54 protein-coding genes (2 of these 54 cut by a window edge) are annotated in these 57502 nt (G+C 63.5%); 26 read left to right on the forward strand and 28 right to left on the reverse strand.

Translation table 11 applies throughout. The features are described 5' to 3' along the window. From C5N93_RS04815 to C5N93_RS04830, 4 genes are all read left to right on the forward strand, one after another. Positions 1–759, forward strand: partial view of an MFS transporter gene (locus C5N93_RS04815; protein ID WP_242558460.1) — the 3' portion only. The gene continues 450 nt to the left of window position 1, outside the view; only the last 759 of its 1209 coding nucleotides appear in the window; the start codon falls outside the window, past its left edge; its stop codon occupies positions 757–759. 41 nt (positions 760–800) lie between these two features. After that, on the forward strand, positions 801–1610 hold the full coding sequence (gene dkgB, locus C5N93_RS04820) for a 2,5-didehydrogluconate reductase DkgB (RefSeq protein WP_242558461.1): 810 nt from the start codon (positions 801–803) through the stop codon (positions 1608–1610). Positions 1611–1727: 117 nt separating this feature from the next. Continuing rightward, positions 1728–2843: an alkene reductase gene (locus C5N93_RS04825; RefSeq protein WP_242558462.1), complete on the forward strand. Its 1116-nt coding sequence runs from the start codon at positions 1728–1730 to the stop codon at positions 2841–2843. A 27-nt stretch (positions 2844–2870) separates the two neighbouring features. Then, the gene (locus tag C5N93_RS04830; RefSeq protein WP_242558463.1) at positions 2871–3866 is read left to right on the forward strand and encodes an aldo/keto reductase; all 996 of its coding nucleotides are present in this window, start codon (positions 2871–2873) and stop codon (positions 3864–3866) included. 93 nt (positions 3867–3959) lie between these two features. Here C5N93_RS04830 and C5N93_RS04835 read toward each other — a convergent pair whose 3' ends face one another. Together C5N93_RS04835 and C5N93_RS28425 are read right to left on the reverse strand one after the other, a co-directional pair. Then, positions 3960–5090, reverse strand: coding sequence for an alkyl sulfatase dimerization domain-containing protein (locus tag C5N93_RS04835; protein WP_347403292.1), 1131 nt, complete (start codon positions 5088–5090; stop codon positions 3960–3962). Beyond that, the gene (locus C5N93_RS28425; RefSeq protein WP_242558516.1) at positions 4993–5364 is read right to left on the reverse strand and encodes an MBL fold metallo-hydrolase; all 372 of its coding nucleotides are present in this window, start codon (positions 5362–5364) and stop codon (positions 4993–4995) included. Before C5N93_RS28425 ends, C5N93_RS04835 begins: the two co-directional genes overlap by 98 nt. On the opposite strand from C5N93_RS28425, the gene C5N93_RS28430 reads away from it, so the two are divergent. The 4 genes from C5N93_RS28430 to C5N93_RS04860 all read left to right on the forward strand — a co-directional run bounded on the left by C5N93_RS28430 (position 5263) and on the right by C5N93_RS04860 (position 8278). After that, on the forward strand, positions 5263–5997 hold the full coding sequence (locus C5N93_RS28430; RefSeq protein ID WP_242558520.1) for a hypothetical protein: 735 nt from the start codon (positions 5263–5265) through the stop codon (positions 5995–5997). The two genes, C5N93_RS28425 and C5N93_RS28430, sit on opposite strands and share 102 nt — an antisense overlap. 291 nt (positions 5998–6288) lie before the next feature. Next, positions 6289–6918, forward strand: a complete 630-nt coding sequence (locus C5N93_RS04850) for a response regulator (protein WP_242558464.1) — start codon at positions 6289–6291, stop codon at positions 6916–6918. Between the two features lie 9 nt (positions 6919–6927). Further along, on the forward strand, positions 6928–7812 hold the full coding sequence (locus C5N93_RS04855; protein WP_242558465.1) for an ATP-binding protein: 885 nt from the start codon (positions 6928–6930) through the stop codon (positions 7810–7812). A 76-nt stretch (positions 7813–7888) separates the two neighbouring features. Then, positions 7889–8278, forward strand: coding sequence for a response regulator (locus tag C5N93_RS04860; RefSeq protein ID WP_242558466.1), 390 nt, complete (start codon positions 7889–7891; stop codon positions 8276–8278). 58 nt (positions 8279–8336) lie between these two features. Here the strand turns inward: C5N93_RS04860 and C5N93_RS04865 are convergent, their stop codons facing one another. From C5N93_RS04865 to C5N93_RS04885, 5 genes are all read right to left on the reverse strand, one after another. Next, the gene (locus tag C5N93_RS04865) at positions 8337–9749 is read right to left on the reverse strand and encodes a DUF2252 domain-containing protein (RefSeq protein ID WP_242558467.1); all 1413 of its coding nucleotides are present in this window, start codon (positions 9747–9749) and stop codon (positions 8337–8339) included. After that, positions 9734–11026 carry a diguanylate cyclase gene (locus C5N93_RS04870; RefSeq protein WP_242558468.1) on the reverse strand — a complete coding sequence of 431 codons (1293 nt, stop codon included), beginning with the start codon at positions 11024–11026 and terminating at the stop codon, positions 9734–9736. The genes C5N93_RS04865 and C5N93_RS04870 overlap by 16 nt, the downstream gene beginning before the upstream one ends. Positions 11027–11039: 13 nt before the next feature. Beyond that, positions 11040–12236 (reverse strand): hypothetical protein, encoded by a 1197-nt coding sequence (locus tag C5N93_RS04875; RefSeq protein ID WP_242558469.1) that lies wholly within the window; start codon positions 12234–12236, stop codon positions 11040–11042. A 129-nt stretch (positions 12237–12365) separates the two neighbouring features. Beyond that, positions 12366–13286, reverse strand: coding sequence for an aromatic amino acid DMT transporter YddG (gene yddG, locus C5N93_RS04880; protein ID WP_242558470.1), 921 nt, complete (start codon positions 13284–13286; stop codon positions 12366–12368). Positions 13287–13393: 107 nt separating this feature from the next. Then, positions 13394–14305: a LysR substrate-binding domain-containing protein gene (locus tag C5N93_RS04885; RefSeq protein WP_242558471.1), complete on the reverse strand. Its 912-nt coding sequence runs from the start codon at positions 14303–14305 to the stop codon at positions 13394–13396. 181 nt (positions 14306–14486) lie between these two features. On the opposite strand from C5N93_RS04885, the gene C5N93_RS04890 reads away from it, so the two are divergent. The 5 genes from C5N93_RS04890 to C5N93_RS04910 all read left to right on the forward strand — a co-directional run bounded on the left by C5N93_RS04890 (position 14487) and on the right by C5N93_RS04910 (position 19093). Then, positions 14487–15383, forward strand: coding sequence for an amino acid ABC transporter permease (locus C5N93_RS04890; protein WP_242558472.1), 897 nt, complete (start codon positions 14487–14489; stop codon positions 15381–15383). Then, positions 15383–16183 (forward strand): amino acid ABC transporter ATP-binding protein, encoded by an 801-nt coding sequence (locus tag C5N93_RS04895; RefSeq protein ID WP_069340110.1) that lies wholly within the window; start codon positions 15383–15385, stop codon positions 16181–16183. Before C5N93_RS04890 ends, C5N93_RS04895 begins: the two co-directional genes overlap by 1 nt. A gap of 55 nt (positions 16184–16238) precedes the next feature. Next, positions 16239–17555: an LLM class flavin-dependent oxidoreductase gene (locus C5N93_RS04900; protein WP_242558473.1), complete on the forward strand. Its 1317-nt coding sequence runs from the start codon at positions 16239–16241 to the stop codon at positions 17553–17555. A 61-nt stretch (positions 17556–17616) separates the two neighbouring features. Next, positions 17617–18117, forward strand: coding sequence for a flavin reductase family protein (locus C5N93_RS04905; RefSeq protein WP_242558474.1), 501 nt, complete (start codon positions 17617–17619; stop codon positions 18115–18117). A 61-nt stretch (positions 18118–18178) separates the two neighbouring features. After that, positions 18179–19093: an ABC transporter substrate-binding protein gene (locus C5N93_RS04910; RefSeq protein ID WP_242558475.1), complete on the forward strand. Its 915-nt coding sequence runs from the start codon at positions 18179–18181 to the stop codon at positions 19091–19093. Positions 19094–19137: 44 nt separating this feature from the next. On the opposite strand, the gene C5N93_RS04915 is transcribed toward C5N93_RS04910, so the two are convergent. The 10 genes from C5N93_RS04915 to C5N93_RS04960 form a co-directional block, all read right to left on the reverse strand. Then, positions 19138–20562 (reverse strand): heavy metal sensor histidine kinase, encoded by a 1425-nt coding sequence (locus tag C5N93_RS04915; protein WP_242558476.1) that lies wholly within the window; start codon positions 20560–20562, stop codon positions 19138–19140. Next, positions 20559–21233, reverse strand: coding sequence for a heavy metal response regulator transcription factor (locus tag C5N93_RS04920; protein ID WP_242558477.1), 675 nt, complete (start codon positions 21231–21233; stop codon positions 20559–20561). Before C5N93_RS04920 ends, C5N93_RS04915 begins: the two co-directional genes overlap by 4 nt. 108 nt (positions 21234–21341) lie before the next feature. Continuing rightward, positions 21342–22148: an alpha/beta hydrolase gene (locus C5N93_RS04925; RefSeq protein ID WP_242558478.1), complete on the reverse strand. Its 807-nt coding sequence runs from the start codon at positions 22146–22148 to the stop codon at positions 21342–21344. A gap of 198 nt (positions 22149–22346) precedes the next feature. Continuing rightward, complete coding sequence (locus C5N93_RS04930) at positions 22347–23291, reverse strand: nitronate monooxygenase (protein WP_242558479.1); 945 nt, start codon at positions 23289–23291, stop codon at positions 22347–22349. Positions 23292–23396: 105 nt separating this feature from the next. Next, positions 23397–23912, reverse strand: coding sequence for a MarR family winged helix-turn-helix transcriptional regulator (locus C5N93_RS04935; RefSeq protein ID WP_069340115.1), 516 nt, complete (start codon positions 23910–23912; stop codon positions 23397–23399). A gap of 132 nt (positions 23913–24044) precedes the next feature. Next, positions 24045–25427: an MFS transporter gene (locus C5N93_RS04940; protein ID WP_242558480.1), complete on the reverse strand. Its 1383-nt coding sequence runs from the start codon at positions 25425–25427 to the stop codon at positions 24045–24047. 59 nt (positions 25428–25486) lie between these two features. Continuing rightward, positions 25487–27145, reverse strand: a complete 1659-nt coding sequence (locus C5N93_RS04945; RefSeq protein WP_242558481.1) for an AMP-binding protein — start codon at positions 27143–27145, stop codon at positions 25487–25489. Beyond that, positions 27138–27989, reverse strand: coding sequence for an enoyl-CoA hydratase/isomerase family protein (locus C5N93_RS04950; RefSeq protein ID WP_150721976.1), 852 nt, complete (start codon positions 27987–27989; stop codon positions 27138–27140). Before C5N93_RS04950 ends, C5N93_RS04945 begins: the two co-directional genes overlap by 8 nt. 27 nt (positions 27990–28016) lie before the next feature. Next, positions 28017–29198, reverse strand: a complete 1182-nt coding sequence (locus tag C5N93_RS04955; protein ID WP_242558482.1) for a CaiB/BaiF CoA-transferase family protein — start codon at positions 29196–29198, stop codon at positions 28017–28019. An 8-nt stretch (positions 29199–29206) separates the two neighbouring features. Then, positions 29207–29980: an enoyl-CoA hydratase/isomerase family protein gene (locus tag C5N93_RS04960; protein WP_242558483.1), complete on the reverse strand. Its 774-nt coding sequence runs from the start codon at positions 29978–29980 to the stop codon at positions 29207–29209. A gap of 236 nt (positions 29981–30216) precedes the next feature. Between C5N93_RS04960 and C5N93_RS04965 the strand changes: the two genes are divergently transcribed. The 3 genes from C5N93_RS04965 to C5N93_RS04975 all read left to right on the forward strand — a co-directional run bounded on the left by C5N93_RS04965 (position 30217) and on the right by C5N93_RS04975 (position 32738). Then, positions 30217–31176 (forward strand): hydroxymethylglutaryl-CoA lyase, encoded by a 960-nt coding sequence (locus C5N93_RS04965; protein ID WP_242558484.1) that lies wholly within the window; start codon positions 30217–30219, stop codon positions 31174–31176. Continuing rightward, positions 31173–31598 (forward strand): PaaI family thioesterase, encoded by a 426-nt coding sequence (locus C5N93_RS04970; RefSeq protein WP_242558485.1) that lies wholly within the window; start codon positions 31173–31175, stop codon positions 31596–31598. The genes C5N93_RS04965 and C5N93_RS04970 overlap by 4 nt, the downstream gene beginning before the upstream one ends. A 78-nt stretch (positions 31599–31676) precedes the next feature. Further along, complete coding sequence (locus tag C5N93_RS04975) at positions 31677–32738, forward strand: porin (RefSeq protein WP_242558486.1); 1062 nt, start codon at positions 31677–31679, stop codon at positions 32736–32738. A gap of 65 nt (positions 32739–32803) precedes the next feature. Here the strand turns inward: C5N93_RS04975 and C5N93_RS04980 are convergent, their stop codons facing one another. After that, a complete protein-coding gene (locus C5N93_RS04980; protein WP_150721970.1) occupies positions 32804–33226 on the reverse strand; it encodes a lysozyme inhibitor LprI family protein in 423 nt (140 codons plus the stop codon). A gap of 266 nt (positions 33227–33492) precedes the next feature. Between C5N93_RS04980 and C5N93_RS04985 the strand changes: the two genes are divergently transcribed. After that, complete coding sequence (locus C5N93_RS04985) at positions 33493–33957, forward strand: hypothetical protein (protein WP_242558487.1); 465 nt, start codon at positions 33493–33495, stop codon at positions 33955–33957. 47 nt (positions 33958–34004) lie between these two features. Here the strand turns inward: C5N93_RS04985 and C5N93_RS04990 are convergent, their stop codons facing one another. Next, positions 34005–35579, reverse strand: coding sequence for a PLP-dependent aminotransferase family protein (locus C5N93_RS04990; protein WP_242558488.1), 1575 nt, complete (start codon positions 35577–35579; stop codon positions 34005–34007). A gap of 296 nt (positions 35580–35875) precedes the next feature. On the opposite strand from C5N93_RS04990, the gene tauA reads away from it, so the two are divergent. From tauA to C5N93_RS05010, 4 genes are all read left to right on the forward strand, one after another. Then, positions 35876–36934, forward strand: coding sequence for a taurine ABC transporter substrate-binding protein (gene tauA / locus C5N93_RS04995; RefSeq protein ID WP_242558489.1), 1059 nt, complete (start codon positions 35876–35878; stop codon positions 36932–36934). A 79-nt stretch (positions 36935–37013) separates the two neighbouring features. Next, a complete protein-coding gene (locus C5N93_RS05000; protein ID WP_069340126.1) occupies positions 37014–37832 on the forward strand; it encodes a taurine ABC transporter ATP-binding protein in 819 nt (272 codons plus the stop codon). A 133-nt stretch (positions 37833–37965) separates the two neighbouring features. Beyond that, positions 37966–38781: an ABC transporter permease subunit gene (locus C5N93_RS05005; RefSeq protein ID WP_139133026.1), complete on the forward strand. Its 816-nt coding sequence runs from the start codon at positions 37966–37968 to the stop codon at positions 38779–38781. A 222-nt stretch (positions 38782–39003) separates the two neighbouring features. After that, positions 39004–40407 (forward strand): amino acid permease, encoded by a 1404-nt coding sequence (locus C5N93_RS05010; RefSeq protein WP_242558490.1) that lies wholly within the window; start codon positions 39004–39006, stop codon positions 40405–40407. A 47-nt stretch (positions 40408–40454) separates the two neighbouring features. On the opposite strand, the gene C5N93_RS05015 is transcribed toward C5N93_RS05010, so the two are convergent. The 7 genes from C5N93_RS05015 to C5N93_RS05045 all read right to left on the reverse strand — a co-directional run bounded on the left by C5N93_RS05015 (position 40455) and on the right by C5N93_RS05045 (position 48934). After that, entirely contained in the window at positions 40455–41750 is a 1296-nt protein-coding gene (locus tag C5N93_RS05015) for a hypothetical protein (RefSeq protein WP_242558491.1), read from the reverse strand. A 117-nt stretch (positions 41751–41867) separates the two neighbouring features. Further along, on the reverse strand, positions 41868–42785 hold the full coding sequence (locus tag C5N93_RS05020; RefSeq protein ID WP_242558492.1) for a hypothetical protein: 918 nt from the start codon (positions 42783–42785) through the stop codon (positions 41868–41870). A gap of 445 nt (positions 42786–43230) precedes the next feature. Further along, a complete protein-coding gene (locus tag C5N93_RS05025) occupies positions 43231–44481 on the reverse strand; it encodes a hypothetical protein (protein ID WP_242558493.1) in 1251 nt (416 codons plus the stop codon). Positions 44482–44524: 43 nt separating this feature from the next. Then, positions 44525–45523 (reverse strand): GTP-binding protein, encoded by a 999-nt coding sequence (locus C5N93_RS05030; protein WP_242558494.1) that lies wholly within the window; start codon positions 45521–45523, stop codon positions 44525–44527. Beyond that, positions 45520–47187: an amidohydrolase gene (locus tag C5N93_RS05035; protein ID WP_242558495.1), complete on the reverse strand. Its 1668-nt coding sequence runs from the start codon at positions 47185–47187 to the stop codon at positions 45520–45522. The genes C5N93_RS05030 and C5N93_RS05035 overlap by 4 nt, the downstream gene beginning before the upstream one ends. Further along, complete coding sequence (locus tag C5N93_RS05040; RefSeq protein ID WP_242558496.1) at positions 47184–48608, reverse strand: sodium:solute symporter family protein; 1425 nt, start codon at positions 48606–48608, stop codon at positions 47184–47186. The genes C5N93_RS05035 and C5N93_RS05040 overlap by 4 nt, the downstream gene beginning before the upstream one ends. 125 nt (positions 48609–48733) lie before the next feature. Next, positions 48734–48934 (reverse strand): DUF3311 domain-containing protein, encoded by a 201-nt coding sequence (locus C5N93_RS05045; RefSeq protein ID WP_242558497.1) that lies wholly within the window; start codon positions 48932–48934, stop codon positions 48734–48736. A 337-nt stretch (positions 48935–49271) separates the two neighbouring features. Here C5N93_RS05045 and C5N93_RS05050 point away from each other — a divergent pair, with 337 nt between their 5' ends. The 5 genes from C5N93_RS05050 to C5N93_RS05070 all read left to right on the forward strand — a co-directional run bounded on the left by C5N93_RS05050 (position 49272) and on the right by C5N93_RS05070 (position 55085). Next, positions 49272–50702 carry an FAD-binding oxidoreductase gene (locus C5N93_RS05050; RefSeq protein ID WP_174981175.1) on the forward strand — a complete coding sequence of 477 codons (1431 nt, stop codon included), beginning with the start codon at positions 49272–49274 and terminating at the stop codon, positions 50700–50702. A gap of 43 nt (positions 50703–50745) precedes the next feature. After that, positions 50746–51135 carry a nuclear transport factor 2 family protein gene (locus tag C5N93_RS05055; RefSeq protein ID WP_150721959.1) on the forward strand — a complete coding sequence of 130 codons (390 nt, stop codon included), beginning with the start codon at positions 50746–50748 and terminating at the stop codon, positions 51133–51135. Positions 51136–51406: 271 nt separating this feature from the next. After that, positions 51407–53203: a sulfoacetaldehyde acetyltransferase gene (xsc, locus tag C5N93_RS05060; RefSeq protein ID WP_242558517.1), complete on the forward strand. Its 1797-nt coding sequence runs from the start codon at positions 51407–51409 to the stop codon at positions 53201–53203. Between the two features lie 77 nt (positions 53204–53280). Then, positions 53281–54321: a phosphate acetyltransferase gene (gene pta / locus C5N93_RS05065; RefSeq protein ID WP_242558498.1), complete on the forward strand. Its 1041-nt coding sequence runs from the start codon at positions 53281–53283 to the stop codon at positions 54319–54321. Beyond that, a complete protein-coding gene (locus tag C5N93_RS05070; RefSeq protein ID WP_069340137.1) occupies positions 54318–55085 on the forward strand; it encodes a sulfite exporter TauE/SafE family protein in 768 nt (255 codons plus the stop codon). The genes pta and C5N93_RS05070 overlap by 4 nt, the downstream gene beginning before the upstream one ends. Before the next feature lie 31 nt (positions 55086–55116). Here C5N93_RS05070 and C5N93_RS05075 read toward each other — a convergent pair whose 3' ends face one another. Together C5N93_RS05075 and C5N93_RS05080 are read right to left on the reverse strand one after the other, a co-directional pair. Further along, positions 55117–56859: a cobalt chelatase gene (locus tag C5N93_RS05075; protein WP_242558499.1), complete on the reverse strand. Its 1743-nt coding sequence runs from the start codon at positions 56857–56859 to the stop codon at positions 55117–55119. Continuing rightward, positions 56856–57502, reverse strand: partial view of an AAA family ATPase gene (locus C5N93_RS05080; protein ID WP_242558500.1) — the 3' portion only. The gene runs 355 nt beyond the window's last position; only the last 647 of its 1002 coding nucleotides appear in the window; its start codon lies beyond the right edge, outside the window — the gene reads right to left on this strand; its stop codon occupies positions 56856–56858. The genes C5N93_RS05075 and C5N93_RS05080 overlap by 4 nt, the downstream gene beginning before the upstream one ends.

The raw sequence follows: 57502 nt of genomic DNA on the forward strand, positions 1-57502 counted from the left end.
CTGACGATCGCCAACATCGGCGGTGTACCTGCGGCCACCTGGCTCGGACAAACCATCGGCTGGCGCATGTCGTTTGCGGCCACAGCCGGCCTCGGTGTCATCACCATGCTGACGCTGCGCTTTGCGCTGCCCAAGGGGGAAGCCGGACGCATGCCCGACATCCGTCGCGAACTTTCGGTGCTCACGCGTCCTGTCGTGCTGATGGCGATGGCCACCACCGTGCTCGGCGCAGGCGCCATGTTCACCCTGTACACGTACATCGCACCGACGCTCGAAGCCATTACCGGCGCGTCGCCGAGCTTCGTGACGGCCATGCTCGTGCTCGTGGGGGTCGGCTTCTCGGTCGGCAACATTGCCGGCGGCAAGCTCGCCGACCGCTCGATCAACGTGAGCCTGATCGTCTTCCTGGTCCTGCTCGTCGCGATCATGCTGGCCTTCCCGCTGCTGGCCCGTACGCATCTGGGCACTGCGCTGGCCGTGCTCGTCTGGGGTATCGCGACGTTCGCGCTGGTGCCGCCGCTGCAAATGCGCGTGATGCGCGCTGCCGCCGAAGCCCCGGGCCTCGCCTCGTCGGTCAATGTCGGCGCCTTCAACCTCGGCAATGCCGTTGGGGCCGCCGCCGGTGGCGCCGCGATTTCGGCGGGTTACAGCTACACGGCCGTTCCCATCGTGGGCGCGCTGATCGCCGGATCGGGCCTGCTGCTGGTGCTGATCCAGCTCGCAACACAACGCACGCCGATGCAACCGGCGAGCAACTGATACACCTTTTCGTCCACCCAATTCACATTCAGGAGCTCACGATGAGCAATATTCCCGCATTCGGTCTCGGTACGTTCCGCCTGCAAGGTCAGGTCGTCATCGATTCGGTACGCACCGGCCTCGAACTCGGCTACCGCGCCATCGACACGGCGCAGATTTACGGCAACGAAGCCGACGTCGGTCAGGCGATTGCCGAGTCCGGCGTCGCCCGCCAAGACCTGTTCCTCACGACGAAGATCTGGGTCGAGAACTACAGCAAGGACAAGCTGGCCGCCAGCCTCGAAGATAGTCTTTCGAAGCTGCGCACGGACTACGTGGACCTCACCCTGATTCACTGGCCCGCACCCGGCAACGGCGTCTCGCTCGACGAGTTCATGACCGCACTGGCCGACGCGAAGGCCAAGGGTCTGACGCGTCAGATCGGCATCTCGAACTTCAACATCGACCTGACGAAGCAGGCCATCGCCGCCGTTGGTCGCGACGCCATCGCCACCAACCAGATCGAGCTGAGCCCGTATCTGCAAAACCCGAAGCTCGTCGGCTTCCTGCAAGAACAGGGCATTCACGTGACGTCGTACATGACGCTCGCGTACGGCAAGGTGCTGGGCGACGCGACGCTGCGTGCGATTGCCGAGCGTCATCAGGCCACGCCGGCGCAGGTGGCGCTGGCCTGGACGCTTCAACGCGGCTTCTCGGTGATTCCATCGTCGACCAAGCGCGAGAACCTCGCGAGCAACCTGCTGGCGCAGACGCTGCGCCTCACGGACGACGACATGGCCCAGATCGCCGCACTCGATCGCAACGGCCGCGAAGTCAGCCCCGACGGTCTGGCTGCACGCTGGGACGACTAATTACGTGTGTGACAGGACGAACGGTTGTCCGCTCGTCCTGCCCTCGCCGCGCTCCGGCATGGACGTCTCGCAACACACGCAAAGACATCCCCACGGAACGCTTCTACGGAAATCATCATGACGCAGGATCCTCTGTTTCAACCGATGCAACTCGGCGCGCTCACGCTGCCGAACCGCATCGTCATGCCGCCGATGACGCGCTCGCGTGCGAGCCAGCCCGGCGACGTACCGAACGCCCTCATGGCCGAGTACTACGCGCAACGCGCCGGTGCCGGCCTCATCGTCAGCGAAGGCACTTACATCGCCCCGCTGGGCAAGGGCTACGCATGGACGCCCGGCATTCACTCGCCCGCGCAGGTCGAGGGATGGCGCACGGTCACCCACGCCGTACACGCGGCAGGCGGCCATCTCTTCGCGCAGCTCTGGCATGTGGGCCGTCTGAGCCACACGAGCCTGCTCGGCGGACGTCAGCCGGTCTCGTCCTCGCCCATTCAGGCCGACGGCGTGAACGTCTTCATCGCTGGTGAAGATGGCACCACGCCCGGCTTCGTGCAGGCTTCCCTGCCGCGCGCGCTGAGCGTGAAGGAAATCGGCGAGATCGTCGATCAGTACCGCGCCGCCGCGCGCAATGCCATCGACGCCGGTTTCGACGGCGTGGAACTGCATGGCGCGAACGGCTATCTGGTGAACCAGTTCATCGACTCGAACGCCAATACCCGCACCGATGCCTATGGCGGTTCGCTGGAAAACCGTCTGCGCTTCCTGCGCGAAGTCACCGAAGCGCTGATCGAGGGCACGGGCGATGCCTCGCGTGTCGGCGTTCGTCTCGCACCGCTCACGACGCTCAACGGCTGTGTCGACGCCGATCCGGAAACCACGTATCTCGCTGCGGCGAAGCTGCTGGGCGAGCTGGGCGTGGGTTACCTCCACATCGCGGAAGCCGACTGGGACGACGCACCGCTCATGCCGGTGGCGTTCAAGCAGAAGTTGCGCGCGGTGTATCCCGGCGTGCTGATTTACGCCGGTGGCTACACCGCCGAGCGCGCGCGTGCTGCACTTTCCGAGGGATGGGCGGATCTGATCGGTTTCGGCCGCCCGTTCGTCGCCAACCCCGATCTGCCGGAGCGGCTACGTGTGGGCGCACCGCTCGCGCTCCACCATCGGGATACCCTGTTCGGCGGCGATGCCCGCGGCCTGACAGACTACCCGACGATGGTCAGGGCAGCCGCCTGATCGCCGTCGCAAAGTAAGGAATCGACCATGAGAGTCAAGCTCCCCTCCCGCCTCGGCTTCGGTACCGCGCCGCTGGGCAACATGTATCGCGACATCCCGAACGACGAAGCGATCGCAACCGTCGACGCCGCATGGGAAAGCGGCATCCGCTACTTCGACGCGGCGCCGCTCTATGGCGCCGGTCTTGCGGAACTGCGTCTGGGCGAAGCGCTCGCCGGACGTCCCCGGGACGAATACTCGATCGGCACGAAAGTCGGCCGATTGATTCTGGACGAACACGAAGACGCCTCGCAACGCGACCTCGGCGAGAAAGGCGGCCTGTTCGAGCATGGACTGCCGAACAAGATCGTCTACGACTACACGGCGGATGGCACGTTGCGCTCCATCGAAGACAGTCTGAAGCGCTTGCGCACCGACCGGCTCGATTACGTATGGATTCACGACCCGGCGGTGGATTTTCACGGCGATCGCTGGCATGAAGTGTTCGACGTCGCGATGGAAGGCGCCGCCAAGGCGCTCACGCGACTGCGCGACGAGAAGGTCATCAAGGGCTGGGGACTCGGCGTCAACCGCATCGAACCGTGCGAGCTGGCCATCGAGCGCGCCGACCCGGACGGCTTCCTGCTGGCCGGACGCTACACGCTGCTCGACCATGCGGGTGCGCTCGCCCGTCTCATGCCCATGAGCGCAGAACGCGATCTCGGCATCATCGTCGGCGGTCCGTACAACTCGGGCGTCCTCGCCGGTGGCACGCATTTCGAATACCAGCCCGCAACGCCGGAGTTGCTCGCGCGTGTCGCCCGCATTCGAGACGTCTGCCAACAGTTCGGCGTGGACATTCGCGCCGTGGCGCTCCAGTTCTCGCTGGCGCATCCGGCGGTGGCCGGTGCGATTCCCGGTGCTAGCCGTCCCGAGCGTATCGAAGAGAATCAGACGCTCGCGAGCGCACCGATTCCCGCCGAATTGTGGACTGCGCTCAAATCGCAGGGATTGATCGCCGAGAACGCGCCGACGCCCAACTAAGCGCGCCACACGCTTTCACCGATCCGAGAATTGGAAATGCCCGCACGTCGTCGAACGGGCGGGCATTTCATTACAGCGGGACGTCCGTACGAATCACGGTTCCGCGATCGTGAACCAGAAATCGAACTTGTCGTACAGACCGAGCATTTCCTTGAACTTCGCGCGGTCGCCGTCGAACTTCACCTGTCCGCTGTCGGCCAGATTGCCAAGCTGCAACTTGCCGAGCGCAATGTCGTCCAGCGTCGTTCGATTCAGGCTGATGTTGGCATCTGCCGTCTGCAAGACGGTGTCCTTGCTGTAGTTCATCACCCCATTCTTCACCGTCAGCGCGTACTTCTCCTTTGTGTCGGGGAAGTCGACGTTGAACGCATACGCCTTGCCCGCCGCCTTCGGCCCGTTCAGGTGAATGGCCAGGAAGTCGAGGAACATCTCGGTGGTCATGCCGCGGATGATGTCCGGTGACGACGTGTTGGGTGTCGCCACTTTGTGGACACCGCCCCGCAACTCCTGCGCACCGCTCAGATAGAAGTTACGTGCTGGGCCCGACTCCGCCTGATAGCCCAACTGTTCGAGCGATGCCGCTTCGAGATTGCGCGCGGCCTGATTGGTCGGTTGCGCGAACACGACCTTGTTGGTGAGTTCCGCCGCCCAGCGATAATCGCCCTTGTCGAAAGCCGCTTTCGCTCCCTGAAGCATCTTGTCCGCGCCGATGAGGGCCACGTAGCGCTTCGCCTCGTCGGTCGGCGGATACGGATCGAAGTTCGCCGGATTGCCATCCCACCAGCCGAGATACAACTGGTATGTCGCGCGCACGTTGTGCTTCAGATTGCCGTAATAGCCCCGGCTGTAGAACTCCTTGGCCAGCGAATCGGGCAACTGGAACTGGTCCGCGATCTCATGCATCGTCATGCCCTGATTGGCCATGCGAAGCGTCTGGTCATTGATGTAGCGATACAGGTCGCGCTGCTTCTCAAGATGCTCCACGACGCGCTCGTTACCCCATTGCGGCCAATGGTGACTGCTGAAGGAGACGACGGCATCCTTGCCCCAGAGGCGCAACGTTTCGTCGAGATAGTGCGCCCACTTCTGCGCGCTACGGACCTTGGCGCCGCGCAACGTCAGAATGTTATGCAACGTGTGCGTGGCATCCTCGGCCAGATCGATCGCCTTGAACTGCGGGAAGTAGAACAGCATTTCCGCCGGCGCTTCGGTGCCCGGCGCCATCTGGAAGACGATGTCCACACCGTCGATGTTGAGCGTCTCGCCCGTCTTCTTGATGAGCTTGCTCGACTCGAACAATGTGATCGTCCCGGCTGCCGACCAGTGGCACTTTGCCTGAGCGCACGTCCTTCTCGTCGACAACACCACGAACGCCGGCGAAGTGATCGACGTGGCTATGCGTGAAGATCACGCCGGTCACCGGCAGCTTCTCCACTTTGCTGTTCACGAGATCGAGCGATGCCTTCGCCGTCTCGACCGACGTCAGCGGATCGATCACGATCCACCCCGTCTTGCCGCGCACGAAAGTGATGTTCGCGAGATCGACGTTACGCACCTGATAGATGCCGTCGACCACTTTGAAAAGGCCATGCGCCGAGAGAAGTTGCGACTGCCGCCACAGACTCGGATTCACCGTGGGCGGCGCCTCCCCCCCCATGTTCTGCTTCAGAAAGTCGTACTGCGTCAGGTCGATGACCGTATTGCCCGCAGCACCCTTGATCACCGGATCCGACAAATCGGCGATGAAACCGCGCTGGATATCTTCGAAATCCTGCTTGTTCGCGAAGGGAAGGAAATTGCGAAGCTTCGCATTCGCATCGAGCGTGGCGCGCGTCGCATCCGCGGGCGCGACAGGAGACGACTGCGCGTGCACCACCTGCCCGGAAAGGGTCGCAGCGATCAGCGCAATCACGGCAACAACCGACTGACGTTTCATGAATTCCTCCGCACAGACATGGAGAATCGTTACGACATCGTGATCGTGAATCAACGGAAGTCATTCTCTGCGGAGGTTTTCGACATTGACATAGGTGTTTGGGGAAAAAGCATCCGCCCCCTGGGGCAACGGGAACACGATCCGAGACCCGAATTCTCACAGCGCAGCAGCGCATTCTCATATGAGCTGCCATGACGATCATCGGAGGCGAAGCCGGCACATATGCCGTTAAAACGGCCGTATGCCGAGAGATCACTCACGTCGCATCAAAAAAACGGTCTTTACGAATTTATTCAGAGGTGCTATCAATTCAAAAACGCTCGATATTCGAGATATCCATTAAAAATCTCCTTAACAATTTCCACAGGAATTATTCGAATACTTGTTTTGGTAATTTAAATAACCTTCACCGGAAAAATTCTTACGCCGGATGAAGGCATATCCGAACCGGGGAATCTGACAGAGGCGCGTATGACGCGGGATGCCATGAACGAGTGTCGTGATTCGGTAGTGCATGTCGTCGACGACGACGCTTCCATGCGCGCGGCGCTCTCGCGCCTGCTCTGCGCGTCGGGCTATCACACGAAGGAGTACGCCTCGGCGGGGGAATTTCTCGTCAGCGAGCCCGACGCTCGTCCCGGCTGCGTGCTGCTCGATCTCGAGCTTGGCGGCCCGAGCGGGCTCGACCTTCAACGCGCGCTGCGTCGTCAGGATTCCTCGTTACCGGTCGTGTTCATGAGCGGCTACAGCGACGTGGCGCGTTCGGTCGAAGCGATGAAAGGCGGCGCCGTGGATTTTCTGATCAAGCCGTTTGGACGCGATGCCCTGGTTGGCGCTGTCGAGACCGCTATCAGTCTGGCACATGCGAAATCCCCGCCGGGCGAGACGCTGAGCGGCGACACCGACTCGACGCTCAGCGGCCGTGAACGCGTGGTATTGCAGGGCATCTCGAAAGGGCTTCGGAACAAGCAGATTGCCGCCGAACTCGGTCTGTGCGAGCGGACCATCAAGAGTTGCCGGGCCGATCTCATGCGCAAGCTCGGGGCGTCGTCGCTCGCCGAATTGCTGCGCAACGCCGAGCGGCGAGCTCCCGAAGCGAATTTGCAGGCCTCGTGAGCGCCGCCGGTGGAGGCGCTCCTTGTCCTGCTCGTCATCGCCGCGCAGTCGATCACTATTCTCGCCCTGCTCAAGCAACGCCGCGAACGCAAGCTCGCCGAACACGAGGCCGCCACACGGCGGGCCGACCTCACGCGAGCCGCACGCATCGCCACGGTGGGCGAACTGAGCGCATCGATTGCCCATGAGGTCGGTCAGCCGCTCGGGGCCATTCTCAGCAACGTCGACGCCGCCGGTCTCCTGATGCGCGACGCCCCCGACAACGCTCACGCCATGCGCGAGATTGGCGAAATCCTGAACGACGTCAGGCGTGACGCCCTGCGCGCCAACGATGTCATCGTGCGTCTGCGGGCCCTGCTTCAGAAGCAATCGATTACCTTCACGCCCGTCGATTTCGATGCCGTCCTCGAGCGCGCCGCCTCGCTTGTCCGTCCGGAAGCGCGACGTCGTGGCATCGTGGTCGATGTTTCGCTCGACACGCACGGCACGCAAGTCCTCGCCGATCAGGTGCAGTTACAGCAGGTACTGCTCAATCTCGCGATCAATGCCATGGACGCGATGGAAAATGCCGAGCATCCGGATCGCGTGTTGTCCATCGCAACGAAAACATGGGAGGACGGCGTTGAGCTGATTGTCGGTGACAACGGCGTCGGCATACCGGACGAGAGCGTGGAACAACTCTTCGAATCGTTCTACACGACAAAGTCACGCGGCACCGGTCTGGGGTTGTCCATCGTGCGCTCCATCGTCGAGGCGCACAGAGGCACGGTCACCGCACGGCGAAAAGCGGTTCGCGGCACCGAGTTCGTTCTCTGGTTGCCGCTTGCACCCACCGCGCTCGCGGGCGAATCGACACGGAGCGGCGATTCGTTCGAGCAAGTCACGCCGCATTGAATTGCCCCAGGGGGAATCGGTTTTGCCCCAAGTCCCGATAGAAGGCCGTGCAGGTTCCGCAGAAGAATGACGTCATATGGAACATGCTCGCCGCCCGCCACCGTCGGAAACATTCGTCGCGATTCTCGAAGATGACGAAGGCTTGCGTCGTGCCATCGAGCGACTGCTGAGCATCGCCGGCTACCCCACCCGTGCGTTTTCCAATCCAACGGACGCCGGCATCGTCGAGGCCATGACACGTGCCCGATGCCTCGTCGCGGACATCCAGCTGCCGGGCGCCACCGGACCGGCGTTCTACGCCTCGCTGCCCTTGCCGCGCCCGCCGGTGGTCTTCGTCACCGCCCACGACACGTCGCCCCTACGCGAAGCCGTGCATGCCATCGGCGCGCACGAGCTTCTGAAAAAGCCGTTTCTCGGCAGCGACCTGCTGGCCGCAGTGGAGCGGGCGACGCGCAACGTCGCATGACTTCGCAAGCGTGCGCGTAGCCCGCAGACCGGCGTGTCTGTCGTATATCGCACCATCCTCACACGCGGAAATCAGACGCCATGTCCTCGTCGCTGCGCGCCACCAGCTTGCCCGAGCGGCAGGCACGAATGAAGGCGTCATAGTCCTTCTGATTCTGTATCGCGTAAGCCAGCGCGTACTCGGTCATGGCATCGGCCAGACGCTTCCCGTCGCCCGCGTAGGACGATATCTCCACGGCCATCCCGCCCGACTTGGCGTGCGCCCGTGCAAGCGCCCAGCCGCAGATGCGCGCGTAGCCCGACAGAATCGTGTCGCTCATGCGCTCGACGTCTGCCGAAACTTTCATGTCGCGCAACTGGCGGAAGTAGAAGTTGCGACCGTTCGGGCCGGTCGTCCAGCCGAGGAAAGCGTCGCTCGCCGCTTGCAGCAGTCGTTGTCCCGCCACCACGCGCAACCCTTGATGGGTGACCTTGCCCGTCGGGAAATAGTGAGAGATGACCGATTCACGCGCTTCCTTGACTTGCAGGAACAGCGGCTTGCCATGCGCGTCGACGAACAACATCACGAGACAGAACGTGCCGACACTGCCCACACCCACGACCTTGAAGGCGATGTCCTGAAGCTGGAACTGCCCGATGAGTGCGCGCCTGTCGACCGGCAGTGTGCCGAGGTACTCGTCGAACGCCTGCGCGAGCTTGCCCTTCCATGCCTTCGTATCCGACCAGGCCTGCGCGTTACCCAGCAGCGAATTCGGTCCGGACGGATGGAACAGCGCCGGTGGCGCATCTTGAATGATCCACTTGCCGTCCTGAAGCTTGGCCATCTTGTCGAGCATGGCTTCGTGTGAACGACCTGCGGCCTTCTGCGCCGTCTTGCGGATCAGGCGCCGCCCTTCGCTCGTCACCGCCGTCCCGGCCATGCGCTCGAAGGTGACGATTTCATGCCAGAGATCGAGGGCGCTGTACCCCGCGTACTCCGTCATGCGCTCACAGTACTCGCGCACCGCCATCGCCACAATGTCACGAATCGTCCCGCGATCCACGCTCATGTGTTCGCCCGCGATGGCAAAGCTCGCAGCGAGCCGCTTGAGATCCCACTCCCACGGCCCTGGCGCCACTTCGTCGAAGTCGTTGAGATCGAACACGAGTTGACGTTCCGGCGTCGCAAACCCGCCGAAGTTCATCAGATGGGCATCGCCGCAGATCGGGAAGTGGAAGCCTGTCGACGGTGTTTTCGCCAGATCGTGCGCCTGCAATACCGCGCTGCCGCGATAGAACGTGAACGGTGAGACCGACATGCGGCCGTATCGCAGTGGCACAAGCGCATCCACCCGCCCGGCGCTGTTCTGCCGCAGCAACGCGACGGGATCACGGTCCACGTTCCCGACTTCCGCCTGCTGGGCGCGCGCCGCCCGTTCGCGTGCCATCTTGCCAGCCGCCTTGCGCTGCTCCAGAGTCAGATCGCCGGACATGGGACACCTCCATAGGTTGCGTGAATCGTGACGCGGTCGCGACCGCCGCTTTTCGCTGAATAAAGGGCTTCGTCCGCCGCTTGCAGCAGCAGGTCGGGTGTGCCCAACGGGATCGGCCCCGTTCCCGCCACACCGATGCTCACCGTCACGTGCCCGTGCTGACTTCCGTCGTGCTCGATAGCGGCGGCGCGCACGGCAACGCGTATGCGTTCGGCGACATCACGCGCCCCGCAGGGGTCGGTTCTCGGCAGAATCACCATGAATTCCTCGCCGCCATATCGGCCGGCAACGTCGCCGGGACGGCGGATGGAGCGCGATATCGCATGACTGACGGCAACGAGCGCCTCGTCGCCGGCGGGATGCCCGTACCGATCATTGAACGTCTTGAAATGGTCGACGTCGATGAACAGCAGCGACAGCGGCGCGTGTTCGCGTTGTGCACGGCGCCATTCTCGGTCGTACGCTTCGTCCAGCGTCCGGCGATTGGCCAGCCCCGTGAGCGGGTCGGTACTCGCCATGCGTTGCAGCGCGGCTTCGGCCAGCTTTCGGCGACGTCGCTGTCGGCCCAGCAGCGTTGCAAGCACGGCACAACCGGCACCCAGCGCCGCCGTCAGGCCCGCGACCCAGAAGGCGCGATCTCGCCAGTCCGCGAAAATCTCCCGCTTGGCGGACCGGATCTCGATATGCAGCGGCAAGTCCGTGAGCGGCTGCCAGACGTAGAGAAAGTCACCGTCGACGTCATCCGCAGGCGTAGCGCCGGCAGCGGCAGCGGGCCGCGCCGGATGCGTGCCCCGCCGTTGCGGGTCGGTACTGGCGAGCACGCTGCTATCGGGGCCGAGCAACGAAACGGTGTCGTGCGAGCCGGCAACGACGCCCGCGAACAGGCGCGGGAAGTACCCCGCATCGATGGCGGAACGCTCCCCCTTGCCGTCGGGGCGCTGCTCGAACTGCGCCAGACACCGCGACATGGCATCGGCCTTGCCCACACCGTCCGGTGCGCGCATGCACGCCGCGATGTCGCGCTCGACGACGTGTGCCGTCAGCAGCGCCGCACGGTGGTTCGCCTCGCGCGCATGATCGAGCACGGCACGACGCCCCTCGTACAGCAACGTCGCCCGTACGCCGATCACGATCACGACCGCGAGCACCACGGCAAGCAGCGTAAGACCCAGTGTGCCGAACCATCCGCCGGTATTTTGTGGCGGCTCCGCAAGGAGGGATGACGCAGACGAATTCGATGAAGACGGCGAGGCAGGAGGCGTCGAAGGCGTTGTCATGGCGGCGTCCCCGTCAGACCAGCGCTTTGACGACTTTGCCCAGCACGGCGGACAGCGGCAATTGCAGCGCCGCCACGTAGAGCATGGGCACGGTGGCGGGGATCACGATCGCAACCACGGACAACTTGCTCAACGGCATCGACCGCATGCGCGCCACCGCCTCGTAGATTGCATGGATATCGGCGACGGGGCCCAGCTCGGGGGCATCCAGAATCTCGGGTTTGCCCACGTCGCGATGCAGAATCCATCGCTGATGCACCAACCGGTCGTGATGCCCGACGAGGCTCCCGTACTCGAAGATGGCGCGACGTTTGAGCGCTCCCAGCGGCATCGCCAACGGCAACAGCGGAATGAGGAACACGATGGAGATGAGCGCCGCACTTGCGATCAGCAAGGTCTTCATCTGCAAAGCGCTTGCCCCGTGATAGACGACCTCGTGCGCGAAGGACGCAGCCACGACAGCCGAAATCGCGAATACCACCGGGCTGAACACGAACGCCATGCGCTCGACGAAACTGAGGCCGGCAACCCGGTCGGGATGCGAAGGCACCAGCGCAAGCGGCATCTTGCCGAGCTTCCACAACAGAATGAACAGCAGGCACGCCCGCCACAGCCAGGCGAGCAGCAAGACAGTGAATAGCGGACGAATGACGAGAATGAACCACCATCCGCCGAAGGTGATGCTGGCGATATCGTCGCCCGGGCTCATCCATGTCATGTCTTCGGCACGCTCGACCACGGCGCCGACCGTCGACCACGCCAGTGTCGCTGCAAAGATGATCACCCAGGGCACCGTACGATCGCGCAGCAACGCAATGCGCGTGAGTCTTTCCCTGAACTCGGGGAGTGTCTGCGGCGTGACGATGCCGCTGTCGACGAAGTAGCGGAAAAGCGGCGGCATCAGCTTCTGCGCAATCCCCTCGGCAACAATCATCAACGGGATGGCGATCAGACAGCGCGCGTGAATGCCGAAGTGGGCGACCAGCGTGTCGTCCGGGTTGTCATGGTGCGTGGCGCGGCCCGTCAGGACCGCCCAGACGGCAAGCGGCAGCCAACTGACGGCGGCGAAGATGAGCGCCCGTCGCACCGTCCCCATGCCGATGTCGGGGATGAGCCGCAGGCGTCGCTGGAGATGGAAGCCGAGATCGCCCTGTACCAGCGACAGATCGATGGCCGAGACATCGTCCGACGTGGGGTCTGCCTTGGCCATGAAAGTCTCCTTGCCGGGCGGGTGGGCGTGCGACGCAGGCTCACCAGTCTTGCGCAGGACCGGCCAGAGGACTATCGGGATTTCGGGCAACGCATTGCCCTTTGGTGCATGAAGTGCCGTATCGGCTTGTCAGACGCCGTCGCCCGTGCGCACCTGCGCCTCACGGCGCCCGGCACGCGTAGCGAGCCAGCAGAGAATCGAGCCGCCGCAGACCATGCAGGCGCCCCACCAGAACGGCGCGGACAGCGGCGTGTGCAGCACAAGTGCCGCGAGCGCGGCGGACAGCACCGGGATGAAATACGACGCGCCGACGAGAATCGTCACGTTGCCCCGCAGAATGCCGACGTTCCACGCGGCGTATCCGAAGCCCATCGCCGCCGCAGCCAGCACGAGGTAGACGCCGGCATGCAGATCGAGCGTCATGGCGCCGCCCCCACCCGCGAAGTACTTGAGCCACAACGCCACGGCAACGAGCATGAAGAACGGCGTGACACCGTTCTTGCCGTCGGCAATTCTGGCCGTCACCGTGCAGTACGCGGCCCAGATGATGGCGCCGACGAACGCCAGACCGTAGCTCAGCGGATTGTCGGCCACGTTGAGCGCCATGCCCGGCAGATCGAGCCCCTGATCGCCACCGAGCACCCAGCAGATGCCAAGCATCGACAGCACGAACCCGGGCACGACCAGCCAGTTGGCCCGCTGCTTGTTGAACACGATCGCGCTCACGAGCGTAAACGTCGGCCACAGGTAATTGACCATGCCGACCTCGATCGCCTGACGCGCCGTATTTGCGTAGCCGATGGACAGCGACAGACACAGCTCGTACGAGACGAACAGCACACTGCCCCACAGCAGATAACGGCGCGGGAAAGTGCCGAGTTTCGGAAATCCCACAGACGTCACGAGGAACAACGACGCCACCGTGTAGATCGCTGCGGCCCCGCCCGTCGCCCCGAGACTCTCACTCACCCCGCGAATCAGCGCCACGATGGACGCCCAGAGCACTACTGCGCTCAGACCAATGAGTGTCGCCTTGTTCCTGCTGTTCATACGGGTGTCTGCAAATGCCTGCGAGCTCTGCGAGTTGCCGCGAGATACCCGCATTAGGGGAAGGAATATTGCCAGCGCGGAATTATACGAAACGCCGCCCCGCCGAATCATGTGCCGGTAACGATGGCGTCGCCCAGCTTCTCCTTCGCGAACGCGCGCACGTGTTCCACGAACGAGTTCAGCAGCAACGGTGTGGGCCGCTGCGACGGCGTCAACACGGACGTATCGGTAAAGATCGCCGGTTCGAACGGCTTGAATACCACCCCCGTCCCCCGATAGCTCCAGGCACTGAAGGCGTCGATCAGCGCGACGCCGGCCCCCGCCTCGACGAACGAGCAGATCGCGTAGGAAATCTGGCTCTCCATTTGCAGCTTGACCTCGACGCCATGCGCCGCGAGCAACGCATCGATTTGCAGTCGCGCCTCCACGCTGCGCGGGTGCGCCACGAAACGTTCGCCCGCCAGGTCTTTGGGACCGATGGCCGCCCGGTCGCATAGCGGGTGCCCGGCAGGGAGCGCACAGACCATCTTCGCCGCCACCAGTCGCTCGCCGTGGGCCGTCGAATGGCTCAGGGACAGACGGGCGAAGCCGACATCGCAACGCTGCCCCACGACCATGTCGACGATCGAACGCGTGGAATGCATGACCATCGAGACATGCGCCTCGGGCCGGGTCTTCAGATAGTCCGAAATGGCATGCGGCAGGAACGAAAGCGCCAGCGCCGGCGCGGCGGCCACGTGCAACGTGCCGCGCTGCATGTTCCGAATCTCGTCCGCCGCCCGGGCGATGCGATCCACGCCCGCCAGAGAGCGCTGCACTTCCTCGTAGAGCGCACGCGCCTCCACCGTCGGATACAGCCGTCCCTTCACGCGCTCAAACAGCCGGAATTTCAGCGATCGCTCCAGATCCGCGATCAGACGCGTCGTCGCGGGCTGCGAGATATGCAGCATCTCGCTCGCGAGCGTGACCGTCTGGTGAAGCATCACGGCACGGAAGGCCTCAAGTTGGCGGAGTTTCATCTGCGCACCCAATAACAAAACATTATCGATTTGCAAAAAGAAAGCATTTCACAAGCGGATTTTGACTTTCTAACCTTCTTACATCTCCCCATTCTATGGGGTCAGGCGACGAAAAAACCGGCAATAACGAGATGTATTGAAAAAGGGGTTTACCCCAATATTCGAGAGGATGACTCACCCCATGAGTAACGAAACCACGTACACGCTCCCGCCACCGGCGGCGCGCGACGACGCCGTACCGGCACCGCCTGCGGACCAGCGCATCCATCCCCGTCCGAAGACATCGGACTGGCTCTGGTACGGCCTGTTCGGCGTAGCGCTGATCCTTTTCTACCAATGGTTCATCGACAACCCGCGCTGGCAGTGGGACGTTGTCGGGCATTACCTCTTCAATGCCCGCGTGCTTGCCGGCCTGCGCAACACGCTGATCCTCACGGCACTGGCCAGTGCGCTCGGTCTGGTCCTCGGCGGCATCGTCGCGGCCTGTCGCATGGCGGAGAACCCGGTACTGCGCGGGGCAGCCTTCGCCTACATCTGGATCGTGCGGGCCACGCCCACGCTCGCCATGCTGCTCTTCCTGTTCTTCATCTCGGCGCTGGTGCCCCGCTTCTATCTGCCGGTGCCGTTCCTGAACATGAACCTGTTCGACATCGATACGAGCAACGTGATCTCACGCCTGAGCGCCGCCATGATCGGGCTGGCGATCTACCTGGGCGGCCACAGCGCCGAGATCTTTCGCAGCGGCCTGGGCGCGGTCGACAAGGGTCAGCGCGAAGCCTGCAAGGCTATGGGCATGAGCGACTTCCGGATGATGTGGCACGTGGTCATTCCGCAGGCCGTGCGCGTCATCATTCCGCCGCTGGCCAACGAGCTGATCACGATGTTCAAGAACACATCGCTCGCCTCGGTCATCGGCTACGTGGAGTTGCTCACGACCGTGCAACTGATCTACTCGACGACCTTCGAGACCATTCCCCTGTTGACCGTCGCCTGTCTCTGGTATCTGTTCCTCACCAGTCTGGCGATGTGCGGTCAGCTCCTGCTCGAAAAGCGCTTTGGCAAAGGAGTTCATCCGTGATGAACACGACCCACGATGCGATCCATCTGCGCGCGCAGCCCCCGCTGCTGCAAATGCGTAATGTGACGAAGCAGTTCGGCACGTTCACCGCCTTGCACGGCATCGACTTCAACCTCTATCGCGGCGACGTGGTCGCCATCATCGGCCCCTCCGGGTCGGGAAAGAGCACGCTGCTTCGCTGCATCAACATGCTCGACCTGATCGACGCCGGCGTGGTGACCTTCAACGGCGAAGTGCTGGGCAGCGAGATGCGCGGCACACGCTGCGTGCGCCTGCCCAAGCGCGAACTGGATCGTCAGCGACGTTACTTCGGCATGGTGTTTCAGGGGTTCCATCTCTTTCCGCACTACTCGGTGCTCGATAACGTGCTCGCCGGTCCGCGCATCGTCGGCGGCGCCGCGCGCAAGGACGTGATCGAACGCGGCAAGTATCTGCTCGCGAGAGTGGGCCTGTCGGACAAGATGAACCACTACCCGTCCCAACTCTCCGGCGGCCAGAAGCAGCGCGTTGCCATCGCCCGCGCGCTCGCCATGGAGCCCGAGGTCATGCTCTTCGACGAGCCCACCAGCGCGCTCGACCCGGAACTGGTGCAGGAGGTGCTCGACGTCATGAAGGAACTGGCGAGCGCCGGCACCACGATGGTGGTCGTCACGCACGAGATGGACTTTGCCCGCAAGGTCTCGAATCACGTCGTCTTCATGGATGGCGGGCGCATCGTCGATCAAGGACCGCCCGAACACATCTTCCAGGGCTCGGGCACGGAGCGCAGCAAACGTTTTCTCGCCAATGTGCGCGGATGACGACGCACGCCCGCCCATCCCACGCGATAACAAACTCGATAAAACAGGATTCGACATGTCAAACGACGGAATGATGAGACTCGGCGTCTCGATGCGTTATCTGGGCTATCACATGGCCGCGTGGCGGCATCCCGATGTGCCGGCCGACGGCGCCATCGATTTCCACTACTTTCTCGAAAGCGCACGCAAGGCGGAAGCCGCGAAGTTCGACATGATTTTCTTTGCGGACGGCGTCGGCGTGAGGGCCTCCGACACGCCTCGCGGTTCGGCAGCGCGCGACGCGAAGAATGCCGAACTCGAACCGCTCACGCTGCTCGCGGCCATCGGCGCGTGCACGTCGCGCATCGGCCTCGTCGGCACCGCGTCGACCACGTACAACGAGCCCTTCCACATCGCGCGTAAGTACGCCTCCATCGACCACATCAGTGCGGGTCGCGCGGGCTGGAACGTCGTCACGTCCTGGTCGCAGCAGGAAGCGTGGAACTTCAATCGCGACGAGCATCTCGGCTACGAAGTGCGATATGAACGCGCCGACGAATTCGTCGACGTCGTGAAGAAGCTCTGGGATAGCTGGGAAGACGACGCCTTCATCCGGGATAAGGCCTCGGGCGTGTTTTACGACGAGGACAAGCTGCATGTCCCCAACCACAAGGGGAAACATTTTCAGGTGCGGGGGCCGCTGAACTCCGCCCGAACCCCGCAAGGCCGTCCGATCATCGTGCAGGCGGGTGCGGCCGAGGCTGGCCGGGAAATTGCGGCGAAGAATGCCGACGTGGTGTACAGCGCCTCATTCGACATTGCGTCGGCCAAGGCCTATTACGCCGATCTGAAAGGCCGTCTCGCGAAATATGGCCGCACGCCGGATCAACTCCTGATCATGCCAGGCTTGACGCCTTACGTCGGCCGAACCCGGCAGGAAGCGCAAGACAAGTTCGATCGGTTGCAGGAGCTGATCGATCCGCTGAGCGGCCTGTCGATCCTGTACAGCACGCTGGGCGACCTCTCCGGCTACGACCTCGACGGCCCGGTGCCGGATATCAGTTCCGGGCCGGTGAGCAGCATCGGCAACGGCCTGATCGAAATGGCACGTCGCGACAATCTCACGATTCGCCAGCTCTACAAGATCCGGGCCTCGGGCGGACGTCAGCTCATCGGCACGGCCGAGGACATCGTCGACGACATGGAGGCATGGTTCCGCGAGGGCGCTGCGGACGGCTTCAACCTGTGCCCCGCCATCCTTCCCGGCGGCCTCGACGACTTCGTCGAGCTCGTGCTGCCCGAACTGCGACGTCGCGGCCTGTTCCGCACCGAGTACGCCGCCAGCACGCTGCGTGGCAACCTCGGACTCGGTACGCTGCATTACGGCGACTGATTGACTGATTCACAGTGACTGAATGAGGCCTCCGCTTCTTCGGAGATCATGAGGTATGAGCATGAACGAACAAATTTCCGCCGACGTCTTCCGTCACGCCATGACGTGTTTCGCCAGCGGCATCACGGCGGTGACGACTTATGAGGACGGCACGCCCGCCGGACTGATCGCCACCTCGGTATGCAGTCTGTCGGCCGACCCGGCAACGATTCTCGTATGCGTCAACAAGTCGGCGTCCGCGCACGACATCCTGCTTCGCACCCGGCGCTTTGCGGTCAATCTGCTATCGGCCGAGCAGTTGCCGGTGGCGCGACGCTTCACGTCGCTGCGCGGCCCGGATCGATTCGATCCCGCGCATTGGCGCACGGGCGATCTCGACGTGCCGACCTTGCTCGACGCGGTCGTCGTCTTCGAATGTCAGTTGGCAAAGGTGCATGACGGATTCACCCACAGCATCATCGTGGGCCAGATCGTCAAGGCCACCGTTAACGACGCGCGGGAGGCCGACTGCCTGCTCTGGCATCACCGGGACTTCGCCCACAGCCCGCAGCGAGCCGCATGACCCGCCGGCATTCATCGCCATCCGGACGTGCGCGGCACGTCCCTTTCACCGAGGCCTTCGCATGACTCGTCACTTCCTCTGCGCGACACGTCGCGTATTTTCCATCGCTTGTGCCACCGCACTTGCCGCGCTGTCACTTGGCGTCTCCGGCGCGGCCTACGCGGTGGAGACAACGCCCCTGCCCGCCCCCAAAGTCGATCCGGCGCTGGCCGCGCAGGTGCCGAAGTTCTATCGCGATCGGGGCACGCTCACGGCAGGCGTCAATCCCGATGTCGCGCCGATCAAGTTCGTCGACGCTGACGGAAATATCGTCGGCTTCACGCCGGAATTGCTGTCCGCCGCAGCGGCGGTGCTCGATCTGAAGGTCAGGCTCGCGCAATCCTCCTTCGATGCGCTGATTCCGGGGCTGAGCGCCAACCGCTTCGATGTCCTGCTGTCGCTCTCGGACTTCACGTCGCGCCAGAAAGTCGTGACCTTCGTCGATTATCTGGACATGGGGCTGACGGTCATCGCGCTGCCGTCCAAGGCGAAGACACTACAATCGCTCGACGATCTCTGCGGCATGCAACTCGCGCTGCCACGCGGCACGGCGACCATGGAAAAGGCCAGCGTACTGAGCGATAAATGTCAGAAGGCGGGCAAGCAACCGGTGACGGTAGCCACCTACCCCGATTCGAACATGACGCTATTGTCGCTGTCGACCGGCGCAAGTCAGGTGGCGTGGGTAGATTCGCCGATCGGGTACTACAACGAGAGCAAGTTTCCCGCGAAGTACAAGGTCGTCTACTACAACGCGGAAGCGCCTTACGGGATCGGCTTCGGGGTCGATGAGAAAGGCAGGCAACTGGCCAACCTGATCCGGCAGGCGTTACTCAAACTTCAGAAGGACGGCACCTACGATCTCTTGCTGAAGAAATGGGGATTGACGGCGAAGGATGCCAAGCCCGACTTCCCGATCAACGGCGGGACGCGATAGGAAAATCGGGAAATCAGGGCATTCGGTCGTGACGCCCACGGGCGTCACGCCTTCGGGAACGCCAGCGTAAAACGCGTCACGCCGTTCTCGCTCGTCACGCGCCACGCGCCGCCGTGCAGTTGCATGATGCTTCGCACGATGGACAGCCCGAGACCGCTGGACTCGGACGACCGTTGACGCGACGCGTCCGCCCGGTAAAACCGGTCGAACAAACGATCGCGATGCGCCGCCTCGATCGTCGCGCCAAGGTTCTCCACATGCAGCAGCGTCTCGTCGCTGCGCTGCTCGGCGATCAGGCGAATCGCGCTGCCCTCGTTCGCGTGCCGCACCGCATTTGCCAGCAGGTTGGCCATCGCGCGACGCAGCAGTTGCGCGTCGGCCAGCACTTGGCCGTCGCCCTCACGCTCGATGCGCAGGCCACGCTCGTCTGCCAGCCCCTCGAAGTAATCGGCGATGCGCTCGAATTCATCATCCACGTCCAGCGAACGGCGGTCGATAGCGTGATCCGCGTGTTCGGCACGCGCGAGGAACAGCATGTTGTCGATCATCTTCGAAAGACGTTGCAGTTCCTCGAAGTTGGATCCCAGCAGACGCTGGTAATACACCGGCTCGCGCGAATGGCTGAGACCGACCTCCGTCTGCCCCAGCAGGTTACCGATGGGCGTGCGCAAGTCGTGGGCCATGTCGGCCGAGACTTGCTGCAATTGCGTGAAGCCCCGCTCCAGCCGTCCGAGCATCGCGTTGATCGACACGACGAGCGCATCGAGTTCGGCCGGGGTATCGCGTTGCGGCAGCCGCGTGGAGAGCGTGCCGACGCCGATGGACGCGGTCTGCACCGCCAGCCGCCGCAGCGGACGCATGCCCCGCCGCGCCAGCCAGAACGCGAGCAGCGCCGCGAGACAGGCCGCTGTCGTCGCAAACAGGAATATCTGGGTGCGGTAATCGCTCAGCATGCGCGTGCGCTCGGTCATCAGGCGACCCGACATGATTTGCAGATCGCGCTGGCCGGCAACCCCATGCGCGGTCGCAGCGACGTAGATGAACGGGGTGCCATCAGCCGCCTGCGTGTGATGCACGGCGTCGAGCGTCAACGGAGCGTCGGGTGCGACGGGCGTGACCGGCGGCACGATCGCTCGCCCGGGATTCACCTCGATGAGGGGCGGCTCGCCGGGGTATCCCACGACCAGCAGCGACTCGGTGTTCCCCAGCATGTTGGCGAACAGATGCGGCTTGTCGCGAATGAGATCGTGCGCGTCGACATCCTGCATCAACGTGCGCAGTTGATCGACACGCGTGACCAGCGCGCCATCGTCGCGCACTACCAGTTGCGCCTCAAGCTTCCAGTACAACGCGAAGCCGACCACCGCCATCGCGACGAACGCCATCAGCGCAAAGCCAAGCGCCAGCCGCGTGCTGAGCGACATGCGTTTGTCGTGCACCGTTTCCGTAGTGCCGGAGAAGGCCGTCATTCGATCTCCTCGCAGCGGTAGCCCACGCCATGCACGGTGTGAATCAACCGCGTGGCGAACGGCTCGTCGATCTTCTGCCGCAGACGTCGCACCGCCACGTCGACCACATTCGTATCGCTGTCGAAATTCATGTCCCACACGCGCGATGCAATCAGCGCGCGCGACAGGACTTCGCCCGGGTGCTGCACGAAGAAGTGCAGCAGATTGAATTCCTTGTTGGTCAGCGTAATGCGCGCGCCACCGCGCTCGACGCGACGCTTGGTGACATCGACGCAAAGATCGCCGACACGTAAGACATCGTCGGTCGACTGTGGCTGCCCGCGTCGCAGAATGATGCGAATGCGTGCGAGCAACTCCGCAAAGGAAAACGGCTTGACAAGGTAGTCGTCCGCGCCGAGATCGAGCCCTTTGAGACGGTCTTCGAGCGTGCCTCGGGCACTCAGGAACAACACCGGCGTGCGCGTGCGATCCCCCAGCTTGCGCATGACGGTCCAGCCGTCCATGCCGGGCATCATGACGTCGAGCAGAATCAGGTCGTACGTCAGCTCCTGCGCCATATGCAGACCGTCGATGCCGTTGGACGCCACGTCGACCACATACCCGGCTTCGGTCAGGCCGTTCTGCAAATATTCGCCAGTCTTCGCTTCGTCGTCTATGACCAGAATGCGCATGGTGTCGGCAGGCTCTCAAAAATCCAATGGCGATAGCGGCATGGCGGCCTCCAGGGCCGCCATCCGGTTGGCGGTCGACCGTCGGTCACCGCCAGCTTACTCGCAGACTTACTTGCCCGCTGCGTTCGCCGCTTCTTCGATCAGACGCGCCACGGCTTGCGGATGCGACTCGTACACCGAGTGGCTGGCGCCTTCGATCTCGACAGTGTGGGCATGGGCACGTGCAGCATACATCCGTTCCAGATCCGGGTTGATGATGCGGTCGGCCTTGGCCACCATATACCACGACGGCTTCGTCTTCCATGCCGGATCGGGGATCAGGGCGGTAAAGACCGAGGCGGCCGTCGGCATCTGCGCGTTAGCTTCGAATTCGGCCTGCGCACGCGGCAGGTCGGCGGCGAAGTCGGCCGGATAGTCCTTCGGGTTCAGGTACAGGTAGTTGTCCGGCGTCTTCACGACCGCTTTGGTCAGATTCGGAAACTTCTTGCCGTTGCTGGCTTCGGTTTCGCCCACATCCAGCGCGTGCGCAGCGATGTACACCAGCGCCTTGACGTGTTCGTCATTTCCCGCTTCGGTGATGATCGCTCCGCCGTAGCTGTGGCCCACCAGCACTGCCGGGCCGTCCAGACCGTCGAGCACGCGCTTGGTGGCGGTCACGTCTTCCTGGAACGACGTCAGCGGCTCCTGCACCAGCGTGACGTGATAGCCGTCCTTGACCAGCAGGTCGTAGACCGGACGCCAGCCGGCACCGCCGACGAACGCGCCGTGCACCAGCACGATGTTCTTGATCGGGCCGGTAGCCGCCGGGGCGGCATGCGCGGACAGGGCGGGGAAGACGGCAGCAGCGGCGGCGGCAAACAGCGCGCCGGCAGTAGCAGTACGCGCAGCGATAGCGCGCAGTTGGCGAGTGGGCATGTGAGCTCCTTGAGTTGACTTCGTGACTTCGTTCATCCGAATACGGACGTTGCGGTGAACAACGTGAAGCCAGTCTAAGGAGCGGGGGACGTCAGAGAACTGACGCAGAAATTACAAAAAAATGACGAAATCGACGACCGGCGGCAATCCGTGCGCGGACGTCGTCCATGCCGGCGTTGGTGGCCGAGGCCGAGCGGGTCAGCCCGCGAGCCGGTGCGCTGCGCTCTCGCATTCCGCCACGAGCCGGGCCATGACGTCCGCCGCACCGGGCAGGTCGCCGATCAGCCCGGCCGATTGGCCGAGTTCCACCTTGCCCCAGTCGGTGTCGCCGTCGAGCGCCGCCTGCTTGAGCGAGCTGGATTTGAAGAGTGTGTCGTACGCCGCATCGTCCGGCTCGTTTTTGTCGGCAAGCAGCACGCGTTCGGCGAAGCGGTTGCGTGTCATGCGCACCGGCAACCCTCGCACGCCGACGAGCGTCGTACCGTCGATGTCGGTATCGAGCACGGCACGCTTGTAATTCTCGTGCACGCCTGCCTCGCGGGTGGCCAGAAAGCGTGTACCGAGTTGCACGGCGTCCGCACCCAGCGCGAGCAACGCCGCAACGCCATAGCCATCCGCAACACCGCCTCCGGCGATGATCGGCAGATCGAACTCGACGACGGCTCGGCGCACGGCCACGAGCGTGCTCACGCCATTGACCGGCGGATGTCCACCCGCCTCCGCACCGACCACCACGAGAGCATCGACACCGGCGTCCGCCGCCTTGCGCGCATGCGGCATCGTCGAGACCACGTGTATCCAGCGAACGCCACGCGACTGGAAGCGCGCAAGATGCGCCTTCGGACCGCCCTGCGACGCGATCACGACGGGCACGCCTTCTTCCTCGATGACATCGAGAAACTGCTCGGCCTGCGGCCGGTACAAGGGGATGTTGACGGCATACGCGCCTTGGGTCGCCGCCTTCACCTCGCGCACGGTGTCGCGGAAGGCATCGAGATACATCGGCCCGGCCGCAATCACGCCCAGACCGCCGGCATTGGACACGGCAATCGGCAACGCCGCGTTGGACGACGCCCAGCTCATCCCGGCCTGGATGATGGGATATTTGATATTCAACAGCCGAGTGAGGCGGGTCTGAAGCATGAAAATTCCCTCGAAATACCGCGCAGACGCGCATTGACGATGCTCGTCAATCTAAGGGACATATGATTCAATGTCAAACAATTTACCGCGCAAAATCCAACAACGTTACAGGTCTTCGCCAGCCTCTTCCCGCTCTTGATCCAGCATGATCCTCGCCTGATACGTGAGCTTGTCAAGTATCTTTGGCAATGCATCGCGCTCCGCGCGCGTCAGCACGGACAACAGCCGGTCGTTGAGTTCTTCGGCAACGGGAAAGACTTGTTTGACGAGATCGCGGCCGGTCGCCGTGAGCGAGATCACGACGCCGCGCGCATCGGCGCTGTCGGTGCTGCGCTGGAGAATGCCCCGCGCTTCGAGCGCACTGACCGTGCGGCTCATCAGCCCGCGATCGAACTGCGCCTGCTCGGCAAGGCGATTGAGCGACATGCCCGCGCTGCTGTGGAGCAGCGCGATGGAACGCCATTCGTTGAGCGTCAGGCCGAAGTTGCGCTCATAGACGCTCGACGACCCCTTCGTGTAGATGTTCGTCAGTTGACGCAGTTGAAACGACGTGAGCTGCCGCAAGTCGGACGGTGCGGCGCTCGCCGGTTCTGGCGAGCGCGAAGGGTTAGGCTTGGGCATGTGTCGGGCGGGCCGGAACGGTGGAATGGAATGGCGTCATGCTATCGCCTCGCCAATGCCCGGTCAAACCCGCGAACACCCCGAAACCAGCCCCGAACCACCCTACCGACGCGAGCGGTTCACAACGCCGTTTCAGGACCGAGAAGCCCCCTTGGGCAATAACCGCGCTGGAATGCCGACAAGCAATAGCACGCTGCCGAACAACACGAAGCAGCCCGCGACCTGCAATCCCAGCGGCAGGCTACCCGTCGTCGTTTTCACGTAACCGATCACACTCGGCCCGACCAGCCCGCCCAGCGCCCCGATACTGCTCACGACGGCAATCCCGGCCGCGGCGCTGGCGGGCGCCAGGTACGTCGACGGAATCGTCCAGAACACCGACAGACTCGACAGGTGTCCGGCCGTCGCAATTGCGAGCAGCAGTACGGCGAGTCCAAGGTTGTGCGACAGATACGGCATCACCATCAGGCTGACGGCCGCGAACATCAGCGGCACGGCAGCATGCCAGCGACGCTCGCGATGGCGGTCCGAATGACGACTGACGATCAGCATCGACACGATGCCGACCACCGGCGGCACCGCCGAGAGCAGCCCCACGTGGAACGGATCCTTCACACCGGTGGACTGGATCACCAGCGGCGCATAGAACGCGATGGTGCTGGCCAGCACATACGCACAGAACGACACGAGTCCCGCGACGTAGACACGCCAGTCGCGCAGCGCCGCCAGCGTGCCGCCGTGGCCACCGCCATGACTATGACCACCCTTGCTCGCCTTCTGACGGCGCTCCTCGCCGAGCACGCTCGTGAGCCGCGCCTTCTCGTCTGCACTCAGCCACTTCGCCGACTCGGGCCTGTCTTCAAGCGCGAAGAAGACAACGACGCCCAACACGATAGCAGGCAGCCCTTCGAGCAGGAACATCCACTGCCAGCCGGCCAGTCCGTGAATCTCATGAAAGCTGCGCATGATCCAGCCCGACGTGGGCGCACCGATCATCGTCGCAATCGGAATGGCGACGAACGACAACGCAGTCACGCGCGCCCGCCGCTCCGCAGGGAACCAGTAGCTGAGATACAGGATCAGGCCGGGGAAGAAACCCGCCTCGGCCGCGCCGAGCAGCATGCGGGCGACATAGAACTCCGTGGGCGTGCGCACGAACATCATGGCGCAGGACACCGCGCCCCAGAGCGTCATGATGCGCAGCAGCGTCTTGCGTGCGCCCATGCGGGCGAGCATCAGATTGCTCGGCACCTCGAAGAGCAGAAAGCCGACGAAGAACAGCCCGGCGCCAATGCCGTAGACGAGATCGCTGAAGTGCAGATCCGCCTTGAACTGGATCTGCGCGATGCCGATGTTCGCGCGGTCGATGTAGTTGATGATGTAGCACACGAACAGCAATGGCAGCGTGCGCCAGGCGATCTTGCGATAGGTCGATTCCTCGACCACCGTTGCACTCGCCGCAGGCGCGGGTGTGCCGCCGAACGGCTGTGACGCCGTCGTCGTATGTGAAGTCATGTCTCCTCCAATCTTGATTTTTTGATGAGGTCCGACCCTAGTGCGACGCCTTCACCGCATCACGACAGGCCGAACTCCCGTATCGCGTAGTCGCGCAGCTTGTTTTTCTGCACTTTCGAGCTTCCCGTCATGCCGATGCCATCGAACGAATCGACGAACCGCAGATACCTCGGCACCTTGAAATTCGCAGCGCGCGCACGACACCAGTCGATGAGCGCCTCGCTTGTGACGTCTGCCCCGGGGCGCAGCACCACGAACGCCGCCGGCACTTCGCCAAGACGCGCATCGGGCACGCCGACGACCTGTGCGAGTTGCACGGCGGGATGCGTGAACAGCGTCTCTTCCACCTCGGCGGGCGCCACGTTCTCGCCGCCGACGCGGAACACGTCCTTCAGTCGGCCGATCATGCGCATGCGCCCTTCGCCGTCGATCACGCCGAGGTCGCCCGTGCGCAGCCAGCCGTCGTCACTGAACGCCTGCGCGGTCTCCTTCGGCTTGTTGTAGTAGCCCTTCATCACGCTCCAGCCGCGCACCTGAATCTCGCCCGGCTCGTTCGCCCCCAGCACGTCGCCCGTCTCCGGCGACACCGTGCGGATCTCGATGCCCGGATGCGGACTCGCCCAGCCGCCCACACGCAATGCCAGCGGGTCGCGCCAGTCGCCCAGCACCACGTTGGGCGACGCTTCCGATTGCCCGTAAGCGCCGACCATGTGCGGCACACCCATCACGTCGTGAATCTTCTGCATGATCTCGGGTCCGGCCGCCGCCCAGCCGCCGCGCAGATGAATGCGCTCGCGACGGAATTCGGGGTGCCCCATCATCATCAGGAAAATCGTGTCGTTGCCGGACGTGAGCGTGCAGCGCTCCTCATCGAGAATGGTCAGCACCTTCGCCACGTCGAACGACGGCACCGACAACAGACAGGCGCCGGTGACCAGCGAGACGAGCAGCGACATCGTCGTGCCCGCGACGTGGAAGAACGGACGCACACTGAAGTAGCGATCATCGGCGCGCACGCCGATGCGCAACGCCGAAGCGGCCGCATTCGTGAGCATGTTGCGATGTCGCAGCAACACGCCCTTCGGGAACGACGTCGTGCCCGAGGTGTACTGAATCAGCAGAATGTCCTCCGGTGACACCGCCGCCGCGCGACGCGCCACTTCCGCGCGAAGCTCGGCGGTGTCGGGCAAATCGTCGAAATGCTCGACGGCCTGCGGCAGGCCGCGCGACCGGTCGCCGACCATCACCGCGCGCCGCAACAACGGGAGAAAATCGCCAGGCAATGCGGCATCGAAAGCCGGTTCGACGCTGCGCAGCAACGCCGTGTAATCGATGTTGAGGAACGTGTCGGTGTAGAACAGCACGCGCACGTCGCCCTGACTCAGGCAGTAATTCAGTTCGTCCGACTTGAAGCGCGTATTGACGGGGACCGCCACCGCGCCAATCGATGCGGCGGCATAGAACAGCACCACCCAGCTCACCGAGTTGCCCATCAGAATGCCGACGTGCTCGCCGTGTTGCACCCCGAGATGCACCATGCGTGCGGCCGCCTGCTCGACGCGCGCCGCCAGCGTTCGGTAGTCGATCCGCTCACCGTCGATCACCAGCGCTTCGGCCGTAGGCGTCTCACGCACACGCGCGGCGAGAATCGCGGGCAGCGTTACCGGCCCCTCCAACCCGAACTGGCTGGCATAGACTTCGTGGCCCATTTCACGCATGGCGGCCTCCCTGCTTCGTCACGCTCGCGGCGGCATCTACGCCATTGGCCGCGTGATTCACGTCGTTGCTCGTCCCACTGCCGAAACGCGCGATCTTGCTGCCCCAGTCGGGGCTTTGCAGCAGCGTGTCGATGGCCAGCATCTCGATGGCGAGCGCACCGGCCGGATCGGTTTCCACGCCCCGGTCGATACAGTCTTTCGTCAGTCGCATGGCGAGCGCCGGTGCAGCGGCGATGGTCTGCGCCATGGCCCGCACGGCGTCCAGCGCGTCATCGGCCGGCACGATGCGCGACACCAATCCTGCCTCGCGCGCCTCCTGCGCCGAGAGCGTGCGGCCCGTGAATGCCATGTCCTTCGCGAGACGCTTGCCCACCGCGCGCGGCATGCGTTGCGTCGCACCTACGGTCCCCCAAAGCGCTTCAGGCGTACGGAACGCCGCGTTGTCCGTCGCGACGATGAAGTCGCACGCCATGGCGATCTCGCCGCCCGAGCCGATGGCCGGGCCTTCGACCAATGCGATGCACGGCTTGCCGATCTGCTCGATGGCGTCATAAGCGGCGAACGCCTTGATGCGACGCGCACGCACATCGTCGAGACTCATGCCCTGACGCTCCTTGAGATCCGCCCCTGCGCAGAACACCGGCCCGTTGGCGCGCACGATCACGCAGCGCACCGAATCGTCGCCACGCAACGCCTGAACGACCGTGCGCAATTCGTCGCACATCACGGCATTGAGCGCATTGCGCTGTTGCGGCCGGTTGAGCACGATCTCGACGACAGCGCCCTCGGCACCCTCCGTGCCTTCGGCGCCGCGCAAGACTTCCAATGTCTCCCAATCTTTCATGCTTGTTAGCTTCCTGTTCAATCGTATTCAGATGGCGCCATCGCGACGCAGCGCCGCGATCTGCTCCGGCGTGTAGCCGAGTCCTGCGAGCACGGGATCGGTGTGCTCGCCCAGCAGCGGCGGACGCCCCACTTCCGGATCAGCGAAGCCGTCGAACTTGAACGGCACCGGCAGCGCGCCGAATTTTCCGACCGACGGGTGCTCGAACTCGCTCACCATGCCGCGAGCCAGCACGTGGGGATCCGCAAGTACTTCGTCGACATGCTGAATCGGACCGGCGGGCACACCGGCGGCGTCACATGCGTCGCACAGTTCGCGACGGGTCCTGCGAGAGATCGCCGCCGTCAGCGCCGCCATCAGGCGATCGCGATGCTCCACACGGCCGGCGTTGGTCGCGAGCGTGGCGTCGGCGGCCAGTGCGTCGAGTCCGAGCAATTCACACAGCGGCAGCCAGTGCTGATCGCTGCACGTGATATGGACGTAAGCCCCGTCGCTGCACGCGAACGCGGCCGACGGCACACGGCCCGGATGCTCCGTGCCCAGACGCGGCGGCACCTCGCCCAGCGCGAAGTAGCGTCCGGCGGCGAGCGTGAGCAGACTGACCTGACCGTCGAGCATCGAGAAATCGACGTGACACCCGGCGCCGGTCTGCGTGCGCCCTTGCAAGGCGCTGAGAATGGCAATCGCGATCCACAATCCCGACGACAGGTCGGCAATCGGCAACCCGGGCTTCACCGGACCGCCGCCGCGCTCGCCCGTCAGGCTCATCAGCCCGCCCATCGCCTGAAAGACGGTGTCGTAACCTTTGCGTTTCGCATACGGACCTGTCTGGCCGAAGCCGGTGCAGGAGACGTAAATGAGCTTCGGATTGGCTTCACGCAGCGCCGTCTGATCGAGGCCGTAGCGCTTGAGCGTGCCGACGGGGAAGTTCTCCAGCAGCACGTCGGCGCGCGAGGCGAGATCGCGAATGATCGCGCGGCCCGCGTCCGTCTTCATGTTCGCCGTGACGGACTGCTTGCTGCGGTTGCAGGCGAAGTAATACGCCGACTCGTCGCCGACTTTCGGCTCGAACGTGCGGGTTTCGTCCCCGCTGCCCGGCTGCTCGATCTTGATGACCGTGGCACCCAGTTCCGCGAGGATCATGTCTGCGAAGGGGCATGCCAGCACGCGCGCCAGTTCGAGAATCGTCACGCCGGCGAGCGGCTTCATCGTCGCGCTCATGACGGACGCACGCGCTTGGGAAAGCTGCGCATCATCATGTTCGTGTCGAGCGAGACGTCGAACGCCTGCGTCAGCGGCAAATCGGCCACGCGATGGAACAGGCGCTTGGTCGCGGTCATGGAGACGGGATCGTAGTCGGCCAGACGGGCGGCCAGCGCGACGGCGTCGTCGACCAGCGTGGCATCGGGGCTCACACGATTGGCAAGACCCAGCGCCAATGCGCGCGACGCGTCGACGGTATCGCCCGTCGAGACCAGCTCGAATGCCGTCTTGCGTCCTACCTGACGCACCAGATTCGCCATCACGATTGCGGCCACGATGCCGTGCTTCAGTTCGGGATAGCCCAGCTTGAGGCTCTCGCCCACGACCAGCAGGTCGCACGCGAGCGCCAGCCCTGCGCCGCCGCCCATCGCATAGCCCTGCGCGGCGCCGACCACCGGCGTGCCGATCTCGGCGAACGCGCGGTGCAGCGATGTCGTGAGATGCGCACGCTTGAGCGCCGCCTGTGCGGCGTCGGCATCCGAGCCACCCGCAACGAAGCCGCCGAACTCCTTGACGTCGGCCCCCGCACAGAAGCTCTGCCCCGCACCAGCCAGCACGATGGCGTTCACGCCGGGATCGGCGTCGGCCTCGCGCAGCGCGGCCAGCAAGGCATGGGTCAGTTCGTTGTTCAGCGCGTTGCGCTTGTCGGGGCGGTTCATGGTGATCACGCGCACAGCGCCGCGATCTTCAACGCGCAGGGAGTCGGGAAGCGTCAGGGTTCGGGACATCGGGTTCATCAACCTTGGGTAAGACGGGTATGGCGGCTAGCCTAATCCAACAAATGTGACGTCGTCAAACAAAATTATTGACGCAGCGTTTCTCACACGGCGAAAAACCTCAATAAACATAAATAATTACGGTAAACCCTGTGTCGCACGGCCCACAATTTATTTGACATTGCATCACATTAAATGATTTGATGCGTGCCATCCGAACTCATTTTTGGCGCGCTGCGCCGTTCGTCATGTCCGAATTGACCCTGTGCGAATGTTTTGCCCGCGACGGCCTGCAACACGAGACCGCATTCCTCGCCACCGATACCAAGCGCGATCTGATCGACCGGTTCGCACGCGCCGGCTTCCGCCGCGTGGAGGCGACGTCTTACTCCAACCCGGCCGTCGTGCCGCAGTTCGCCGACGCCAGCGCCCTGCTCGCCGTGCTGCCGCGCGTCGATGGCGTCTACTACAAGGCGACGTGCGCCAACACGCGCGCCGTCGAGCGTGCGCTGGTCGATCTGGATGCGGGCATCGGCGTCAATGAAATCAGCCTGCTGGTGTCGGCCAGCGACTCGCATTCGACGCGCAACCTGAAGCAGTCGCGCGCCGATCAGTGGTTGCGCATCGAGGCGATGGCAAAGGCTGCGCAAGGCCGTTTCCGTCTGGTTGGCACCATTTCGGTCGCCTTCGGATGTCCGTTCGAAGGGGCCATCGATCCCGCGCGCGTGCTTCAGGACGTGGAGCGATTCGCCTCGCTCGGCGTGCAATACATCACGCTCGGCGACACCATCGGCGTGGCGACGCAGGCATCGACGAAGGCCCTGTTCTCGCAGATGCTGGCGTCCTTCCCCGACGTCCACGCCATCGCGCATTTTCACGACACCCGTGGCACCGGCATCGTCAATTACCTCGCTGCACTGGAAGCGGGCGTGAGCCACTTCGATGTCGCGTTCGGGGGCACCGGCGGCCATCCGGCGAAGGTGCAGTACGGCGGCGGCGTGACCGGCAATGTCTGCACGGAAGACTTCGTGAACGTGTTGGAGACGATGGGCGTCGATACAGGTATCGATCTGGCCGCCATGATGACCGCGTCACAAGCGTGCGAAACCGCGCTCGGGCGTCAGCTCGCCAGCCGGGTCGCACGCACCGGCCTGAATCCGATGCTGAGCGCGAGCACGTCTGCGGCCGCAGCCACCGCAGCCCAATGACGCAACTCACGTCCCCCGTGCCCGCCGGCGCGCTGCGTATCGAATCGCAGTTCTGCCTCGATCAGGGCTTCACGCTGCTGGAATCGGGCGACGGCACGGCCGTCCTCGCGTGCGATGTGCTCGACCGGCATACCAACCGCCACGGCAACGCGCACGGCGGCCTGATCGCCACGCTGCTCGACACGGCGATGGGCATGGCGACGCGCGCGAGCGGCACGGTCGACAACCTCGGCACCGCCAGCCTCACGATCAACTACCTGCGCCCGGCACGCGGACGCATCACGGCGCATGCAAGGGTGCGCCGTAGCGGCCGCTCGCTCGCGTTCTGCGAAGCCGAGGTGCTCGACGCGGACGACCGCCTGCTGGCCACCGCCAGCGCCGTCTTCGCCGTGGCCCCGCACGGGGCATCGCCACCGGCCTGATTCACCGCATCCCCTGGCAATACCAGCAACACCAGCAATACCCGCGACATCCAAAAATACACATCGGAGACACCCGTCATGCTTTTCGCAACACGACGCCGCATCACGTACGCGGCGGCCTGCCTTTCCTGCACAACGCCTCTGCTGCTCGCGTCCACCAGCGCGCACGCCGAAGTCACGCTGTACGGCCTCATCGACACGGCCATTCGCTACGAGACCAACGCCAGCGCCAGCGACGGCAAGCTGTTCAGCGCCTCGCAAGGTTCGTTCACCGGCTCGCGCTGGGGGATCAAGGGCACCGAGCAACTCGCCCCCGATCTGGAAACGTTCTTCGTGCTGGAGAGCGGCTTCAGTCTGGATGACGGCACGTCGTTGCAGGGCACCAAGAGCGCCGGCTTCGGGCAGGCGTCGTCGAACGGTGCGGGTCGACTGTTCGGCCGTCAGGCGTTCGTGGGCGTGCGCGGCAGTTATGGCGCGTTGTCGATCGGGCGTCAGTACAGCGTGGGCTACACGGCGATGGGTGCGGCGCAGATCTTCAACAACCCGAACCTCGACACGCTGATCGTGGCCAGCAACTACGTCGGCAGCCGTCTCGACAACACGGTGAAGTACACCCTCGATGCGGGCGGCTTTTCGCTGGGTACGGCCTACACCTTCGGCAATGCCGCGAGCGATACGCATGCGAATTCGGGCGTGGGGGTGACGGCGGGATATACGGCGGGCGGGGTGAACGGCACCCTGGTTTATCAGCGCCTGACGTCGGCGGACGGCACGCAGTCGCGCAACACGTTCGGCTTTTCGACGGGCGCAGCGTTCGGCGCATGGAAAGCCACGGCCGGCTATCTGCATAGCCAGTTGACGGAGGTCGAGACGCGCAACAACGTCATGCTGCTCGGCCTGAGCTATAACCCGCTACCGGCGCTCACACTGGGCGTGGGCGGCTTCGTCGACTGGCAGGCGCAGCCGGGCGGAAAGCGTACCGCCGTCTATGGCATGGCGGATTACCAACTGAGCAAGCGCACGGACGTCTATCTGGAAGTCGACCACAACAACATCAGCGGCAAGTACACGCTGATTGCCTCACAGGGCACCTACGGCAGCAAGATGGGGGTCTCGCTGGGGTTGCGTCATACGTTCTGAGGCAGCGCACGGCAGGGGGCATCGGTGGATGAATGCCCGCTGCCGGGCGCGACGCATGAGTCAGATCACGGACGGGTGCAGGACAGGTCGCCTTCTTCGCAGTTGTTCATCCTGTCCAGACGTTTGGTCTGCGCCTTCGTCAATTCGTCGAAGCAGGTGGTGATCACGAGCGGATGAATGCTGCCGCCGTCCGAGCCCATCGTCTCGAACGTACACTGCGCGTCGCGCCACGCGATCCACGCCCGCTGCGACTTTTGCAGTGCGGCCTTGCCCTCCGGACTCAGCTTCTTGTTCAGCGTCTGAAAGGCGTCGTTTAGCTTCTTGTCGGAGGCCTTGTAGGCGTCCATCGCGCACTTGTTCATCGTCGCCTGATCCTGCGGGTCGTTGCAGGCTGAAGCGGAAGTTACTGACGTGGCGGACGGTGCAGCGTGGGCCGCAGCGCCGATCATCAATACAGCGGCGGCGGCCGCCCAGCGAATGGCTTTCATGTGTCTCCCGGTAGTCGGATGCTCTTGAGCGAGGGCTTCATGCTATCCGAACCAGCCTTACTAAGGCGCAGGAATCCCGTGCGTTCCGACACCCGGCGATAACGTGCCGCGATGAATTTTCCGCACCGGCAGGTTTCCGTCCACGAGCCCCGATTTCGCAACGCGCACCCCGCCCGACACGAAAGGCATTGACGCGCGACACGTGAACCTCTACTGTCCCGGGAAACGAACACCCCCTTTATCGTTAGGATAACTGACATATCCCTATGAAAATCGATAGTGGTATCACGCACACGCTCACGGGTCGCCAACAGACGAGCACCGGCAACGGGCGGACCGACATCGGATCATTTCAGGCCGTGCTGGCGGAAAAAACGCAGCAAACCGGCGACGCGACCGGCGCACAGCAAAGCACGCGCCAGATCGACTTCCACGACATGACGCGTCAACAGATGCGCGATTGGGTCAACGGCCAGATTCGCAGCGGCCAGATGTCGCTCGACGATAGCTCGCCGTTCATGGCGATGACGATGAAGGTGCCGGTCGACGGCAGCCCTGAAATTCCGGCGGACCGCGATCCCGAACGCATCGATTTCGCGGATCGGGCACGTCAGGGCATCGCCGGGGCGCTCGCCCTGAACGACCCCGAAAATGCGAAGCGTCTGCAACAGGCGCTGGACATCATGACGCGCCTGCAAGGTCAGACGGTCGGCATCTCGACGCGCGCCTGATGCATGCCTGATGCGCGGCGGCCCCGGCACCCGCCGGGACCGGCAGGTTACTCCGCCGCAGGCGCCGCCTCTGCCATCGTCTCGCGCAGCACTTCCGCGAGCGCGACGACTCCCGCTTCGATGTGCTCCAGCCGAATGGACGAAAAGCCCAGCCGGAACATGTTGCGCGGGGGCGCATCCCCCATGAAGAACACGTCGCCCGGCTCGATCAGGATGCCGCGCGACTTCGCCCTCGCCGCCAGCACGTTCGCATTGAGCTGCGCAGGCCCCTGCACCCAGCACGACGCACCGCCCTTCACGCGCACGAACGACACTTCCGGCAAGTGGGTTTCGAGCGCCGCGCTCAACACTTCGGCGCGCTTGGCGTAGGTGTCGGCCAGACGCCGCAGCAGCGCATCGTGATGACCCAGCGCGAGAAACATCGAGAACGAACGCTGAATGAATGCCGACGGGTGACGAATCATTAGCCGCCGCAGCGCGCGCAGCTCGTTCACCAGCGCCGCCGGCGCGACGATATATCCCAGCCGCAATCCCGGCGCGAAGGACTTCGACAGGCTGCCGATATAGATCACCCGATCGCTGCGATCCAGACTCTTCAACGCCGGAATCGGAATGTCCGAATAGCTGTTCTCGCTTTCGTAATCGTCTTCGATGAGCACGAAATCGTCGGCTTCGGCACGACGCAGCAACGCCTCACGATGGGCCAGCGGCATCGTCGTCGTGGTCGGACATTGATGTGACGGGGTGACGTACACGTAATCGCATTGCGACAACCGGTCGTCCACGGGCAGGCCGTGTTCGTCGACCGGCAGGCCGATCAGCTTCGGCGTGCGCATCGCGAAGATGTTGCGCGCATCCGGATAGCCCGGATCTTCGATGCCGACGGTCGTGCGCGCACCGACCAGCAGATCGGCCAGCAGATACAACGCCTGCTGCGCGCCGTTGGTGAGCACGATTTCGTCGGCGTCGGCCCACACGCCGCGACGCGGCAGCACGCGCGTGCGAATCTGCTGAATCAGCGTCTCGTCGTCGCGCGCGATCATGTCCGGCGCCCAGTCGCGAATCTCCATGACGGTCAGCGCCTTGTGGCAGCACTCGCGCCAGTCCGCCGTCGGAAACATCGTCGGATCGAACTGCCCGTAAATGAACGGGTACTGGTATTGCTGCCAGTCGATCGGCTTGACGATGTTGCGCTGTGCCGACGGACGCACGACGTATCGCCCCTCCCAGTCCGGCGTGGACGGGTCCAGCGGCGCGATGGTGCCAGCCGCGTCGTCATCGGTCGGCGCCTGCGCTGCGCCACGGCCATCACGCGCCGACGCGCTTTGCGACCCGACGCGCGGCGCAAGGATATCGCCATTGACGAAGTAGCCGCGCCGCTCGCGCGCGATCAGATACCCCTCGTCCACCAGTTGCTGATACGCCAGCACCACCGTGTTGCGCGCCACGCCCAACCCCTCGGCCAGTTCGCGCGACGACGGCACCGCAGCACCGCGCATCAGACGCTCATCCAGAATCGCCGACACCAGCATCTGGCGAATCTGGCTCTGCAAACTCATGCCCGCTCGCGCCGACACCGAGAACAACTGGTTCCACATCGCCGCAGAAATCCGGCTCGACATCGCGTCCCCTTTCTTATGTCACTTCCAGAACGTCAATTATTACTCATGAGACGGTGACGTTTATTCCGAATTGGGGTTTATCCGCAGACGCGAGAAAAAGGGCCGAATGCCAGCATCCATGCGCCTTGGCGGGCGATTTCGCCGTAACTGGACCAGTTGGCATCATCAAATGCGGCCAACTGGCTCTAACGAACAAAAAAGTGCGCGGCAATGATGCAGTCACTTGACGCCGATTTGTCATAGCGGATGCGTCAACCCGAGTGTTCCACCGAAAACTTTCCGATTAGAGGTGAACCATGACTGGACTTCCGAACCGGCTGCGACGGGTGTTCGCTGCCACGGCGTTGGCGGCAGCCGCGCTTCCCGCGACGCTCATGCTCGGCTTGACGCTGCCTGGGACAGCCCAGGCGCAGGAGAAGGAGGTGACGATCGCGTATCAGCAGATCGTCGATCCGTGGCTGGTCGCCATCGCGAGCGGCGACTTCGAGAAAGCGACGGGCTACAAGATCCACTGGCGCCAGTTCGAATCGGGCGCGAAGGTCGCCACCGCACTCGCCTCCGGCGACATCAAGATCGGCGTGCTCGGTTCCAGCCCGATGGCGGCCGCCGTCTCGCAGGGGCTGGATCTGCAACTGTTCTGGATTCTCGACGACATCAACCAGGCCGAAGCGATGGTCGTGCGCAATGCATCGAACATCAAGACGCCTGCCGATCTGAAGGGCAAGAAGATCGGCGTGCCGTTCGTCTCGACGACGCACTACCACACGATGTTCGCGCTGCAACAGTGGGGCATCAAGCCGACCGAAGTGCAGGTGCTCAACATGCAGCCGAACCAGATCGTCGCCGCGTGGGAGCGGGGTGACATCGACGCCGCCTACGTGTGGGATCCGGCGCTCGCCCAGATCAAGCAAAGCGGACACGTGCTCATCACGTCCGGCGAGCTGTCGAAGCAAGGCAAGCCGACCTTCGACGGGATTGCCGTCGACCGCAAATGGGGCGAAGCGAATGCCGACTTCATGGCGAAGTTCGTCAAGGTGATCGCCGACGCCGATGCGGCCTATCGCCAGAATCAGGCGGCATGGACGCCCGCATCCCCGCAGGTGAAGTCCATCGTGAAGACCATCGGCGGCAAACCGGAAGACGTGCCCGGCGCGCTCTCGCTCTACGCCTATCCGTCCGCGCAGCAGCAGGCGTCGGCCGAGTGGCTGGGCGGCGGCAAGGACAGCCGTGCGGCCAAGGCGCTCAAGGACACCGCCGAGTTTCTGAAGAGTCAGCAGAAGATCAACGCCGTCAAGGCGGACTACACGCCGTATGTCACGGCGCGCTATGTCGACGCCGCACTCAAGTTGAAGTAAGCCGCACCGGGGCCGTCATGCCGGCAGGTCCGGCGCGGCGGTCCCTCCCCGATCGCTGGATCTGCTGGAGAAGGGCTTCATGGAACAACTCATCGTCAACGACGTCAGCGTCGTGTATCCCGGCCGGCGCCCCGGCGAGCAGGTGCAGGCGCTCGCCCATGTCGATCTGACCATCGCGCCCGGCGACTTCGTGGTGGCGCTCGGCGCCTCGGGTTGCGGCAAGACCACGCTCCTCAGTCTGATGGCGGGCTTCATCGCGCCGACGTCCGGCGAATTGCTGCTCGGCGACTCGCCCATCGAAGGCCCCGGCGCCGACCGTGGCGTGGTGTTCCAGAAGCACGCCCTGCTGCCGTGGCTGAGCGTGATGGAGAACACCGAGTTCGGACTCAAGCTTCAAGGCGTGCCCAAGACCGAGCGCCGCGCCCGTGCCGCGCGCAATCTGGCGCTCGTCGGCTTGCAGGACTTTCACCATCACATGATCTATCAGCTCTCGGGCGGCATGCAGCAGCGCGTGGGGATCGCTCGCGCACTGACCTGCAATCCGTCGATGCTGCTCATGGACGAACCGATGGCCGCACTCGACGCGCTCACGCGAGAGACCATCCAGGAGTTGTTGCTCGACGTCTGGCGCGAAACGCAGAAGATGATCTTCTTCATCACGCATAGCGTAGAGGAAGCGCTGTTCCTCGCCAGTCGCCTGATCGTGATGTCACCCCGCCCGGGACGCATCACGCACACCTACGAACTCGACTTCAACAAGCGCTACCTCGAATCCCGCGATGCGCGCGCCATCAAGTCGAGCCCTGATTTCATCGCCATGCGCGAAACCGTGCTCAGCATCATCTACGGCGACGAGCGTGCCGGGCAGACGACGTCTGCCGGCGCGGTCGCCGCCTGAGCGACGCGGGAGACGAGCCATCATGATGACCAAACCCGTCACCAATCCTCACGCGCACGCCGCCACGCCCTCCGCCTCGAACGGCATGGCGCGTGCCGCCAGTTCACCGCGCAAGCGCGGCCTGTTCGCGCGCATGTTCGCACCGCGCCCCGTCAAGGCCGGCGAGTCGTTCGGCGCACCCGGCCAGGGGCCCAGCTTCGCGATCAGTGTCGTGACCGTCTTCGCGCTGCTGTTGCTGTGGGTTGCGATCACGTCGTCCGGCATGATCAAGCCGCTGTTCCTGCCGGGACCGCGCGCCATCGTCGAAAAATTCATTCAGGTCTCGACGGAGGGCTTCGCCGGATCGACGTTGTGGCAGCACACGCTCGCCAGCCTCTATCGCGTGTTCGGCGCCTTTGCACTCGCGTGTATCACGGCGATTCCGGTCGGCATCCTGATGGGCGTCTCGCGCATCGGACGCGGCGTCTTCGATCCACCCATCGAGTTCTACCGTCCGCTGCCGCCGCTGGCCTATCTGCCGCTCGTGATCATCTGGTTCGGCATCGGCGAGTTCTCGAAAGTCTTCCTGATCTATCTGGCGATCTTCGCACCGCTGGCCATCGCGGCACGGGCGGGGGTTCGTTCGGTCTCGCTGGAACAGATTCATGCCGCGTATTCGATGGGCGCGTCGCCGCGTCAGATCGTCATGCACGTGATCGTCAAATCGGCGCTGCCGGAAATCTTCACGGGCATGCGTATTGGTATTGGTGTGGGCTGGACCACGCTGGTGGCTGCCGAAATGGTGGCGGCATCGAGCGGTCTCGGGTTCATGGTGCTCAACGCGGCGGAATTCCTCGCGTCGGACATCGTGATCATGGGGATCATCGTGATCGGCTTCTTCGCGTTCGGATTCGATCTGATCATGCGCTATCTAGAACGTGTGCTGGTGCCCTGGAAAGGCAAAGTCTGACAAGGCATACCGTAGACAGGAATCAGACGGCAACAAGACGTAAGCGGTCACGTTGGTCATCACAAGAAAGACGCAGGGCGGCGCCCCCGATTCGCCGCACCTGCCGTCGAACAAGGCATTCAGGAGGTTGTGTGGCAGTTGAGACATTCATCGGCAGTTCCCCCCTCGTTGCAGTCCTCGCAGTCTTTCCCCGCATCGTCGCGCCGCTCACGGGAGGTCGCCATGGCCAATCGTGACACCGGAACGCATCTGCAATCGAGCCTCAAACAACGTCATATGAGCATGATCGCGCTGGGCGGCGTGATCGGCGCAGGACTCTTCGTGGGCAGCGGCGTGGTGGTGCATGCCGCCGGTCCGGCTGCCGTGCTGTCGTTCCTGATCACCGGAGCGCTAGTGGTGCTTGTCATGCGCATGCTCGGCGAGATGGCGTGCGCGCTGCCCGCCGTCGGCTCGTTCTACGAGTACGCGAGACTCGCGTGGAACGACAAGCCCATAGGCGGCGAACTGGCCGGCTTTCTGACAGGCTGGATGTACTGGTATTTCTGGGTGATCGTGGTCGCGGTCGAAGCCGTGGCCGGGGCCAATCTGATTCAGTTCTGGTTGCCGGACATTCCCGCGTGGACCATCAGCCTCGTGCTGCTCGTGGTGCTCACGCTGACCAATCTGGTGTCGGTGGCGTCGTACGGCGAGTTCGAGTTCTGGTTCGCGTCGATCAAAGTCGCGGCCATCGTCGTCTTCCTGTTCCTCGGCGCACTGTTCGTGTTCGGCATGTGGCCGGGCGCGGTGGCGAGCACCGGACATCTGCTCTCGCATGGCGGTTTTATGCCTAACGGCGTCGGGCCGGTGATGGCCGGCGCAGTCGCAGCCACAGGCTTCTACTTCGGGGCAGAGATCGTGACGATTGCCGCCGCCGAAGCCGCCGAACCGCAGCAGGCGGTGGCACGCGCCACGAACTCCGTGATCGGACGCGTGCTGTTCTTCTACATCGGTTCGATCCTGCTCGTGGTGATGCTCGTGCCCTGGAACTCGACCGGCATGGCGACGCCGTATGTCAGTGCGCTCGAAGCGATGCACATCCCTGCGGCTGCGCACATCATGAACGCCGTCGTGCTCACCGCCGTGCTCTCCGCGCTGAACTCCGGTTTGTATGCGTCGTCGCGAATGCTGTTTGCGCTCACGCGCCGGGGCGATGCGCCGCGTTCGCTGGCAAAACTCAACGCTCGGGGCGTGCCGGTTCGTGCGATTCTCGTCGGCACGCTGTTTGGTTACGCGGCCGTGGTCATGTCGTACGTCTCACCGGATACGGTGTTTGCCTTTCTCGTGAACTCGTACGGGACCGTGGCGATCTTCGTCTACGTGCTAATCGCCTTCTCGCAACTCAAGCTGCGCAAGCGTCTGGAACGCGAGGCGCCGGGCAAGCTCAAGATAAGAATGTGGGGGTACCCCTACCTGACCTGGGTCGCCATCATCGGCATGTTGTCCATCGTCGGCGCCATGGCCTTCATCCCCGATCAACGCACGCCCCTGGCGCTCGGTGTCGCGAGTCTGACGGTCCTGCTGGTTGCCTTCACCGTGCGGTCGATATGGCGCAAGCTGCGCTCCCCGGATCCGGAGTTCGATCTCTGATCGGGGTTGCGGTGGGCGACGCGCAATGCTGTCGCCCACCGTAAAAATTAATGACTATCGTCACTCGTGAAACCGAGATTTGTCTCCTCAACCTTAGCTTCGCCGTCGCCATCGGAGATCCCTCCTTCGCTTTCGACGTCACCGCTGTTTACACGCAGAGACTCGTCTAACCACCTCGACGATTGCGCCTGCGTTGACTCGTTTAACGATTCCCACTCCTCATCAAAATGACCCTGACTGACGAAATCGCTCAGTTGCGAGAGCGAATAGGCGTCGTCGTATCCGAAGTTCACGTCTAACATCGGCGAGTGTTGCTCGGCTTCGAAATCCTGCGTCCCCGCCAGAATTCTTGCCCTTTTCGAAAGTCTGGCGCAATGATTGGCGTCTTCGACGTTCCCATCCTCTAGTCGTTGAAGCGCCGTTTTCGCGAGCACGCTCGCGGCGAACGTGTTTGCCGCCGTGGCCTTATCCCCCTCACCACGGCCTTTGTGGAAATCCGCGACTCTCATTAAAGCAATACCATGCGACTTGGCGTCTTGAGACTTCGCAAATGCATCGGCGCCTGTCGTCAGCATCCATAGCAAGCGTGAAGTGTCGGCGTTCGGGACCTCCTCAAGCCGGCGCGCCAACGCCATCAGGGCACTCCCAAGCACGTGGATCTCGATTTGATCGTCGCTGAACGCGGCTAGCTCATCATCCGAAAGACCACGCTCAATGAGCGCAATCCAGACCTCGCAGACCTCCGCATCGAAATCCCGGGGTTGTGGGTTCGCCATCCGCTTCACCAGAGCGGCCAGGAGCGAAGATTCGTTGCCATCCGGCTTCAGCAGCAACTGTCTGGCCTCATGGCGGAGCAGGGCCTTATCGCCAGTCCCGAGCGACGACATCGTCAACGGAAAGCACAACGGAACATCCGGGAAGGTGAAGACGATCAGACCATCCTCCCCGATCCCGGCAGTGGCCATCACGTTATCTCTGACGGAAGACGTCAGCTCGGCCAGTTGATTCGCGGCATCGTCATTGACCGGGCGATGCGGACTGTGGCGCTCGAGATAGTCCCGCCCCTGCCCAAACGACGCGACATGGCAGTGCGCCGCGCCGGCGAGAATGCGCGCCTTTTCCGTACCGGACAACGTGTTGGACACGGTATCCAATACGCCCTTGGATCGGAAGCGCGCGAGAAATCCGGAGATCGTGCTATCCGGGATCTTGCCGCCCAAATTCATCAAGCGATTGAAGTCACTCAACTCGCTCAAGCGACGTTCGCTGAGCATCTGATCCGGATAACCCTGCACCTGAAAGTTCGTGCTCGAGGAAGGTTGAGTGATTGGAGTGGTTGGCATGAGCGTTGCCTCGTCAAATCGTCGTTGAAGTGAGTGCGAGCCTGGGCAGCGGAGCGCAAACGTCTGATATCGCCGCGCACCCTGTGGCCATTCGTCTATGCGGTCACCGCCCTACTGTCATGTCGACAGGGCGGCGTCGCTCTCGAAACTCTCGTTTTGGAAGATGCCGGAAATTGCGTCCATTGAAGGTCTTGGCGTGGACGAATTGACGCGGTCGTCGAAGGGCGAAAACCTATCGCCTTCCAATTGCAGCTCCACGGGAACGAAGCCCCGCGCCATCCGCTCCCATACCGTTCTGGTATTCGATGATGATAGGGATTCGAACGGCATAGTTTCGTCGGGCGTCCGCGCCTCGACGGACTTGTGAAATCTCACGTCGACCGAATTAGCCAGATCGTTCTTCTCAGCGTTCTGAAATGCTCTCACTGCGTGGTCGTGAAATTCCTTCGCGTCTGAAATCATGTTTGATGCCAGAAAGTAGCTCATCGCCTTGTCGAACTCGTGACCCGCGCTCGTAAACTCCCTTTTGGCCAGATCCTTGTCGCCAGAATGCAGCAAGAGCATCGCAATATCGTTGTGGGCCAAACCGCACTCGCCGGGATGGCCGGCTTTGGCGAACGCCCCTCGTCGCTGATACAGAATGCGCTTGAGTAGCACGTCATCTCTGGGCGAGCCCCCTGCCAACTTGTTCGCAAAGGTCCGCAATGCGACACCCAGTGCAAGCAGGTCTTCTCTCTCGTTGCTGAAGCTGCCCGCCGCCTTACCGTCCACGCAGCGATCAATGGCACTCAGCCACGCATGCAAGATGTGAGTGTCGAAACACGCCACATCGGTCTGCGTCATCTTTTGCGCAAACTGAACCAGCAGCGACACCTCGCGCATGTCGCGTCCGAGCAGAAGCGCTCTCGCTTCCGCCATCGTCAGCGCCCCCTGTCCATCGCCGAAACACTCGCTGCCCATCGGGATGTTGAGCTCGATATCGGGAAACTCGAGAATGATTTGATAACGGTCCCCGAGTCGGGCGTTATCCAGCATGGTTTGCCGTATGTCCAACGGAAGCTCATTGAGCAGAATCAGGGCGTCCCGCCCCGCGAATTCCAGTTTTCCGTCTCTCTCCAAGTAGTCCCTACCCGGGCCAGACGACCCGATATGACAAAGGCCTGCACACGACAGTAACCGTGCCTTGATTCCGCAGCACAAGGCGTTCTTTGTAGCGTCTAACGGGCCGAGGTAAACGAAGTTCCTCAGGAACTCGCTGAACACTCCATCGGACGGACATCGTCCCGCCGAAATATGGGCATTGAGCTCGCCCAATGTGCGGCATCGCGCGTCGCTAAGATTGGAATTCGGATAGTTCAGGAGCGGGAAGTTGACATTTCCCTGCGTGACTGTGTTTGGCATGAGCGTTGCCTCGTTGAGAACCCGATGTGAGCAGTCTGCGCCCCTCCGCGGACGCTCAACTATCACGAATCGCCGTGCCCTATTGCGCCTTCTTCCCATCCGGCGCGATGTCGGCCACATGCGTTTCAGGCACGGCAGCTCTGCTCTCCCATTCGGCAATCGTGCCCGGCAACCCGATCTCACGCGCAGAAGGCAACACCGTGGCAGCAAAGACTTGCGCCTCGGCTCCTTTGTCGATGTGCAGATAGCATTTGTGGAATCGATCGGCGAGATCCATCGCGAGTCGATGCTCCCCGGTTTGCAGCAGGCGCTCGAATCCACGCCACGCCATGTCAACGCAGCTCAAAGCCGAAGCGGTGTCGTTGCCCCGGATGAAAAGCTCGGCCGACCGAAGATAGGCCGAGGATGCCTGAAACTCAAGCACCCGCCTTTCGTCGGGAGGCAGCCTCGTGATGTTCTCACGGCGGTACGTCTCGTAGAAGCCCGCCAAATCCACGAATTCCCGTGCCGACTCGCTCCACAGTTCGGCTCGACACAGCGCATGGCCACTACCGCGCAGAACCTGCATTCGCTGATTCGCGTCCATCTCGCACTTCCCTGCGCGTTGGAACAGGGTTGCCACGCGCTGATAGTCCACGTTTTTCGCTTTACGGCTGAACGCGGTCTCGGTCATGACGGCGTCGAGCAGATGCCACCACACCTGGAAATACGGGGCAGGATCATGGGAAGCCGGATCGAGACTCGCGGCACGCGCCAACAGCGTCTGCCTTTTCTCATCCTTCGCAAGCAGCAGCGCCAGACATTCGTCTGTCGTGAGTTCCGCCTGCTTGCCCGTGAAGCAAGCCTCGGTCAAAGGAAAACGTATTTGACTTCCCGGAATCGTCAGGATGATTTTCCCTTGCGCGTCGACCTCGGCGGTCGTGAGCATTTTCCGCCGGGTCTCCGGTGCGATCCGTCTCAACAGGTGTTTCGACGGATCCAACGTTGAATGGGAAAGTCGGCGGTCCCGAGGTGCCAGAAATTGACGCCCCTCTGGATAAGACGCGATGTGCCCCAGCGCTGCCGCGCGCAGCGCCTGCATTTTGGCATCGCCGTTCCTGAACACGTCGATGGCGATGTCTATCGGCCCCATGTAACTGAAGTCGTGGATGAAGCGCTCGTAGACGTCGCCCGGCACCGGCGCTCCGGATGTCATGTCCGCGTCGAACCGCTCCCGCGCATTCAGGCGCCGCTCGCTCAACGTGGCGTCGGGATAGCTGGCAATCGGGAAGTTACAGCCGCTGACTGAGGTGATAGGAGGCATGATCGTCGACACCTGGAATGGAATCATTCCAGACTAGAACGCCCTGTCGCCCGATCCTTTCTGAATTCGTCTACGCCTCGCTGGGCGATGGCTCGGTCAGCGTGGCCTGCAATGCGTGGTCAAGGCGCGCAACGTCGTCGTCCGACAGCACGCCGATGAAGACCATCGACGATTCGTGCAACGCCAGGTTGGGCCGCTTCGAGATCGCCACCCGTGTACCGACCACGTGAACCTCGCTCGCACCGCCCGAAGCAAGGTTCACGAACCCCTTCGCCCGCAGGAGTTTTCCCGGGTACATCGTCAATGCCGCTTTCAGACGATGACGATCCGACACGCCATTGACTCGCCACACAAAGCTTCGTAAGCCTGCGGGCAACGAATGTCCGGAGATGCGCATCGGTCGTCCGCCCAGCCACCCCGGCAGTGCCAGCGCCTCATCCGGAAACAGAATGGCGGGCGGCACAACGCCGTTGTTCGCCGTTACAACCACCTGCGTTGCACCGAGTTCGGCTAGCCGTTCGCGTAGCGATTGCAGCGTGTCGGGCGCGACGAGATCCGTCTTCGTCATCACCAGCGTGCTTGCCGCCATGAGTTGCTTGTGCGCGATGTCGCCGACATAACGATCGGCCAGCGTCTGCCCGATACCTTGCGCATCGACCGCCACCACGATGCCGTGCAAGCGGAATGCCTTGTCGAGCAGCCCCACCTGCGCGATGCGCATCGGGTCGGACACGCCGCTGGCTTCGATCACTAACAGATCGGGACGCACCTCGCGCTCGCCGATGGCGATCAGCGTCTCGACGAGGCGCCCGCCGATAGTGCAGCACACGCAACCGTTCTCGAGACCGATCACGTCGTCGCCTCGCTCTCGAATGAGCGAGGCGTCGACGTTGATCGATCCGAAGTCGTTCACCAGCACCGTGATTCGCAAGCCATCCGCGTTACGAAGCAGCGCATTGACGATGGTCGTCTTTCCCGCCCCGAGATAGCCGCCCAGCACGATCATCGGCACAGGTGCGCGACCTGACTTGTCGGCGGACATCGGGCTGGACATTGACGTGGTCGTCATGCCGGTGCGCGGAATATCTCGCCACCCAGCACCGTGCCCCACACGGGCATCTGACGAAGTGCGTCGACGGGGACCTCATACGGATCGTCCTCCAGTACGGCGAAGTCGGCATACTTGCCCACTTCGATGCTGCCGATCAGATGATCCATTCCCAACGAGAAAGCGGCACCGAGCGTGATGGCGCGCAAGGCGTCGTCGACCGGCAGGCACAACGACTCGCCCAGCACGCGCCCCGACGATGTCTCCCGCTTCACCGCGCACCACGCAGTGAACAGCGGATTGAGCTGCGTGATGGGCGCATCCGAATGCAGCGCGAACGGCAAACCGATCTGACGCGCGATCTCGGCGGCATCCATCCGGTTGGCACGATCCGGGCCCATCGTCTGCTCGTAGTGCGCGTCGCCCCAGTAGTAGACGTGATTCGCGAAGAAATTCACGCACATGCCGAGCCGCTGCGCGCGTGTGAGCTGTGCGACGTCGGCCATCTGACAATGCTGCAACGTGTGACGGTGATCCGTGCGCGGGTGCTTTTCCAGCAGCGCCTCAATCGCGTCGAGCACGACATCGGTGGCTTCGTCGCCATTGGTATGGATGTGAAGTTGCAGACCCGCGGCATGGAACGGCAGAAATGTCTCGACCAGTTGCGACGGCGCAATCAGCCAGAGCCCGTTGGGCTTGCCGTTGTGATATCCCGGCCAGCGCAATCGTGCGGTGAATCCTTGAATCGAGCCGTCGACGATGAACTTGATGGGGCCGTAGTGCAACTTGTCGGTATTGCCCTCGCACGCGCTCAACACGCGCTGCGGGCCACCTTCCGGACACCGCTGCGGCGCGAACGCCGGGACGATGCGAATCGGATAGCTGGGATCGGCCGTCGCGTCATGCAGGTTCGCGTTGCCCGACGGCGTCAGGTCGTTGACGAGGTCGGTCGCCGTCGTCACGCCGGCGAGCTGCGCGACACGTCCGAAGTTCCAGATTGCGCGCGGACTCTCGCTCGCGGCAATCGACAGTCCCTCGCCGATCACGCGATACACCGGAAACATGGCCGCGAACTCCTGCAATTCGCCGGTGGGCTCGCCATCGGCGCCCATCACGATACCTTCGACGTCCGTGCCGCCATCGATGCCGGCGAGTTCCAGCATCGGCGTATTGACGTTCATCAGATGCACGCTCGCATGCAGGATCGCGATGGGGCGTGTCATCGAGACGGCGTCGATATCACGCGCGACGAGCGGGGCGTCCTTGAAGAAGATCGGATCGTAGCCCCATGCAAGCAGAGGCTTGTGCGCGTCGGCCATCCGCTGCTCGGCCTCACGCAGGCGTGCGAGCACGTCCGACGGCGTCTTCAACCCTTCCCACAAATGCCCGTCGGGGCCACGCCGGTCGTAATAGCCGACATAGACAGCGTCCCACATCGCGCCTTCCATCAGGTGGCAATGGCCTTCCACGAGGCCGGGCATCAGCACCTTGTCGCGCAGCGTCTCGATGGGCGTCGCGTCGGTCCAGCGACGCACGTCTTCGATACCGCCGACGGCGAGGATCCGGCCGTCGCACACGGCAACGTGCGTCGCGACCGGCTGCGCGGGATTCATGGTCAGGATCTTGCGGGCGACGAACACGCGAATGTCGTCGCCACGCAGGGCGGTGTTGTCTCTGTCTGTCATTGTGACTTCTTGTAGGAGGAAAGCGCGCCGACGCCGGCGTCCATCGTGGGGGAAGGACGGCTGCCAAGGAGCAGGTTGAACACGGCGATCACCACGACGTTGACCACCAGGCAGATCAACCCGAGGTTGATGCCGCCGAGGTCCGGATTCCTGTAGTAGAGCACGAGCGCCAGTCCTTGCCCGGCAAGTACGCCGGCGGCGATGGCCATCGCGCGCACGCGCAGACGGAACACCACGGCGATCACCCCCGGCAGGAACTGCGTCACACCGTAATACGCCATGTTGATCAGCGTGAGCATCAGATTCGGGGTGAGCAGCGTCAAGACGATGGAGCCCAGCAGGTACAGCACGATCACGACCTTCGAGCTGGCCTTCTGCCGATGCTCCGGCATGCCCGACAGGATGTTGCGCGTGACGATGGGGCCGAGCGCGAGGCAGATACCGGCGAGCACGAGCAGGCCCGAGAGTGCGGCGCCGGCCGCCACGAGGCCGACAAGCCACGACGGCAGCAACTGCGTTACCGCTGCGAAGAACGCTTCGTTCGGCGAGGCCAGTTGAATGTTCTGGCTGATCGCGTAGTACGACGCGAGCACGAGGAACGGATACATCAGCATGTAGAGCGGCATGGCGATCTGCGTGCGACGAATCGTGGCCGCGCTCTTCGCCGTGAAGAAGTTCTGCACGCCGAACGGCATCACGTACATGCCGAGCGACTGGAACACGATGGTCGTCATCGCGAACGTGAGTTGCTGCGTGGTCATCGCGTTGCTCACGTGTTGGCTCGCCGCCTGAAATACGGGCGTCACGCCGGACTCCCACGCCACCGCGACACCGGTAATGACGATGGCCGCCACCATCAGCACGTCTTTGAGTACAGCAATGTAGGCAGACGCACGCACCCCGGCAATCGCAATGTAGACGAACGCCAGCATCGCGGAAAAGCAGATCAGCCAGAGCGGCTGGAAATTCCACCCCAGCCCCTTGAGCGCTGCCACGAGTCCGGTGAACTGCAACTGGCCCCACGGCAGCAGGAACACGATGGCCGTCACCGCAACGACGAGTTCGAGGAAGCGGCTCTCGAAGTGCCCCTTGAACAGATCGGGCAACGTGATGGCGTTGTAGCGTTTGCCGGCATCCCAGATTTTCGGGCCGAGGAAATACCCGACCGGGTAGGCCAGCAGGATGTAGCCGAGGAACCAGACACCGTAGGTCGGCCCTTTCGCGTAGATGCCGCCGGGAAAACCGACCATCGTGCCGATGCTGTAGATCTCTCCGGCAGCCAGGAAGAACACCAGCCACGCGCCGAACTGACGCGACGCCACGAAGAAGTCGTGCACGCTCTGCGGGCCGCGTCCGCCACGCGCTCGCAGCGCAAGATAGACCGACAACAGGATGAAGCCGGCAAAGATGAGGGTTGCCATCGACACAGTCTCCGGAAATGCGGAACGTGGCGGCGTCAGTCACGGCAGCGACCGGCGTGCGCCATCGAAGGCGTAACGCGAGCGCGCGTCACGCCGTGAGAATCATCGGGAATGGAAAAGAGAGATCACGCCGATGCTTCGGTGGTGTGCTTATCGAAAAGCGTCCAGCACAGCCACAGGCACACGGACGTCAGCACGAACCACAGGAAGATCCAGCCGTAGATGAAGGGCACGCCCAGCACATAGCGCTCGACGGACGCCGCCCACGGCAGCAGTCCCACCACGCCGAGATACGGCAACCCAAGGCCAATCAACAATCTGAGCATGTCCAATCTCCGTTGCGCATGACAGACTCACGCACCGGATGGCGACGCGAACCTTTCGACCGGGTCAGTATCCCCAGCCAAAATTCGCGCCGTTTAGAGCCACATGCCAGAAAAGTGTGGTGCCAGAAGGCGAACGCTCAGCGAATCGCAAGGGCAGGACCAGTGCGACGCGTTTGGCGCAAAACGACGAACATCCATAGTGCCAGCCGACGTCAGCGCAAAGGGCATATTCCCCGCAGCCGTGCCGCTTTGCGCTGGCACCATCACAAGTTGCCGGTGGTACTAATCCCGCGAAATTGTTCTTGGCAGTATTGGCTCATTTCCTCAGGAGCCTGACGTGGGTACGATTGAATCCTTCGCGCTGGATCGTCACGCCGCAGCGCCGTACGATCCGCTTTACGATCCGCTAGTCTCGTCCGGTCCCGGTCTGGGCATGGACTACGCGCCGACTTACTGGGTCGCGACCGCCGGTGAGCCGCCGGAAGACGATGGCCCGCTGGCGGGCGACGCCGATGTCGACGTCGTCATCGTCGGTGCGGGCTTCACCGGCCTGTCCACCGCCCTCTTCCTCGCGCGCGAACACGGCATTCGCGCCACTGTGCTCGAAGCCAACCAGACCTGCTGGGGCTGCACCAGCCGCAACGGCGGTCAGGGTCAGAACGCCAGCGGGCGTCTCTATCGCTCCCAATGGATCGACCGCTGGGGCAAGGAGACCGCGCTGCGTCTGGACGCCGAAATTCGCGAAGGCTTCAACACGTTCAAGTCGCTCATCGCCGAAGTGCCGGAGTGCGATCCGCAGCCCGGCGGCCATCTCTACATCGCGCACCGCGATCGAAAGATGGACTTCCTGCGCAACGAGGCGAAGGTCATGCACGACGTGTTCGGCTACGACACGCGCATCCTCTCGCGCGAAGAGGTCAGCGAGGAATACGTCAACGATCAGGAGAATTGCGGCGCGCTGCACGAACCCGACGGTATCGGTGTGCACCCGCTCAAACTCGCCTTCGGCTATCTGCGCATGGCGCGCGCGCTCGGCGCCCGGGTGCATCCGTCGACACCGGTACTGGGCGTCGAGACGATCAATGGCGTGCATCACGTGCGCACGCCGCGCGGGGTGGTGCGCGCTAAAGCGGTCGCGTTCGCCACGGGCGGCTACACACGTAACGACGTGACGAAGGCACTGCGCTCGAAGATCATGCCGATCCTCTCGAACTCGCTCGTCACGCGTGTGCTCACGCCGGAAGAGATCGCCGCCACGAACTTCCGCACGCACGAAGTCATTACCGACACGCGCACGCTGCGCTACTACTACCGTCTGCTGCCCGACAACCGCTTGCAGATCGGCAGCCGCAGTTCGATCACCGGCGCCGATGCGCAGAATCCGAAACATATGGCGGTGCTGGTCGAAGGCCTGCATCGCAAGTTCCCGGCGCTGGGGGGCATTCGCATCGACTACTCGTGGTGGGGCTGGGTCGATGTGAGTCACGACATGATGCCGCGCGTCACGCAACCCGACCCGCGTCAGAGCCTCTTTTACGCGGTGGGGTATGGCGGCAACGGCGTGTCGTTCTCGGCCCACGCCGGACGCCGCCTCGCGCAACGCATCGCCGGCCAGCGCGACCCGTCGTGGAATCTGCCGATCTACGACTCCGCGCTGCAATACCCGAACGTGTTCGGCACGGTGCAATGGCAGGGCTTCGCGCCATTCCGCCGCATCGGCCAACGCTTTCTCTATCAGCGATACCACGCGCAAGACGAAGCGCGTTGATCTCGCCTCCTCCTCCGATTTCTCCGATTTTCTGGAATTTGCAATGACGACTCAGAACGACTCCGCCGCGATCCGGTTGCTCACGACCTTCAACGACGCCTGGAACCGCCACGACATCGACGCCCTCATGGAATGCATGACGGATACCTGCGTGTTCCACGCCGTCGCCGGTCCCGACATGCTCGGGCGCACCTTCGAGGGACGCGAAGCCGTGCGCGCCGCATTCCAGTCCGCATGGGAAAACTTCCCCGACGCCTCGTGGACGGAAGGCAGCCATTTCGTCACCGGCGACCGGGGTGTCTCGGAATCGACGTTTCGCGGCACGAAAGCGGACGGCACACGCGTCGAAGCGCGCATGGTCGATGTCTTCACCCTGCGCGACGGCAAGATCGAAGTGAAGAACGCGTTCCGCAAGGACCGCCCGGCGTTCTGATCACGCCCCGTGGAATGTCCGGATTTCCCGCCCCGCCTGCCGGGGCATTTTTTCTGGGCCTCCCGCCGCACGGCGCGCGACGGCGTATCCGTTGGCCATCTTTTGTATTTTTCAATACAAAACGTACCAAATAATAAAAATACCAATTGACCACGGCGATTTAATCCCCTAGATTTCGATACAAGCAACGAAATCGGAATTATTTGTTCCGTTTATTTTTCACTGGAGACACCCCATGAATGCCAAAGACCCGGCTACGGCCACCCAGCAAATGACGGCGTCCGATGCCGGTCCGCAAACGATGACGCCCTCGGAAGCGTTCGTTGAAACGATGGTCGCCAACGGCGTGAGCGAGATGTTCGGCATCATGGGCTCGGCCTTCATGGACGCGATGGACATCTTCGCGCCGGCCGGCATCCGTCTGATCCCGGTGGTGCACGAGCAGGGCGCGGGCCACATGGCCGACGGTTACGCCCGCGTGTCGGGCCGTCACGGTGTCGTGATCGGTCAGAACGGCCCGGGCATCAGCAACTGCGTGACGGCCATCGCCGCCGCTTACTGGGCCCACAGCCCGGTCGTGATCGTGACGCCGGAAGCCGGCACGATGGGTATCGGTCTGGGCGGCTTCCAGGAAGCCAAGCAACTCCCGATGTTCCAGGAATTCACGAAGTACCAGGGGCACGTGACGCACCCGGCGCGTATGGCCGAATTCACCGGCCGCTGCTTCGACCGCGCGATGGCTGAAATGGGCCCGACGCAGCTCAACATTCCGCGTGATTACTTCTACGGCCAAATCAAGGCCGAGATTCCGCGCCCGCAACGTCTGGACCGTGGCGCCGGCGGTGAAGAGCGTCTGAACGAAGCGGCGGAACTGCTCGCTCAGGCCAAGTTCCCGGTCATCATCTCGGGCGGCGGCGTGGTCATGGCCGATGCCGTCGAAGAGTGCAAGGCACTTGCCGAGCGTCTTGGCGCACCGGTCGTCAACAGCTACCTGCACAACGACTCGTTCCCGGCCAACCATCCGCTGTGGTGCGGCCCGCTCGGCTATCAGGGCTCCAAGGCCGCGATGAAGCTGCTGGCGCAGGCCGACGTGGTCGTGGCGCTCGGCTCGCGCCTCGGACCGTTCGGCACGCTGCCGCAACACGGTCTCGACTACTGGCCGAAAAACGCCAAGATCATCCAGATCGACGCCGATCACAAGATGCTCGGCCTCGTGAAGAAGATCTCGGTCGGTATCTGTGGCGACGCGAAGGCCGCCGCCGTGGCGCTGTCGCAGCGTCTGGCCGAGCGCACGCTCACTTGTGACGCCACGCGTGCTGCCCGCGCCGATCAGATCGCCACCGAGAAGGCGGCGTGGGAGAAGGAACTCGACGAGTGGACCCACGAGCGCGATCCGTACAGCCTCGACATGATCGAAGAGCAGAAGCGCGAGAAGACGTTCAACGGCGGCGAGTATCTGCATCCGCGTCAGGTCCTGCGCGAGCTGGAAAAGGCGATGCCGGAAGACGTCATGGTCTCGACCGACATCGGCAACATCAACTCGGTCGCCAACAGCTACCTGCGCTTCAACAAACCGCGCAGCTTCTTCGCCGCCATGAGCTGGGGCAACTGCGGCTACGCGTTCCCGACGATCATCGGCGCGAAGGTGGCCGCACCGCACCGTCCGGCCGTCTCGTATGCGGGCGACGGCGCGTGGGGCATGAGCCTGATGGAAACGCTCACGTGCGTGCGCCACAACATTCCGGTCACGGCCGTGGTCTTCCACAACCGTCAGTGGGGCGCCGAGAAGAAGAACCAGGTGGACTTCTACAACCGTCGCTTCGTCGCCGGTGAACTGGATAGCCCGAGCTTTGCCAACATCGCCCGTGCCATGGGCGCCGAAGGCATCGTGGTCGATCGTCTGGAAGACGTCGGCCCGGCGCTCAAGAAGGCCATCGATCTGCAGATGAATCACGGCAAGACGACCATCATCGAAATCATGTGCACCCGCGAACTCGGCGATCCGTTCCGCCGCGACGCGCTCTCCAAGCCGGTGCGCATGCTCGACAAGTACAAGGACTACGTCTGACGCGATAGGCTTTTTTCGTGTGATTGCGCTCCCGGCTCTGTGGGTGCCGGGGGCGCTTTTTTTATTTTGCAGACATCATGAAAGCCATCAACCGCATCATCGATACCGCGCGTCGTGCCCCCATGCGCATCGTGTTGTGCGAGTCGGACGACGAACGCGTCCTGAGCGCCGCAGCACACGCCACGCGTGAGGGCATCGCGCGCATCGTGCTCGTCGGCGACATCGGCAAGACACAGCGCGCCGCCGACGCCGCACGCATCGATCTCACCGGCATGGAGCTGATCGATCCCGCCACATCGGACATGACCGAGGCGTTCTCGCACATCTGGTACGGCATTCGCTCGAAGAAGGGCATGACCCGCGATCAGGCCACCGAGGAAATGCGCACGCCGCTGGGCTTCGCGAACATGATGGTGCGCCTCGGTCATGCCGACGGGTCCGTCGCCGGTGCCGTCAACACCACGGCCGACGTGGTGCGCATGGCGATCCAGATCATCGGCGTGCAACCGTCGTTCAAACTCGTGTCGAGCTTCTTCCTGATGATGCTCTGCGAGCCGTTCCATACGATGAAGGGCGGGCTGATCTTCTCGGACTGCGCCCTCGTCGTCGATCCCGACGCCGGCCAACTCGCCCAGATCGCGCTGGCCGCTGCCGACAGCGCCGCCGCGCTGCTCATGGAGCCGCCGCGTGTGGCCATGCTGTCGTTCTCGACCAGCGGTAGCGCCAAACACGCGGCCGTCGACAAGGTCGTGGAAGCGACGCGTCTGGTGAAGGAAGCGCGCCCGCAACTGGCCATCGACGGCGACGTGCAGCTCGACGCCGCCATCGTGGCCGAGATCGCGCAGCGCAAGGTCGTGCATTCGCAGATCGAAGGCCATGCCAACACGCTGATCTTCCCGAGTCTCGACGCCGGCAATATCGGCTACAAACTGGCCGAACGGATTGGCGGCGCGAAGGCCATCGGGCCGCTGTTGCAGGGGTTGAATCGTCCCGCGAACGACTTGTCGCGTGGATGCAGTGCCGACGACATCTATTACGTCATCGGCGTGACCTGCGTGCAGGCGCAGGCCGCGCGCGCCAAGCTGACCGGGACCTCGCCGCTCGCCCTCCGGGTATGACGTGGCAGACGATTCAGGCGTCGCTGCCGCTGATGTTGCTGCTGGGCTTTGCGACGTACTTCCAGACCGTGACGGGCTTCGGGCTCGGCATGATCGTGCTGGGCGGCGCGAGCGGCTTCGGGCTCGCGCCGGTGGCCAGCGTGGCGATCCTGGTGAGTCTGGTCACCCTCGTCAACAGCGCCCTCGCCCTGCCCGGCACGCTGCATCTCATCGACTGGCGCGCCGTCCGGGCGGCAACGCTGGGCATCGTTCCGTCGGTGATCGTCGGCGTGCTGCTGTTCGATTACCTGAACGGCACGGCGTCGAACGTGCTGCATCTGCTGCTCGGTGCCGTGGTGCTATACGGCGGCATCGGCTCCGCGCTGCGGCCTGCGCCGAAGACCGAACGCTCCGGCGATACGGGCTTCTTCTTCAGCGGCATCTTCGGCGGCTTGCTCAGCGGAATGTTCGGGATCTCCGGGCCGCCGCTGATCTTCTACTTCTATCGTCAGCCGCTCACCTTGGTGCAGATCCGTTGCGCCTTGATTCTCCTCTTCGCGGTCACGGCATCGATTCGTACGACCTATAGCGCGTTTGCCGGGCAACTGCCCGCATCGATGTGGTGGCAGGCCGCCATCGCGCTGCCCGTGGTGACCTTCGCGACGCTCTTCGCCCGACGCCATCCGCCGCCCCTCTCGGGCGTGACGACACGGCGTCTCGCGTTCCTTACGCTGATCCTGCTGGGGGCGCATCTGATGGTCGATGCCGTGCTGGAGATGGTGTGATGCAACGCCGACGTTAGCGCTGGAGCCAACCTCAGCCGCCGCTGCGCCGTCCACCGCTGCCGATCCAGTCGACGAGCCTCGCCAGCATCGTCATGTCGGGCAGCGACGTGAGGTCCAGCGCCAGCGAGTGACGGTAGTACGGGCTCAGATCGAGGCCCACACCGAGCCCCATCACTTCGACATCGCCGCGCAATTGCTGCTGCGCCACCACGTCGCGCAGGTGATGGTCGAGATAGTGTTCATCGTTGACCTGGTTGGTGGCGGCGTCCATCGGGCTGCCGTCGGAAATCACGATCAGCAGACGCCGGTTCGCACTGCGCGTGCGCAAACGCTCGCACGCCCACTCGACGGCTTCGCCATCGACACCCTCGCGAAACAGATCCGCCTTGAACAGCGAGGCGATGTCGGTGCGCGCGCGTCGCCAACTGGTGACGGCATCCTTGAAGATGAGATGCGAGACCTCGTTCAGGCGGCCGGGGAAACGCGGCTTGCCGCGGGCGAGCCAGTCCGTGCGCGCACGTCCACCGTTCCAGGCGCCGGTCGTGAATCCGAGGATCTCGTTGGTGACGCCCGCGGCATCCAGCGCGCGCGACAGCACGTCGACGATCATGGCGACGGCATCGATCTGCGCCTTCATCGACCCGGAGCAATCGATGAGAAAGCTCACCATCGACTCGGCAATCAGCGTGTGCTTTTCCAGCCGGAACAGCCGTCGCTCGGCCGGTGAGCTGACGAGTTGTGCGAGACGGCGTCCGTCGATACGTCCCTGCTCTTCGCCGAACGACCAGCCGTCGCGCTGCGGCACGGCAAGCGCCGCCTGCAACGCCCGCGCGAGCCTCGGCACGTTGATGGCCTCCGCGACGATGCGCTCGTCCAGACGTTCGCGGAATTCAGTCAGCAAGGCGCGTCGCACGAGCGTGCCCGCGTAAAGCTCACGGTCATAGCGCTGGGTGAACACGCGATAGCCCTGCTCGGACGCCTTGAGCACGCGGCTGTCGCCCGAATGGGCTAGCGTGATGCCGTCGTCTTCCTGTTCGTCGAAGTCCAGAAACAGCGAGAACGCGTTGCGCACGCCCTTCTCGTCTTCGTCGTCCTTGTGATCGTTTTCCTCCGGCTCACCACCGGCCGCGCGAATCAGGCCAGCGATGTCGGCGGCCAATGCCAGCGCGTAGACGGCGAACGCCGCCTGATCGGTGCGCGTGCGCCGCATGCCCGCCAGCGCGCTGCCAATGCGTGGCGCGATCGCCATGCGAGTGGCTTCGATCAGCCCCTCGGTGTCTTCCACGACGGGATAACCGGTCAGGCGCGACCAGCTCATCTGCGCGACGGTGTACAGCAGCAGCCCCACATGATTGTCGGCCACGCCCGTGGCGTGCATCGCGCGCGACCACGCTTCGAAGCGTTCTCGCAGGTTGGCCGCGACGCCCGGCATGCCCGGCGGAATGAACGTCTCGCAGCGCAGTTGCTCCAGCAACTCGAAGAGCAGACGCTCCAGCGGCGCGTCCGGCAGGAGACGACGATGCAGGGCGGCGTCGCTGTGACGCAGTCGTAGCGCCGCGCCATCGGCGGCGCCACGCAGAGTATGCAAAGGGTCGGCAGGTGGCGGCAGCGTTTGGAGATGCGGTGCATGCAACGGCAGCGGCCGCATGTTCCGGCACAGGCGCGCGCCGCTGTAATGCAGCGCGGCATCGCCCGTCAGCGCGCGAACGGTGGCGGCGCACAGCGCCTCGCCCGCCGCGGCGCGCCGTGCTGCCTCGCGCTCCGAGATCGTCATGACGCATCGGCCAGCAGCGAGCGGCCGCCGTCGTTCGTCGGCAACTCATGGCCGAACGCGCGCTGGTAATACTCCGCCACCACGGCGCGTTCCGCCTCGTCGCACTTGTTCAGGAACGTGAGACGGAACGCGAGTCCCGCATCGCGGAAGATGCCGACGTTCTCCGCCCAGTTGATGACCGTGCGCGGCGACATGAGCGTGGACAGATCGCCGGTCGCAAAGCCCTTGCGCGTGAGTTCGGCCACGCTGACCATCGAATCGATCAGTGTGCGCCCCGCGTCGTTATCCAGCGCAGGCACGCGCGCGAGCACGATGCCCGCTTCGTCTTCGCGCGACAGGTAATTGAGCGTCGCCACCACGTTCCAGCGGTCGATCTGCGCGTGGTTGAGCACTTGCGTGCCGTGATACAGACCGTTGAGATTGCCCAGACCGACGGTGTTCGTCGTCGCGAACATCCGAAACGCCGGATGCGGATGAATCACGCGATTCTGATCGAGCAGCGTGAACTTGCCGTCGCGCTCGAGAATGCGCTGGATCACGAACATGACGTCGGGGCGTCCCGCGTCGTATTCGTCGAAGATCAGCGCCACCGGACGTTGCAACGCCCACGGCACGATGCCTTCCTGGAATTCGGTGATCTGGT

The sequence above is a fragment of the Pandoraea sp. LA3 genome, assembly GCF_022696215.1.
GTDB lineage: Bacteria > Pseudomonadota > Gammaproteobacteria > Burkholderiales > Burkholderiaceae > Pandoraea > Pandoraea capi.

Bases quoted from the DNA above. Each gene is read 5' to 3' on its own strand.
- dkgB (WP_242558461.1), top strand. From the start codon at position 801: ATGAGCAATATTCCCGCATTCGGTCTCGGTACGTTCCGCCTGCAAGGT.
- C5N93_RS04825 (WP_242558462.1), top strand. From the start codon at position 1,728: ATGACGCAGGATCCTCTGTTTCAACCGATGCAACTCGGCGCGCTCACG.
- C5N93_RS04830 (WP_242558463.1), top strand. From the start codon at position 2,871: ATGAGAGTCAAGCTCCCCTCCCGCCTCGGCTTCGGTACCGCGCCGCTG.
- C5N93_RS04835 (WP_347403292.1), bottom strand. From the start codon at position 5,090: ATGGCGCCGGGCACCGAAGCGCCGGCGGAAATGCTGTTCTACTTCCCG.
- C5N93_RS28430 (WP_242558520.1), top strand. From the start codon at position 5,263: ATGCGTGAAGATCACGCCGGTCACCGGCAGCTTCTCCACTTTGCTGTT.
- C5N93_RS04850 (WP_242558464.1), top strand. From the start codon at position 6,289: ATGAACGAGTGTCGTGATTCGGTAGTGCATGTCGTCGACGACGACGCT.
- C5N93_RS04860 (WP_242558466.1), top strand. From the start codon at position 7,889: ATGGAACATGCTCGCCGCCCGCCACCGTCGGAAACATTCGTCGCGATT.
- C5N93_RS04865 (WP_242558467.1), bottom strand. From the start codon at position 9,749: ATGTCCGGCGATCTGACTCTGGAGCAGCGCAAGGCGGCTGGCAAGATG.
- C5N93_RS04870 (WP_242558468.1), bottom strand. From the start codon at position 11,026: ATGACAACGCCTTCGACGCCTCCTGCCTCGCCGTCTTCATCGAATTCG.
- C5N93_RS04875 (WP_242558469.1), bottom strand. From the start codon at position 12,236: ATGGCCAAGGCAGACCCCACGTCGGACGATGTCTCGGCCATCGATCTG.
- yddG (WP_242558470.1), bottom strand. From the start codon at position 13,286: ATGAACAGCAGGAACAAGGCGACACTCATTGGTCTGAGCGCAGTAGTG.
- C5N93_RS04885 (WP_242558471.1), bottom strand. From the start codon at position 14,305: ATGAAACTCCGCCAACTTGAGGCCTTCCGTGCCGTGATGCTTCACCAG.
- C5N93_RS04890 (WP_242558472.1), top strand. From the start codon at position 14,487: ATGAGTAACGAAACCACGTACACGCTCCCGCCACCGGCGGCGCGCGAC.
- C5N93_RS04895 (WP_069340110.1), top strand. From the start codon at position 15,383: ATGAACACGACCCACGATGCGATCCATCTGCGCGCGCAGCCCCCGCTG.
- C5N93_RS04900 (WP_242558473.1), top strand. From the start codon at position 16,239: ATGTCAAACGACGGAATGATGAGACTCGGCGTCTCGATGCGTTATCTG.
- C5N93_RS04905 (WP_242558474.1), top strand. From the start codon at position 17,617: ATGAACGAACAAATTTCCGCCGACGTCTTCCGTCACGCCATGACGTGT.
- C5N93_RS04910 (WP_242558475.1), top strand. From the start codon at position 18,179: ATGACTCGTCACTTCCTCTGCGCGACACGTCGCGTATTTTCCATCGCT.
- C5N93_RS04915 (WP_242558476.1), bottom strand. From the start codon at position 20,562: ATGACGGCCTTCTCCGGCACTACGGAAACGGTGCACGACAAACGCATG.
- C5N93_RS04920 (WP_242558477.1), bottom strand. From the start codon at position 21,233: ATGCGCATTCTGGTCATAGACGACGAAGCGAAGACTGGCGAATATTTG.
- C5N93_RS04925 (WP_242558478.1), bottom strand. From the start codon at position 22,148: ATGCCCACTCGCCAACTGCGCGCTATCGCTGCGCGTACTGCTACTGCC.
- C5N93_RS04930 (WP_242558479.1), bottom strand. From the start codon at position 23,291: ATGCTTCAGACCCGCCTCACTCGGCTGTTGAATATCAAATATCCCATC.
- C5N93_RS04935 (WP_069340115.1), bottom strand. From the start codon at position 23,912: ATGCCCAAGCCTAACCCTTCGCGCTCGCCAGAACCGGCGAGCGCCGCA.
- C5N93_RS04940 (WP_242558480.1), bottom strand. From the start codon at position 25,427: ATGACTTCACATACGACGACGGCGTCACAGCCGTTCGGCGGCACACCC.
- C5N93_RS04945 (WP_242558481.1), bottom strand. From the start codon at position 27,145: ATGCGTGAAATGGGCCACGAAGTCTATGCCAGCCAGTTCGGGTTGGAG.
- C5N93_RS04950 (WP_150721976.1), bottom strand. From the start codon at position 27,989: ATGAAAGATTGGGAGACATTGGAAGTCTTGCGCGGCGCCGAAGGCACG.
- C5N93_RS04955 (WP_242558482.1), bottom strand. From the start codon at position 29,198: ATGAAGCCGCTCGCCGGCGTGACGATTCTCGAACTGGCGCGCGTGCTG.
- C5N93_RS04960 (WP_242558483.1), bottom strand. From the start codon at position 29,980: ATGTCCCGAACCCTGACGCTTCCCGACTCCCTGCGCGTTGAAGATCGC.
- C5N93_RS04965 (WP_242558484.1), top strand. From the start codon at position 30,217: ATGTCCGAATTGACCCTGTGCGAATGTTTTGCCCGCGACGGCCTGCAA.
- C5N93_RS04970 (WP_242558485.1), top strand. From the start codon at position 31,173: ATGACGCAACTCACGTCCCCCGTGCCCGCCGGCGCGCTGCGTATCGAA.
- C5N93_RS04975 (WP_242558486.1), top strand. From the start codon at position 31,677: ATGCTTTTCGCAACACGACGCCGCATCACGTACGCGGCGGCCTGCCTT.
- C5N93_RS04980 (WP_150721970.1), bottom strand. From the start codon at position 33,226: ATGAAAGCCATTCGCTGGGCGGCCGCCGCCGCTGTATTGATGATCGGC.
- C5N93_RS04985 (WP_242558487.1), top strand. From the start codon at position 33,493: ATGAAAATCGATAGTGGTATCACGCACACGCTCACGGGTCGCCAACAG.
- C5N93_RS04990 (WP_242558488.1), bottom strand. From the start codon at position 35,579: ATGTCGAGCCGGATTTCTGCGGCGATGTGGAACCAGTTGTTCTCGGTG.
- tauA (WP_242558489.1), top strand. From the start codon at position 35,876: ATGACTGGACTTCCGAACCGGCTGCGACGGGTGTTCGCTGCCACGGCG.
- C5N93_RS05000 (WP_069340126.1), top strand. From the start codon at position 37,014: ATGGAACAACTCATCGTCAACGACGTCAGCGTCGTGTATCCCGGCCGG.
- C5N93_RS05005 (WP_139133026.1), top strand. From the start codon at position 37,966: ATGTTCGCACCGCGCCCCGTCAAGGCCGGCGAGTCGTTCGGCGCACCC.
- C5N93_RS05010 (WP_242558490.1), top strand. From the start codon at position 39,004: ATGGCCAATCGTGACACCGGAACGCATCTGCAATCGAGCCTCAAACAA.
- C5N93_RS05015 (WP_242558491.1), bottom strand. From the start codon at position 41,750: ATGCCAACCACTCCAATCACTCAACCTTCCTCGAGCACGAACTTTCAG.
- C5N93_RS05020 (WP_242558492.1), bottom strand. From the start codon at position 42,785: ATGCTGGATAACGCCCGACTCGGGGACCGTTATCAAATCATTCTCGAG.
- C5N93_RS05025 (WP_242558493.1), bottom strand. From the start codon at position 44,481: ATGATTCCATTCCAGGTGTCGACGATCATGCCTCCTATCACCTCAGTC.
- C5N93_RS05030 (WP_242558494.1), bottom strand. From the start codon at position 45,523: ATGACGACCACGTCAATGTCCAGCCCGATGTCCGCCGACAAGTCAGGT.
- C5N93_RS05035 (WP_242558495.1), bottom strand. From the start codon at position 47,187: ATGACAGACAGAGACAACACCGCCCTGCGTGGCGACGACATTCGCGTG.
- C5N93_RS05040 (WP_242558496.1), bottom strand. From the start codon at position 48,608: ATGGCAACCCTCATCTTTGCCGGCTTCATCCTGTTGTCGGTCTATCTT.
- C5N93_RS05045 (WP_242558497.1), bottom strand. From the start codon at position 48,934: ATGCTCAGATTGTTGATTGGCCTTGGGTTGCCGTATCTCGGCGTGGTG.
- C5N93_RS05055 (WP_150721959.1), top strand. From the start codon at position 50,746: ATGACGACTCAGAACGACTCCGCCGCGATCCGGTTGCTCACGACCTTC.
- xsc (WP_242558517.1), top strand. From the start codon at position 51,407: ATGACGGCGTCCGATGCCGGTCCGCAAACGATGACGCCCTCGGAAGCG.
- pta (WP_242558498.1), top strand. From the start codon at position 53,281: ATGAAAGCCATCAACCGCATCATCGATACCGCGCGTCGTGCCCCCATG.
- C5N93_RS05070 (WP_069340137.1), top strand. From the start codon at position 54,318: ATGACGTGGCAGACGATTCAGGCGTCGCTGCCGCTGATGTTGCTGCTG.
- C5N93_RS05075 (WP_242558499.1), bottom strand. From the start codon at position 56,859: ATGACGATCTCGGAGCGCGAGGCAGCACGGCGCGCCGCGGCGGGCGAG.